Annotated in this window: 36 protein-coding genes and 1 pseudogene; 13 read left to right on the forward strand and 24 right to left on the reverse strand. The window is 37.7% G+C overall.

Going from position 1 to position 41,076, the window contains the following annotated elements:
- Positions 1-177, reverse strand: a pseudogene (locus tag ACR2MV_RS11415) (class I tRNA ligase family protein); the annotation flags it as partial.
- 221 nt (positions 178-398) lie between these two features.
- Here ACR2MV_RS11415 and ACR2MV_RS11420 point away from each other — a divergent pair.
- Positions 399-2,021: an amidohydrolase gene (locus ACR2MV_RS11420; RefSeq protein ID WP_434022045.1), complete on the forward strand. Its 1,623-nt coding sequence runs from the start codon at positions 399-401 to the stop codon at positions 2,019-2,021.
- On the opposite strand, the gene ACR2MV_RS11425 is transcribed toward ACR2MV_RS11420, so the two are convergent.
- Together ACR2MV_RS11425 and ACR2MV_RS11430 are read right to left on the reverse strand one after the other, a co-directional pair.
- Complete coding sequence (locus tag ACR2MV_RS11425) at positions 2,022-2,570, reverse strand: DUF2911 domain-containing protein (RefSeq protein WP_434022046.1); 549 nt, start codon at positions 2,568-2,570, stop codon at positions 2,022-2,024.
- 5 nt (positions 2,571-2,575) lie between these two features.
- Positions 2,576-3,136, reverse strand: a complete 561-nt coding sequence (locus ACR2MV_RS11430; RefSeq protein WP_434022047.1) for a DUF2911 domain-containing protein — start codon at positions 3,134-3,136, stop codon at positions 2,576-2,578.
- Positions 3,137-3,341: 205 nt separating this feature from the next.
- Between ACR2MV_RS11430 and ACR2MV_RS11435 the strand changes: the two genes are divergently transcribed.
- From ACR2MV_RS11435 to ACR2MV_RS11450, 4 genes are all read left to right on the forward strand, one after another.
- Positions 3,342-4,016, forward strand: a complete 675-nt coding sequence (locus ACR2MV_RS11435) for a response regulator transcription factor (protein ID WP_434022048.1) — start codon at positions 3,342-3,344, stop codon at positions 4,014-4,016.
- A gap of 70 nt (positions 4,017-4,086) precedes the next feature.
- Positions 4,087-5,334 carry a sensor histidine kinase gene (locus ACR2MV_RS11440; RefSeq protein ID WP_434022049.1) on the forward strand — a complete coding sequence of 416 codons (1,248 nt, stop codon included), beginning with the start codon at positions 4,087-4,089 and terminating at the stop codon, positions 5,332-5,334.
- A gap of 724 nt (positions 5,335-6,058) precedes the next feature.
- The gene (gyrB, locus tag ACR2MV_RS11445; protein ID WP_434022050.1) at positions 6,059-7,996 is read left to right on the forward strand and encodes a DNA topoisomerase (ATP-hydrolyzing) subunit B; all 1,938 of its coding nucleotides are present in this window, start codon (positions 6,059-6,061) and stop codon (positions 7,994-7,996) included.
- Between the two features lie 85 nt (positions 7,997-8,081).
- Positions 8,082-9,017, forward strand: a complete 936-nt coding sequence (locus ACR2MV_RS11450) for a malate dehydrogenase (RefSeq protein WP_434022051.1) — start codon at positions 8,082-8,084, stop codon at positions 9,015-9,017.
- A gap of 72 nt (positions 9,018-9,089) precedes the next feature.
- On the opposite strand, the gene ACR2MV_RS11455 is transcribed toward ACR2MV_RS11450, so the two are convergent.
- Entirely contained in the window at positions 9,090-10,973 is a 1,884-nt protein-coding gene (locus tag ACR2MV_RS11455; protein ID WP_434022052.1) for a peptidase M61, read from the reverse strand.
- A 92-nt stretch (positions 10,974-11,065) separates the two neighbouring features.
- The gene (locus ACR2MV_RS11460; protein WP_434022053.1) at positions 11,066-12,739 is read right to left on the reverse strand and encodes a formate--tetrahydrofolate ligase; all 1,674 of its coding nucleotides are present in this window, start codon (positions 12,737-12,739) and stop codon (positions 11,066-11,068) included.
- Between the two features lie 159 nt (positions 12,740-12,898).
- On the opposite strand from ACR2MV_RS11460, the gene secDF reads away from it, so the two are divergent.
- From secDF to obgE, 4 genes are all read left to right on the forward strand, one after another.
- On the forward strand, positions 12,899-15,871 hold the full coding sequence (secDF, locus tag ACR2MV_RS11465) for a protein translocase subunit SecDF (RefSeq protein WP_434022054.1): 2,973 nt from the start codon (positions 12,899-12,901) through the stop codon (positions 15,869-15,871).
- A 150-nt stretch (positions 15,872-16,021) separates the two neighbouring features.
- Entirely contained in the window at positions 16,022-16,564 is a 543-nt protein-coding gene (hpt, locus tag ACR2MV_RS11470) for a hypoxanthine phosphoribosyltransferase (RefSeq protein ID WP_434022055.1), read from the forward strand.
- Positions 16,565-16,584: 20 nt separating this feature from the next.
- Positions 16,585-17,157: an adenylate kinase gene (locus ACR2MV_RS11475; protein ID WP_434022056.1), complete on the forward strand. Its 573-nt coding sequence runs from the start codon at positions 16,585-16,587 to the stop codon at positions 17,155-17,157.
- A 42-nt stretch (positions 17,158-17,199) separates the two neighbouring features.
- Positions 17,200-18,201 carry a GTPase ObgE gene (gene obgE / locus ACR2MV_RS11480; protein ID WP_434022057.1) on the forward strand — a complete coding sequence of 334 codons (1,002 nt, stop codon included), beginning with the start codon at positions 17,200-17,202 and terminating at the stop codon, positions 18,199-18,201.
- Between the two features lie 184 nt (positions 18,202-18,385).
- On the opposite strand, the gene ACR2MV_RS11485 is transcribed toward obgE, so the two are convergent.
- Genes ACR2MV_RS11485 through mnmD form a run of 3 tightly spaced genes read right to left on the reverse strand, consistent with a single transcriptional unit; the run spans position 18,386 to position 21,286 of the window.
- Entirely contained in the window at positions 18,386-19,918 is a 1,533-nt protein-coding gene (locus ACR2MV_RS11485) for an ArnT family glycosyltransferase (RefSeq protein WP_434022058.1), read from the reverse strand.
- Entirely contained in the window at positions 19,908-20,582 is a 675-nt protein-coding gene (locus ACR2MV_RS11490) for a phosphatase PAP2 family protein (RefSeq protein ID WP_434022059.1), read from the reverse strand. The genes ACR2MV_RS11485 and ACR2MV_RS11490 overlap by 11 nt, the downstream gene beginning before the upstream one ends.
- Positions 20,583-20,623: 41 nt before the next feature.
- A complete protein-coding gene (gene mnmD / locus ACR2MV_RS11495; RefSeq protein ID WP_434022060.1) occupies positions 20,624-21,286 on the reverse strand; it encodes a tRNA (5-methylaminomethyl-2-thiouridine)(34)-methyltransferase MnmD in 663 nt (220 codons plus the stop codon).
- A gap of 209 nt (positions 21,287-21,495) precedes the next feature.
- Here mnmD and ACR2MV_RS11500 point away from each other — a divergent pair, with 209 nt between their 5' ends.
- Positions 21,496-22,566: a branched-chain amino acid aminotransferase gene (locus ACR2MV_RS11500; RefSeq protein WP_434022061.1), complete on the forward strand. Its 1,071-nt coding sequence runs from the start codon at positions 21,496-21,498 to the stop codon at positions 22,564-22,566.
- A 19-nt stretch (positions 22,567-22,585) separates the two neighbouring features.
- Here the strand turns inward: ACR2MV_RS11500 and ACR2MV_RS11505 are convergent, their stop codons facing one another.
- The 3 genes from ACR2MV_RS11505 to ACR2MV_RS11515 form a co-directional block, all read right to left on the reverse strand.
- Positions 22,586-22,981 (reverse strand): hypothetical protein, encoded by a 396-nt coding sequence (locus tag ACR2MV_RS11505; protein WP_434022062.1) that lies wholly within the window; start codon positions 22,979-22,981, stop codon positions 22,586-22,588.
- A gap of 5 nt (positions 22,982-22,986) precedes the next feature.
- Entirely contained in the window at positions 22,987-23,709 is a 723-nt protein-coding gene (locus ACR2MV_RS11510) for an SDR family NAD(P)-dependent oxidoreductase (RefSeq protein WP_434022063.1), read from the reverse strand.
- A gap of 246 nt (positions 23,710-23,955) precedes the next feature.
- The gene (locus tag ACR2MV_RS11515; RefSeq protein ID WP_434022064.1) at positions 23,956-25,224 is read right to left on the reverse strand and encodes a peptidase U32 family protein; all 1,269 of its coding nucleotides are present in this window, start codon (positions 25,222-25,224) and stop codon (positions 23,956-23,958) included.
- Positions 25,225-25,423: 199 nt separating this feature from the next.
- On the opposite strand from ACR2MV_RS11515, the gene ACR2MV_RS11520 reads away from it, so the two are divergent.
- The gene (locus tag ACR2MV_RS11520) at positions 25,424-26,413 is read left to right on the forward strand and encodes an aspartate-semialdehyde dehydrogenase (protein ID WP_434022065.1); all 990 of its coding nucleotides are present in this window, start codon (positions 25,424-25,426) and stop codon (positions 26,411-26,413) included.
- Between the two features lie 68 nt (positions 26,414-26,481).
- On the opposite strand, the gene trxA is transcribed toward ACR2MV_RS11520, so the two are convergent.
- Positions 26,482-26,841: a thioredoxin gene (trxA, locus tag ACR2MV_RS11525; protein WP_434022066.1), complete on the reverse strand. Its 360-nt coding sequence runs from the start codon at positions 26,839-26,841 to the stop codon at positions 26,482-26,484.
- A 205-nt stretch (positions 26,842-27,046) separates the two neighbouring features.
- Positions 27,047-29,311, reverse strand: a complete 2,265-nt coding sequence (locus tag ACR2MV_RS11530; protein WP_434022067.1) for an inorganic phosphate transporter — start codon at positions 29,309-29,311, stop codon at positions 27,047-27,049.
- Between the two features lie 357 nt (positions 29,312-29,668).
- Here ACR2MV_RS11530 and ACR2MV_RS11535 point away from each other — a divergent pair, with 357 nt between their 5' ends.
- Together ACR2MV_RS11535 and ACR2MV_RS11540 are read left to right on the forward strand one after the other, a co-directional pair.
- Positions 29,669-31,717: a thioredoxin domain-containing protein gene (locus tag ACR2MV_RS11535; protein WP_434022068.1), complete on the forward strand. Its 2,049-nt coding sequence runs from the start codon at positions 29,669-29,671 to the stop codon at positions 31,715-31,717.
- A 12-nt stretch (positions 31,718-31,729) separates the two neighbouring features.
- Positions 31,730-32,095 (forward strand): DUF1304 domain-containing protein, encoded by a 366-nt coding sequence (locus ACR2MV_RS11540; RefSeq protein WP_434022069.1) that lies wholly within the window; start codon positions 31,730-31,732, stop codon positions 32,093-32,095.
- Here the strand turns inward: ACR2MV_RS11540 and tsaB are convergent.
- The 11 genes from tsaB to ACR2MV_RS11595 all read right to left on the reverse strand — a co-directional run.
- On the reverse strand, positions 32,076-32,759 hold the full coding sequence (gene tsaB / locus ACR2MV_RS11545; protein ID WP_434022070.1) for a tRNA (adenosine(37)-N6)-threonylcarbamoyltransferase complex dimerization subunit type 1 TsaB: 684 nt from the start codon (positions 32,757-32,759) through the stop codon (positions 32,076-32,078). The two genes, ACR2MV_RS11540 and tsaB, sit on opposite strands and share 20 nt — an antisense overlap.
- A gap of 15 nt (positions 32,760-32,774) precedes the next feature.
- On the reverse strand, positions 32,775-34,223 hold the full coding sequence (locus ACR2MV_RS11550; RefSeq protein WP_434022071.1) for a TolC family protein: 1,449 nt from the start codon (positions 34,221-34,223) through the stop codon (positions 32,775-32,777).
- 76 nt (positions 34,224-34,299) lie between these two features.
- Positions 34,300-34,515: a hypothetical protein gene (locus ACR2MV_RS11555; RefSeq protein ID WP_434022072.1), complete on the reverse strand. Its 216-nt coding sequence runs from the start codon at positions 34,513-34,515 to the stop codon at positions 34,300-34,302.
- A gap of 105 nt (positions 34,516-34,620) precedes the next feature.
- Positions 34,621-36,318 (reverse strand): hypothetical protein, encoded by a 1,698-nt coding sequence (locus ACR2MV_RS11560; protein ID WP_434022073.1) that lies wholly within the window; start codon positions 36,316-36,318, stop codon positions 34,621-34,623.
- A gap of 203 nt (positions 36,319-36,521) precedes the next feature.
- Positions 36,522-37,040 (reverse strand): DUF420 domain-containing protein, encoded by a 519-nt coding sequence (locus tag ACR2MV_RS11565; RefSeq protein ID WP_434022074.1) that lies wholly within the window; start codon positions 37,038-37,040, stop codon positions 36,522-36,524.
- Positions 37,041-37,045: 5 nt separating this feature from the next.
- Positions 37,046-37,687, reverse strand: coding sequence for an SCO family protein (locus ACR2MV_RS11570; protein ID WP_434022075.1), 642 nt, complete (start codon positions 37,685-37,687; stop codon positions 37,046-37,048).
- A gap of 21 nt (positions 37,688-37,708) precedes the next feature.
- Positions 37,709-38,359: a hypothetical protein gene (locus ACR2MV_RS11575; protein ID WP_434022076.1), complete on the reverse strand. Its 651-nt coding sequence runs from the start codon at positions 38,357-38,359 to the stop codon at positions 37,709-37,711.
- A gap of 65 nt (positions 38,360-38,424) precedes the next feature.
- Positions 38,425-38,772 (reverse strand): cytochrome C oxidase subunit IV family protein, encoded by a 348-nt coding sequence (locus ACR2MV_RS11580; protein WP_434022077.1) that lies wholly within the window; start codon positions 38,770-38,772, stop codon positions 38,425-38,427.
- 16 nt (positions 38,773-38,788) lie between these two features.
- Positions 38,789-39,766: a cytochrome c oxidase subunit 3 gene (locus ACR2MV_RS11585; RefSeq protein ID WP_434022078.1), complete on the reverse strand. Its 978-nt coding sequence runs from the start codon at positions 39,764-39,766 to the stop codon at positions 38,789-38,791.
- Between the two features lie 124 nt (positions 39,767-39,890).
- Positions 39,891-40,451, reverse strand: coding sequence for a cytochrome c oxidase subunit 3 (locus ACR2MV_RS11590; RefSeq protein ID WP_434022079.1), 561 nt, complete (start codon positions 40,449-40,451; stop codon positions 39,891-39,893).
- Between the two features lie 7 nt (positions 40,452-40,458).
- Positions 40,459-41,076: protoheme IX farnesyltransferase (locus ACR2MV_RS11595; protein WP_434022080.1), on the reverse strand; the 618-nt coding region annotated here is incomplete at its 5' end.

The raw sequence follows: 41,076 nt of genomic DNA on the forward strand, positions 1-41,076 counted from the left end.
AATATATCCTAAAGGGTGACCGACATGTAATCCTGCACCACTGGGATAAGGAAACATATCAAGTACATAAAACTTTTCTTTATCACTCTCATTATCGGCTTTGAACGTTTGATTTTCACTCCAATACTTTTGCCACTTAGCTTCTATTTCGTTGAAATAATACTTCATTCTTTTTATGCTGATTTGACCTTCTTTTTCTAATAGAAAATCTAATTTTATACAATTCACTTTTTCTTCACAACCACTTGAGAACAAAAAACTTATACCTATAAATAGTCGCGTTTAAAATCTTTTATTTTCAAGTGGGCAAAGTTACACTTAAAGAAGGAAAGCACAAAGCACTTGTTATATCTTAATTTTTATATCTTTACCTTTTTAAATTCTACTAAAACGATCTCATGTATAAGCCCCTCATATACTTGATGAGTACTTTTGTGCTTCTTGCCTGTGCTCAAGAAAAAGAACTTTCAGACCTCATCATCACCAATGCCAATATTTACACTGTAAATGAAACTGCCCCAAAAGCTGAGGCTTTTGCTGTAAAGGATGGACGCATCGTTGCCATCGGGACTTCAGAAGAAATTAACGACCACTACCAATCGGAAAACACCATGGATCTGGATGGAGCGACGATTGTCCCGGGATTAATTGACGGACATTGCCATTTTAATAATCTGGGAATGTTTATGCAAACTGTAGATCTGACCGGAACCACCGGAAAGAAAGATATATTTGACCGAATTAAAGCGTTTCAAAAAAAGAAAAATGCCGGTTTTATTACCGGTCGTGGCTGGGATCAAAATGACTGGGAAGAAAAAGCCTACCCGACCAAGAAAGAACTTGATAAACTTTACCCATCCACACCCGTGGCCTTATCCAGAATTGATGGTCATGCGTTATGGGTGAATCAGGCGGCTTTGGACCTGGCGGGAATCAACAATAGTACAACAATTACGGGTGGTGAAATTGTAAAAAAAGATGGTCGTATCACCGGTATTTTAGTTGATAATGCGATGGGTCTGGTTTGGAGCGTAATTCCAAAACCGAGCCTTGACAGCAGAATTGCGGCCTTAAAAGATGCTGAAACTCATTGTTTAAAACTGGGACTTACAACGGTTACCGATGCGGGCTTGAACAAAGAGACTGTTGAATTAATTGATAGCCTCCAACAAATCGATGAACTAAAAATGAAGGTGTATGCCATGATCAGCATGAGCCCTGAAAACCTCGATTACTATCTTGAAAAAGGTATTTCAAAAACTGACAGGTTACATATCAGATCATTTAAAGTTTACGCCGATGGAGCACTTGGTTCAAGGGGTGCTACTTTGAAAAAACCCTACAGCGACAGAGAAGGCCATTATGGGACTATGGTAACGAGCTTGGAGGATCTTTCCTTAATTGCGAAGAAACTAGCCAGGTCTGAATTCCAAATGAACACGCATGCCATCGGTGATTCAGCCAATTCCTATGTACTAAAAACCTATGCCAAAGAACTAAAAAGTCAGACAAACAGAAGATGGCGCATCGAACATGCTCAGGTCATTGATTTGGATGAATTTGACTATTTTACAGAAATCATCCCGTCGGTTCAGCCGACCCATGCCACCAGTGACATGTATTGGGCCGAAGACAGAATAGGTTCCGATCGTATCCAGGGAGCCTATGCCTATAAATCCCTATTGGAAATGAATGGAAGAATTGTTTTAGGAACTGATTTTCCAGTTGAGAAAGTCAATCCGATGTTGACTTTTTATGCGGCGGTATCGAGAAAGGACTTAAAGGGATATCCAGAAAATGGATTCCAGATTAAAAATGCGCTGAACAGAGAAGAAACCTTGAAAGGAATGACCATTTGGGCCGCTTATGCGAATTTTGAGGACAAAGAAAAAGGATCTTTAGAAGTCAATAAATACGCCGATTTTGTGGTACTGGATAGAGATATCATGACGGTACCAATAAAAGAAGTTCCAGATATCGAGATAAATGGAACTTATATTAACGGGGAGAAAGTATATTAATTACAATAGAATTTTGATGGGGGCTGTTACCCTGGTAGTATCCCAGGCAAGCACCATGTTTACATGCTTCCCTTTGTCTTTAAATCCAATGGAAAAAGATTCAAGGAATTCGGCTTTAGAAACCTTTCCGGTTGTTCTGGCTACATCATATTTTGACTCGTACTCATAGGTACCCCAAACATCTGTGTTGGAACTTAAAATAAGTGTCCATTCATTCTGTCCCGGAATTGCATATAGTACATAGGTTCCGGCTTTCACCTCATCTTCTCCAAAAACCACATCATTGTAAAAAACAACTTCTGTAGCTTCATTTGCGCCAACTCTCCAAATTGATCCATAAGGAATTACATTCCCAAAAATCTCTCTTCCATTTTTCTTAGGGCGACCATATAAAACTTTTATTTTCGGAGGTGATATTTTATTGGTTCTGAAGTATACAATATCATGCGGACTGGTATCCAGTTCCTTAAAGTCCTGGGCAGTGGCATTTGTGAACGATAGGAAATAACTAACACAAGCGATTCCCAGTGAAATACATATCCTTTTCATAGTCATTAAATTTTAGCTAAAATCGCATCTTGGGTGGCCAGTGGTATGTCAATTCTGGTAGCATCCCAGGCCAGCACCATAAATGTGCTTTTAAAATCCTCCTTAAATCCAATCGAAAAAACATCGATGACTTCCCCTTCTTTTGCAGGAATTTTGATTCGCACAACATCTTTGGTTTCGTCATAAAAGTAAGATCCCCAAGTATCTGTATTACTATTTAGAATGATGGTCCATTCTTGCTCACCAGGGATGGTATGCAAAACATAGGTTCCGGCTTTGACCAACTTTCTACCAAAGGACATGTCTGTATAGAACTTGACTTCAGTGGCTTCATTGGCACCGGTTCTCCAGATTTCCCCGAAAGGAACCTGCTCACCAAATACATTATTGGATTCTTTCTGCGGTCTTCCATAAACCACCTTTACAAGGGGTTTAGGAACTTTTCTTGTTGTCAGATAACTGATATCGACAGGTGCATCATCAATTTTGTCAAATTTCTGGGCAACAGCCATCATACTTGACAACAATGCACACAAAAGCATTGAGGTAATTATTTTCTTATTCATAGCAACAAACAATTATTGAGTAATCATTCGATGAATAATAACGGTTAATTTCCTAAAATATTTTAATCTGGGTAGTTTTAGCATAAAATAGCCTTTCTTCAGCTGCTTTTATCAGAATCTTCACTGTGAATTATCTGTTAAAAGAGATTTAATTGTATGACTATATCATTTATATACTATTTTTGTACCACCTAAATTATTAGATATGAAACTATTGATTGTAGAGGATGAGATAGAGTTACTGAACACCACATGTGGCTACCTGGAGAATGAAGATTTCATATGTGAGGCGGCACCTAATTTTTTTGAAGCAGAGGATAAATTGCTATCCTATAATTATGACGTCGTTATTCTGGACATCAATTTACCTGATGGCAACGGCTTGGACTTATTGAAATTTATAAAAGAGAAAAGTCCGGAAACCGGAGTTTTGATTGTTTCTGCAAAAGATTCATTGGATGATCGATTAAAAGGACTCGATTTAGGGGCGGATGATTATATTACAAAACCCTTCCATCTTGCAGAATTGAATTCAAGAGTCAATTCTTTACTGAGACGAAGAAAATATGAGGGCAATAATAATATCGTTTTCAAAGAAATTGAAATAGATCCTGTAGCCAAAAGAGCTATCGCCAATGATGTCTCTTTGGACCTGACAAAAAAGGAGTACTTTTTATTGGTATATTTTGTGACCAATAAAAACAGGGTTCTGACCAAAGAAGCCATAGCAGAACATCTCTGGGGAGACAATATAGACATGGTTGATAATTTTGATTTTATTTACACTCACATGCGTAATCTGAGAAAAAAACTCAAAAAAAGTGGAGCAAATGACTATCTTCAAACCATTTATGGTTTAGGCTATAAGTTTGGTGAATAATCGATCAAATCCTAAAGAGAACATTTGAAGTAAAAATCAATTAACCGAAACAGATCAAGCACTTTTACCTGTGAAACTATTTGAAAAAACCCGTAGAACGCATATCATATATTCGGTCATTATTTTTATACTTTCCGGTTCTATCGTTTATTTCACACTTAAGAATATCGTAAGCGAAAAACAGGATGAAAAGCTCTTATGGGACAAAGAATTAATTGCTAGAAAAATAAAGTACGAATACCCCTTGCCCATTTTTGACGTAGAGGATTTCAAATCTAAAACACCGATAAAAGACACCCTCTATTTTAAAGATACGCTTATTTATCAGGTGGTTAATAATATTGAGAATTACGAATTATACCGACAACTCACCTCTGTTGAGACCCTTCAGGGAAAAACGTATCGGATTATCACCAGAAGTTCTATCATGAGAAATCAGGATTTTATTCTGGGAGTCACTCTCGCAGTTGGAATCATCATTTTCATCATGATACTTACGGTTTATTTCGTGAATTCACTTGCCTTGAGAAAGGTCTGGCTTCCTTTTTATCACAATCTGGAAACCCTAAAGAATTTTTCCGCTGAAAATAACAAACCCATTGAATTGAAAGAATCAGAAATTGATGAATTTCAAGAACTCAATAACTCCTTGTCAAAGCTGACTACCAAGATTAATTCAGATTTCAACAACCTGAAAGAATTTACAGAAAACGCTTCGCATGAAATGCAAACTCCATTGGCCATTATGCAGTCAAAATCTGAACTATTACTGCAGTCAGAAAACCTTGATGAAGGGCAAATATCTCAAATCAGGGCTATTTATCAATCTGTCCAAAGGTTATCAAAACTGAATAAAACACTGCTTTTATTATCTAAAATTGAAAACAGACAATTTAAAGATGTTGAAGTGATTCAGGTAAATCAGGTCATCGATAAGCATTTAGAGATTTTTGAAGATTTTATTGAAAATAAGAACCTGAAAGTAGACATGAAATCTACGCTCGAGGTAGAAATAGAAGCCAATCCATTGCTTTTTGACATGATCATATCCAATTTGATCAGCAATGCCATCAAGCACAATGTAGAGGGCGGGCATATCGAAGTCCTCACAACCAATCTATTTGTAAGTGTTTCTAATTCAGGTATTCCTCCGAAAATTGAATCTGAAGCGCTTTTTGAAAGGTTTAAAAAGGAAAGTACCGCAAGCAATTCTTTTGGGCTTGGTCTGGCCATCGTAAAGAAAATATGCGATAATAACGACTGGAAAATCACCCACTCATACGTTGAAGACCAGCACAATATCTCCATCTACTTTTAATCGATTGAAATTTTAACATTTCAATAGAAACATCTTCAGATTTCCTTTAGAAACGCTACATACATTTGTCCCGTTATCTGATTGTTATTTATTTAACTATTTCAGAAAGTTCAAAAATTCATGCTATGAATACTGAAATAACTAAGAAGATATCAGCTAGTTCTGTTTAAGGGCAAAGTTTTGAGGGGAATGAAACCCAAAGAATAGAACCAGGCAAATCATTTGAAGCATTAAGCTGTTTTAATTGAATAGAAAGCCTGTAGAGATTCATTTTTTACAGGCTTTTTTTTAAATAAAATCAAATTCTGAGGAAAACTTCAGATTTTCTTCAGATTTGATTTTTACATTTACAACGATTTAAATTTCAAGCTATGTCTTGGACTTATATCATAGTAACAATAATAAACTTTTAGTTTATCATAAAAGTTGATCAAATTAGAATATTGGACTGAGGGGAATGATATCTCGAAGTTGATCAACAATTGCAAATACTACAAATATTAAGCTATTTTAATTTGCACAACAAAAGGAACCTGTTTAGAGTTAATCTGAACAGGTTTTTTTTATTTCTTCACTCTATTCAAAAATCAATTTTATTCATTGAAATTTATATGAATAATGTTGATAACTTCTATGCTTTAAGAGCACAAAAAAACAGCTATAATTAAGGGTTTTATTATATTTGTACGTTATAAATTTTTAGACAAAAAGAGAACTAAAAAATATGAGTGAAGAAACGAACAAAAATCAATATTCAGCAGATAGCATACAGGCTTTAGAAGGTATGGAACATGTCCGCATGAGACCTTCCATGTATATTGGAGATGTGAGCTCAAGAGGACTGCATCATTTGGTCTATGAGGTGGTAGATAACTCTATCGATGAAGCGATGGCCGGGCACTGCGACAGGATTGATGTTTTTATAAATGAAAATAACTCTATCAGCGTTAGAGATAATGGTAGAGGGATCCCGGTTGGTACCCATAAAAAAGAAGGCGTTTCTGCTCTTGAGGTGGTTATGACAAAGATTGGGGCCGGTGGAAAATTTGATAAAGATTCTTATAAAGTATCCGGTGGACTACACGGTGTTGGAGTCTCGGTAGTTAATGCCTTGTCAAATCATTTGACGGCCACTGTGTTCAGAGAAGGAAAAATATGGCAACAGGAATATGAGAAAGGTAAAACACTCTATCCGGTAAAAACCATTGGAGAATCCTCAGAAAACGGAACCGAAGTTACTTTTTTGGCTGATGATACTATTTTTCAGACTGAAATTCTGTACAGCTATGAAATTCTTTCTGCCAGACTAAGAGAATTGGCGTATTTGAATCAAGGTGTTACCATTTCAATTACAGATAAAAGATCAAAAGACGAAGAAGGTAATTACATCCATGAAGTATTTTACAGTGAAGATGGGCTGAAAGAATTTGTTCGTTACCTGGATGCTACCAGAGAACAATTAACGGCTGATGTGATCAGTATGGAAGGTGAAAAAAACGGGATCCCTGTTGAAGTAGCCATGGTGTATAATACTTCTTACACTGAAAATCTTCATTCTTATGTAAATAATATTAATACACATGAGGGAGGTACTCATCTCTCAGGTTTTAGAAGAGGTCTAACACATACCTTGAAAAAATATGCAGAATCTTCAGGAATGCTTAGCAAACTGAAGTTCGATATTGCAGGTGATGACTTTCGTGAAGGTCTTACTGCGATTATTTCTGTAAAAGTGGCAGAACCTCAATTTGAGGGTCAGACCAAAACAAAATTAGGTAACCGTGAAGTGAGTGCTGCCGTTAGTCAGGCAGTTTCTGAAATGCTTACCGATTATTTAGAAGAGAACCCGGAAGATGCAAAAGTGATTGTTCAAAAGGTAATTCTCGCGGCTCAGGCCAGACATGCCGCCACAAAGGCAAGAGAAATGGTGCAGAGAAAGACGGTTATGTCAGGAGGAGGTCTTCCTGGAAAATTATCTGACTGTGCCTGGAGTGATCCTGAAAGATGTGAAATATTTTTAGTCGAGGGTGATTCGGCGGGTGGAACTGCCAAACAAGGGCGAGATAGAAATTTCCAGGCCATCTTACCTTTACGTGGTAAAATATTGAACGTTGAAAAAGCAATGCAGCATAAAGTCTTCGAAAATGAAGAGATCAAGAGTATGTATACGGCTCTGGGTGTTACCATTGGAACAGAAGAAGATCCGCGTGCACTGAATTTAAGCAAGCTGCGTTACCATAAGATTGTGATTATGTGTGATGCCGATGTTGATGGTAGCCATATCGCTACTTTAATACTTACGTTCTTTTTCCGCTATATGAGAGAATTGGTTGAAAACGGCAATATTTATATCGCAGCACCTCCTTTGTACCTGATCAAGAAAGGAGCAAAAAAAGAATATGCATGGTCGGATGCCGACCGCGACGCGATTATGGAGAAATTCGGTGGAGGAACCATACAGCGATACAAAGGTCTGGGTGAAATGAATGCAGAGCAATTATGGGATACAACCATGAATCCTGAGTTCAGAACCATGCGACAGGTATCCATTGAAAACGGAACGGAAGCCGACAGGGTGTTCTCCATGTTAATGGGAGATGATGTCCCTCCTCGAAGAGAGTTCATTGAAAAACACGCTGTATACGCAAATATTGATATATAATAAACAAAGACCCAAGAAGCTGAAAAGATCTTGGGTCTTTACAATTAGAACAAACATATTTAATTAATTATAAAATTTTAGTACCATGAAAGTAACTATAGTAGGTGCAGGAGCAGTAGGAGCAAGTTGTGCCGAATACATCGCGATTAAAGATTTCGCCTCAGAGGTTGTCGTTGTTGACATTAAAGAAAATTATGCCGAAGGAAAAGCTATGGACCTTATGCAAACAGCTTCCCTAAACGGTTTTGACACCTTAATTACAGGAAGTACGAATGACTACTCGAAAACAGCTAACAGTGATGTAGCCGTAATCACAAGTGGAATTCCACGTAAACCAGGTATGACAAGAGAGGAATTGATTGGAATCAATGCAGGTATTGTAAAATCTGTCGCTTCCAGCGTTTTAGAACATTCTCCAAATGTAATCTTCATCGTTGTTAGTAATCCAATGGATACCATGGCGTATCTTACGCACAAGGCCTTAGGCTTGCCTAAAAACCGTATCATCGGGATGGGTGGAGCTTTAGACAGCGCACGTTTTAAATACAGATTATCTGAAGCGTTAGGATGCCCAGCGTCTGATGTTGACGGTATGGTCATTGGTGGTCATAGTGACACTGGAATGATTCCATTGACACGTCTTGCTGCAAGAAACAGTGTTCCTGTAAGCAAATTCTTGTCCGAAGAGAGAATAAATGAAGTGGCTGAAGCAACAAAAGTTGGTGGAGCAACCTTGACAAAAATGCTTGGAACAAGTGCCTGGTATGCACCTGGAGCAGCTGTTTCGTCAATGGTTCAGTCAATTGCCTGTGACCATAAAAAAATGTTCCCATGTTCTGCACTTCTAGAAGGCGAATACGGACTTAACGACATTTCAATTGGAGTTCCTTGTATTATTGGCAGAAACGGAATTGAATCGATTGTTGAACTCGATCTTGATGCAGCTGAATCAGAAAAATTACAAAGTAGTGCTGATGCAGTAAGAAAGACCAATGGTTTATTGGAAGAGACCGTGAGTTAAAGCAAGCTTATCAAAGAAAAAAGGCCATATATCAGATGATATATGGCCTTTTTATTTTATTACCTTCTCTCTTTACCCTTTCAACCAGGACTGTAGCAAGGCTTTTTGAGCCGCTGTAGCGTCCTCATTCAAACTCATTTTTTCGCCTGTTGTATAGGTAGGTGTTAAGGTTTTTTCAATCACGATAGTTTCCCCATCCCTTTCTAAAACAACATTCACTTCTGTTCCGGCTTCCCAGCCAAAAACCTCTCCAAAGGTTGCATTGGCATTTTCTCTTGATATGGTCACGCCATTAATCTCTTTGATGACATCATTTGGTAGCACACCATTTTCCTTCCAAAAACTATTGTCTAGTACTCCTTCATTGAATTTTATAGCCCCGGTTTCCCGATCTCCCTTAACAATCAATTTACCGGCATTTTGAATATAGTTCGTTTCAACCCTACCCGTATTCATTCCCAAACCGACCTTTGCAAAATAGAGCGAATAGTCTATCGGAGTGCCACCAATTACATGATTTGTGAAAAAGGTACCCACAGATGGGTATGTCATTCCTACAATCTCATCAATGATTTTATCATCTTCAAAAGGACGATCGACACCATATTTATTAGCCAGTTCTTTCATGACCGATAAAATCCCTCTCTGACCATCACTTTCTTCTCGAATAATAATATCCAGACACATCCCTATCAAAGCTCCTTTCTGATAGACGTTGTAATAATTCTCTGCATAAGGCTTGTCTAAGATGTTAACGCTCATTTCCGTAAAACTCATGGTGTCATCCAAAGTAGACGCTGTACTGATCTTCTCAAGTATTTTAGCATAAAACTCATCCTCAGACACCAGGTCCTGATTCACCTGAAATAAAGTGGCAAAATACTCTGTCAGACCCTCGTACATCCATAGGTGTTCGGAAAAGGTAGGTTGGTCATAATCAAAATAATGTACATCCTCAGAATGAACCGATAAAGGGGTCAATATATGAAAGAACTCATGCGAAACAATGTCTATCATACTGCTCTCAAGACTGGCCTGAGGCATAGACTCTGGCATTACAACCACAGTGCTGGTATGATGTTCCAAAGCTCCGAATCCAGTAGGTGCTCCATTGGAATTCCCTGCTAAATAGACATATATATCATAGCGTTGGGTACTGTTGGTTTCCCCTAAATACGCTTTCTGCGCCTCCATCATTTTATACATGGTCTCCTTTAATGTTTTGGCACTGTGAATACCATTCGGAGAATAAACACTTAAAACTATTTTGATATCTCCTACCTGAAATTCTTCCACATCAAGATTTCCGTACATCATAGGATTATCCGTAACGTCAAAATATCGTTCCGCTTTATACCTTGTCGTAACATACTTCCCGTCCTCACTGACTTTTTCTTCCACTTTTAAGAGTGCCGAAGTTCTGTCAAAATCAACAGGTGCTGTAATATTGATGATATATGAATTCGATTCAAGCACATCGAAATATCCCACAAAACCATGGAGATTTAGCACATAATTATCCGCTTCTATATTCGTTCCTGACGGTGAAAATGGGGTGGCCTGTCCACTTCCTTCAATATCAAAAGTATCATTCACCCAATAGCTGATCTTATCCAGTTTGCTTGCCTCGTAAATCACCCAGGTATTGACATCTTTCTTTTCAAACTTTAGTTCATTCCCCTCATAATCAAGTGCTTTAAAGTCTTCAACAAAGCTCCCAAAATCGCTTACAGCATAGGTACCCTGAACCACTCTGGGCAATCTGAATACAATGGTGTCTTTTGAAAATCTTCCCGGATCAATTTGCACCGGAACTTTATCTGTGGTAACCTTTGAAAGGTCAATATTGCTTTCTATCGGTGTCGATACCGCTAGATCATTACTTGTATTCTTGGTCGTTCCACAACTCGTTAAAACAAAAGCAAGAATAAATGCTGATAGTAAAAAATGTTTCATATAAAATTTTTTGAATCCTCTAATAAGTCCCCAAAAATCAATTTTTGATACGAAACAAGTCCTTAAAAAAATGTTAAAAGACATGTAAAAGATTAAGATAGACCAGAAATGACTCCATTCTCATCAATATCCATATTCTCCGAGGCAGGATGTGCCGGCAAACCGGGCATTCGCATCATTTTCCCCAGAATAGGAATAATAAACCCTGCTCCTGCCGCAATTTCAATTTCCCGTACCGTTACTGTAAATCCTTCTGGTCGACCAACTAAAGATTCGATATCAGAAAAAGACTTCTGAGTTTTCGCCATACAAATAGCAAAGTCACTAAAACCAAGGCGGTCTATTCTTTTCAGGTTCAATTTTGCTTTTTTATCATAATCCACTGCCACGGCTCCATAAATCTCTTTGGCAATTTTGTCTATCTTTTCTTTAACAGGTGACTTCCAATCATATAAGGGTTTAAAATCAGAATGACCCTCTTCAACAATTTTTTTGACTGCTCTGGCCAAATCTGTTGCACCATCTCCTCCTTTTGCCCAACCATCTGATATCACAGCCTGAACTCCCAACAATTCACAGGCCTCAACCACCAAATTAACTTCTTCTCTGCTATCACTTATAAAAGAATTTATGGCCACAACCGGCTCTATATTAAATTTCCTGATATTTTCTATATGCTTTTCTAAATTGACCATTCCTTTGGCAACAAAGGCTTCATTGGCCTCATTGAGATTCTCTTTGGTCGCACCACCATGATGCCTCAAAGCTCTGATCGTTGCAACTAATACTACTGCTTTTGGACTCAGTCCTGAAGCGGCACATTTTATATTCAAAAATTTCTCTGCACCCAAATCGGCTCCAAATCCAGCTTCTGTCACCACATATTTAGAGAGAGACATACCCATTTTTGTTGCCAAAATTGTGTTTGTCCCTTGGGCGATATTCGCAAAAGGTCCTCCATGAATGATCGCAGGATTCTTTTCCAGGGTTTGCACCAAATTCGGTTTAATAGCATCTTTTAATAAAATAGCCATGGCATTTTCTGCCTTAATATCTCTCGCAAAAATTGGTTTCTTATCATAGGTAAATCCAATAAATATATCTCCAAGACGTTTTTTCAAGTCTTCAAAACCAGTGGCCATACATAAAATTGCCATCACTTCTGAGGCAGGGGTTATGTTAAATCCATCTTCTCTGGGCACGCCATTTGCAGTCCCTCCTAACCCGATGGTAATATTTCTCAGTGACCTGTCATTCATATCAATCACCCGTTTCCAAAAAATTGTTCGGGGATCCAGATTCAAATTTTTAGTTACCTGTAAATTATTATCAACCAAGGCCGAAAGTAGGTTATTCGCTTTCTCCACAGCATTAAAATCGCCGGTGAAATGTAGATTTATATCTTCCATAGGAACCACCTGAGAATAGCCTCCCCCTGCGGCACCACCTTTAATTCCAAACACAGGACCCAGTGAAGGTTCCCTGAGCACCACAGTAGCCTGTTCACCAATCTTATTTAACCCTTCGGTGAGACCAATAGAAACCGTGGTTTTCCCCTCTCCGGCAGGAGTTGGTGTTATGGCTGTCACTAAAATGAGGTTATTCTGAGCTACTTTTTCCTCGTCAATCAGGTCCAGAGGCAATTTGGCCTTGTACTTTCCATATAGTTCAAGATCGTCTTCATCAATCCCTAATTTGGCTGCAATTTCTCTGATGTGAATAAGCTTTGTTTTTTGCGCAATTTGTATGTCGTTCATATGTTCCATAATACACCTTGATTTACTTTACTAATGTACTAAAAATAAAGGCGAAAACGAATCGCTCAAAAGCCCCAAAATTTAAGACTTATTTCTTTCAAAGCTAAATCTTTTGAGTATATTTGCCCGATTATATCAAAAAGTAAGATTTTTAAAATAAGATAAGGAATGCAAAACAAGGGACTTATTAGATTATTTGCTGTCATTTTGAGTTTGGTATGTTTATACCAACTCTCATTTACATGGTTTGCAAAAAATGTGGAGAATGATGCTGTTATCTACGCGGAATCAAAGGCTGATGCGACTGACTCAGAAGCGCTAGGCAGAATGCAACAAGAATATTTAGATTCTGTTTCAGGTACACCAGTTGTGAATTTAGGATTTACAGAATTCACGTATGACGAAGTAAAGGAAAAAGAAATCAATTTAGGTCTTGACCTCAAGGGTGGTATCAACGCCATATTAGAGGTGTCTGTTAGGGATATCTTGTTCGGTTTATCCAACGAATCAAAAAATCCAGTGTTCAATGAAGCTCTTAATAAGGCGACAGCGGCACAAAAAGATAGTGACAAGGATTATTTTGAACTGTTTATTGAAGCCTTTGCAGCTACCAGTAATGGTACCGTAAAATTAAGTGATCCTAGTATTTTCGGTAATAAATCTTTAAAAGACAAGATCAATTTTAAGATGTCTGATGAAGAAGTGACACCGATTTTACAGGAAGAAGTAAAAGGTTCGATCAACACTGCATTTGAAGTATTAAGAAGTAGGATTGACCGTTTTGGTGTTACACAACCAAACATTCAAAGAATTGGTGAATCAGGTAGAATTCTCATTGAATTACCAGGCGCCAGAGACATTGACCGTGTAAGAAAATTATTACAAAGTACGGCAGAATTGCAATTTTGGGAAGTATATACCAACCAAGATTTATCACAGTTCTTTGTGGCAGCGAATTCCAAACTTGCCGAAATTATAGAAGTTGAAGAAACGGAAGTAGCTAAAGACAGTGCGGTAAGTAAAGACGACGAAATTGATGATTTATTAGGTGAAGTAAAGGACTCTGTGAATTTTGAAACAGCCAATCCTTTGTTCAGTAAATTATTCCCAAGATTTCCTCAATCTCAAAACGATATTAGCTCAATTATCGCTACTGCCAATGTAAAAGATACGGCAGTAGTAAATGAATATCTTGCCATGAAAGAGGTAAGAGCTCTATTGCCGAACGAACTTAAATATGCAAAATTCGCATGGGAGAACAAGGCCAATAACGATTTTATCAATCTTTTCGCCTTAAAATCTAACAGAAATGATGTTGCTCCTATTCAAGGGGATGTGATTTCAGATGCCTCACAGGTCTTCGACCAATTAGGAGCCAATCCTGAAGTGAGCATGACTATGAATAGCAAAGGAACGAAGCAATGGGCTAAAATGACCACTGCCAATGTAGGCAAATTTGTTGCTGTTGTTCTTGATGACTATGTGTATTCAGCTCCTAGAGTGAATGATGCGATTACAACGGGTAGAACTTCTATTATGGGTCAGTTTACCATTGATGAAGCACAGGATTTAGCCAATGCTTTAAAATCGGGTAAACTTCCTGCAGCGGCTAGAATTATTCAGTCAGATGTTGTTGGACCATCTTTAGGTCAGGAGGCGATTGACAGTGGTACTTACTCCTTTATTATCGCATTGATCATTGTTTTATGCTGGATGATTTTTTACTACGGAAAAGCTGGTATATTCTCTGACATTGCCCTGGCACTGAACATACTGTTCATCTTTGGTGTTCTTACATCATTTGGAGCCGTTTTAACGCTTCCTGGAATTGCTGGTATCGTACTTACCATTGGTATGTCGGTGGATGCAAACGTGCTGATCTATGAAAGAATTAAGGAAGAACTGAATAAAGGTAAAGGATTAAAAGAAGCTGTTAACGATGGTTTTGGAGGAGCTCTTTCTTCTATTCTGGATGCCAACGTAACAACGCTTCTTACAGGTATCATCCTATACGTATTTGGTACAGGTCCGGTAAAAGGTTTTGCAACAACCCTTATGATTGGTATTGTAACCTCTTTATTTTCTGCGATTTTTATTACAAGATTGCTTATTGAATGGTATGTAAATAAAGAACGTCAATTAACATTTAACACGAACATTACTAAGAACTGGTTTAAAAACATCAACATTGATTTCCTTAAAAAGAGAAAGATGTCATACATGGTTTCGGGTATTATTCTGATTATCGGTTTAGGTTCGTTGTTCACAAACGGTTTGAATTATGGTGTTGACTTTAAAGGAGGTAGAACTTACACAGTGAGATTTGTTGAAAATGTAAGTGCTCCTGAAATAGCGAATACCTTGAAAGATGCTTTTGGAAGTTCTCCTGAAGTAAAAACGTTTGGACCGTCAAACCAGCTAAAAATTACGACTAAATATAAGATTGATGATTACGGAGTAGCTGTTGAAGATGAAATTCAACAATTACTTTTCACAGGCCTGACTTCTTATTTACCAGCCGACACCAGTTTTGAACAATTTAAGCCTGGTGACAAGGAAGTCAACATAGGAATTATGGAATTCTATATGGTAGGACCTACCATTGCTGATGACATTAAACAAGCTGCTTTCTGGGCCATTATCGGTTCTTTGATCGTGGTATTCTTATACATCCTGATTCGATTTAGAAAATGGCAATATAGTTTAGGTGCCGTTGCGGCAGTATTCCATGATGTATTGATTGTTTTATCAATATTCTCATTGTTCTACAAGGTCTTGCCATTTGATATGGAAATTGGACAATCTTTTATTGCAGCGATCTTAACGGTAGTTGGATACTCCCTGAATGATACGGTGGTTATTTTTGACCGTATTCGTGAGTTTGACAACAAGCATCCAATGTGGAAATATGCAAGAACGGTGAATACGGCTTTGAGCAGTACGCTTGGAAGAACCGTGAACACTTCTTTAACAACCTTAATTGTATTACTGGCCATCTTTATCTTTGGTGGTGATTCCATCAAAGGATTTATGTTTGCCTTGATCATAGGTGTTATCGTCGGTACATATTCTTCTTTATTCATTGCTTCTCCTATCATGTACGATACAACAAAGAAGTTAGAAAAAGACTTGAAGGACTAAGAACATATTCCGATTTTTCGGATTAAAATGATATTAAAAACCTTTTAGGAATAATCTCCTAAAAGGTTTTTACTTTTTACTATTTTTGCACTTTCTTTTTAATAAAGTTGAGTTCGTCTATTTTATTAGATTTAAAACAGTTAGTTACCTATGGAGACTATTCAGATACACGAGAAACATTTTGTTCCATTTATAGATCGGGATAGAATTGAGCGCTATGTTGAGTTTTTGGCGAATCAAATAGCGGAAGAGCTCGGTCCGGACGAAGTACCTATTTTTATAGGGATTCTGAACGGATCATTTATGTTTGCAGCAGATTTCGTGAGAAAATATAAACATGACTGTCATATTACATTTGTTAAAATGGCATCTTATGAAGGAGTCAATTCAACAGGCAAAATTAAGCATCTGGTAGGAATCAATGAAGATCTTGAAGGTAGAACAGTTGTGATTTTAGAAGATATTATTGACACAGGTAATACACTTGCCGAGATTTACGAAATCTTTAGAGACAAGCAAGTGAAGCAATTAAAAATTGCCACGCTCTTCTTTAAACCAGATGTCTTTAGAAAAGAATTACCTATTGATTATATAGGTAAATCCATTGAGGATAAATTTATCGTGGGATACGGTCTTGACTATGATGGTCTCGGACGTAACCTGCCGGATATATATCAATTAAAAGTATCATAAATCAGCTATAAGTCAGTATCATGAAGAATATCGTATTATTTGGCCCTCCAGGAGCAGGAAAAGGAACTCAGGCCGAAATGTTAAAAGTAAAATACAACCTGGTTCATATCTCTACCGGTGATGTATTTAGATTCAATATCAAGAATGAAACAGCACTAGGGATCTTAGCCAAGTCTTTTATGGACAAAGGTGATTTGGTTCCAGATGAAGTAACCATTGATATGCTTAAAGCAGAAGTAAATAACAACCCTGAAGCAAATGGTTTTATTTTTGACGGCTTTCCAAGAACTGAATCTCAGGCCGCTTCATTAGATGCCTTTTTAGTTGAAAAAAACACGGGTATCAATGGAATGGTAGCTTTGGAAGTACCTGAAAATTTGTTGGTAGAAAGATTGTTAAACAGAGGAAAAACCAGTGGTCGTTCAGATGATCAGGACGAAAGTAAAATCCGTAACCGTTTTAACGAATACGAAACTAAAACGGCCATACTAAAAGACTATTATCAAAAACAAAATAAATATTTTGGAGTTGATGGTGTTGGATCTATAAATGAAATTACTGCTAAATTGGAAGCAGTTATTGACGCTCTGTAAAAGTGCTGACCTGGTACACTTGTACTATTATTTAAAGCTATTATGACCGAAGGAAATTTTGTTGATTATATCAAAGTCTTTGCTGCCTCTGGAAAAGGTGGAAAAGGATCTGTGCATTTACACAGAGAAAAGTACATCACAAAAGGAGGTCCTGATGGTGGTGATGGTGGCCGTGGCGGACATGTGATCTTAAAGGGAGATAAAAACATGTGGACCCTGTTCCATCTTAAATTTAAAAAGCATTTCAAAGCAGACCATGGTGGAGCTGGAAGCAAGAACAGAAGTACCGGAAAAGATGGTGAAGATGTTTACATAAATGTACCATTAGGCACCATTGTCAGAGATGGTGAGACCCAGGAAATTCTTTTCGAGATCACAGCCGATCAGGAAGAAATAATACTATGTGAAGGAGGAAAAGGCGGTAGAGGAAACTGGCATTTTAAGTCTTCTACGAATCAGACGCCTCGGTACGCGCAACCTGGTATTGATGGAATTGAAGGTTGGTTTCAACTTGAATTAAAACTGTTGGCTGATGTAGGATTGGTAGGCTTTCCCAATGCGGGTAAATCAACCCTGCTATCGGTGATTACATCTGCCAAACCAAAGATTGCAGATTATGAATTCACCACGCTAAAACCCAACCTGGGGATTGTTGAATACAGGGATTTCAAAAGTTTTGTCATGGCTGATATTCCAGGAATCATCGAAGGTGCGGCAGAAGGAAAAGGACTCGGGCATCGATTTTTAAGACATATTGAAAGAAACTCAAGTTTACTGTTTATGATCCCTGCTGATAGTGATAATATTCAGAAAGAGTACGATATTCTTTTAAATGAATTGAAAAAACACAATCCTGAATTACTCGACAAAGACAGACTGCTCGCCATTTCCAAATCAGACATGTTGGATGAGGAATTAATGGAAGAATTGTCCAAAGAGATTCCAGGAGACCTTCCTCATATCTTTATCTCGTCCCTGGACCAAACCGGAATCTCTCAATTAAAGGATCAATTGTGGGCCATGTTAAATGAGACCATTCATTAGGTCCAAACAAGTGAAACGGTTTTTAAAGGCTTCTTCTTACTACTCCTTAATTTCAAATAAACCTGAAAGTAAGCTGTCAATATTGTAAAATAAAAAAATGACCAATAGTAAAATCACCAGTAAAATTATCGCCCTTTTATAATTCGGTTTTTTACGTTTGATAAACTTTGTGTCTGTCATGAGCTTATTCCTTTGTACCACCTTCTAAGTTAGTCATTTTATAACTTTGAAGCAAGTAAACGAATCCATATTCCACCGTTTTCCCAGACCTTTCAATCGGGAATTCCTTTATCAGTTTTGCATCCTCGAAATAATCAGCCATGGTTCGCTTGGGATCTTTAAAGTTTCGACTGTAGGTAATATAAATTCCATCCTGACCTGCCTGCAGCGGACTCATGGTTTGATTGATCCAATAGTATTTATGCATATCATTCATAAATCCCAACACAAACAAATCCTTCTCCAATGGAGCTGCCACATAATAGTACAAATGCGATCCCGGATACCACTTGTTAGAAACCAGAGGAATGGTTGCGAGCTGCGGATCTTCATTGTGCAACTGTTCCAAAACCACCTTGGTCTGATCCCAGCCATACATATCCAGTGTAGGGTCATTCTTGCCCAACTTCACTTTTTCAGATTGATCATTTACCTTCATATCAATGAACCAGCCTTTGTTGACAATACCCAGTGCTATCAGATATAAACCGAAAAAAAAGAACAACACAAATCTTAATACAGGTGTATTTTTTCTCTCAGACAAATTTGCGGCAGCCAGGACGGCCAGAGACAAAAATGACACCCCAGACCAATGGGGTAAGGTGTCCCGATATAGTGAAAAAAACAGGGTTGTAGCGATCAATGGAACACTGATCAACAGGAAAAAATAAAAATGATGCTGCTCAAGAAATCTTTTTCTCTTAAAACTGAACACAGCCAGCAGAATCACGATATAGTTATAGGGGTTATTATAGGCGATCTGTCCTAAGAATTCTCTCAAAAAAGTATCGAGGTTAAAATCCAGGCTAAATAATGTTACTCGTTCAGAATGATAAGACATTCCGCTAAAGCTGTTCACATAGTTCCAGTAGAAAATGATGAATAGCACCAGTACAGAAAAACCCAATGAAAGGTATACAGAAGCATTCTTGAGCAGATCTCTTCTAAAAAACAATATGTATAAGCCATAACCGAATAGAAGGTATACGCCTTGATATTTACTATAAATAGCCAATGCCGCAAACAACATAGAGAGCATGAGCAATCCTTGTTGTTTTTTCTTTTCATTCGATTTTAAAAATTTCAAAAAGAACAAACAGGAACTCATCCAAAACAAGACCAAAGGACCGTCCGGCATGATAAATAAACCACTTATGATAAAACCATAAATACTCGTATTGTACAACACGGCGGCAATCAAACCCGTTTTTTCATCCTTTATCTCCCTTCCAATCAAATACAGCAGTATGGTACTGAGAGAACCAGCCACCACAAAACCCAGCCTTAAGGCCAGTTCTGAATCAAACAAGAGATTTAAAGAAAAAATCTGCTGGAAAAAACCCACCATGGGAGGGTGATCAAAATGACTCCAATCGGGAAACTTTGCATAGGTCCAATAATAGACTTCGTCATTGCCCAAATCAGTAAAGTTCGCCAACACCAATCTAATCAGAGTGGAAATAATGACTAATAAACCCAGCCGTTGCTTATTGTTCATGCTTTTTACTAACTATTTCTAAGAGATTATAATCTATCCATGAAGTTTTAAAGATACTTAATTTGTCCACAAGGCTGCAACTCAACAAGGCGATAGCAATCCCGATCAAGGCTCCAGACAAAACATCTTCTAAAAAATGCTGGGACAAATACACTCTTGAAAATCCGGCAAGAATAGCGGTAGCAGTAAACATCATTTTTAGATAACTTTTCTTAACGATCAAAGCCAGCGTAATAAAAATAGCAAAAGCAGTAATGGTATGCCCCGAAGGAAAACTGTTCAAAGCATGCATTTTTACGCCTTCAACCAGATGAAGTGTTTCTGTACCTTCAAAATACTTTGTTGGTCTGGGAATTCCTTTAAAAATGATCTGCTTGGCGATAAAAACAAATATCAATGTCATCAGAGCCGCAAATAGTTCATAAAATGCCCATCTGATTCTTATAAAAAGTAACAGCAGGATCACAAGAGCAAAAACAGCTCCATCACCCAGATGCGTAACATATTTAAAAAAAACATCTGCCTGTGGTGAATTCCATCCATTAACAAGCAGGTGGGCAGGACCTTTCCCATAGCTTCCTATTAAAAATATGATTCCAGTTAAAAATGGAACCAGGAGCATCAAGATGTACTTTTCTTTTAAAAATTGATTTAAATACTTCACTCAATCTATGTTTATCAGCTTTAATGCCTTATTATTTACTTTTATTTTCTTCCTCGTAACATTTCTCGTTTACCAGGTGGCCCAGGCAACCTTTCAACTTCAAAGCCCACCTCCTGCATGGCTCTTCTTACGCTTCCTTTTGCTGCATAGGTTACTAGTACTCCTCCATTGCGCAGCGCTTCGAACATCTTTCTAAAAATTGATGCTGTCCAGAGTTCCGGTTGTACCCTTGCGCCGAAAGCATCAAAATAAATTAAATCAGCCATTTCAACGTCCTGAAAATCCTCAAACATGATCTCCTGTTTCGTCAATGTAAAGCCTTTATCAATGCCTGCTCTTTTATCCCATACCGAAGAAATTATTTTTGAATACATCGTGGATGCCTGTTCGGCATGCAACTGCTGCACATGATTCAAATTCATAATCATGTCCACCTGTAAGGGATATCCCTCCAAGCCAAAATAATCAATGGTCAGATTCCTTTTTATAGCTTCAAGATAGGAAATAAAACAATTGAGACCGGTTCCGAATCCCATTTCCAATATGGATACTTTGGTACCATCTTCAAAAAGATCGAGTCCATTCTTTATAAAAACGTGGTATGCTTCCTGTATGGCTCCATGCTTTGAATGATAGTTTTCATCCCACTGAGGCAGGTATACACTCGAAGAACCGTCTGAGGTTTTAATTATTTTTCTTTCCATTGCTCGTCAAATCCTTGCAAAGGTAAAGGAATTTATATGCTTTTGATAGGGGTCTCTTTGAATTGTCAAAGGAAACGCAATTATTTTTAATTAATGCCAAACAACCGTAAGAAAATCCTTTTTTTTACAGCCCGGATCAAGTTATAAAAAACAAGGATTTTATACATTTTTCAACGATATTAAGTACTTTTGCTAAAAATATCAGAACAATGAGTTTAGAAGTAAGTCACAAGATCACGGTTGAAAAAACAAAGAATTCTAAATTAAGCCAGGTTGATTTTAACAATCTTCCGTTTGGGCAAGAATACTCAGATCATATGCTGGTATGCGATTATGAGGATGGAAAATGGCAAACGCCCAAGATTATTCCTTATCAAAATATCAGTCTGGATCCTTCAGCGAAAATATTTCATTACGGTCAATCTGTTTTTGAAGGTATGAAAGCATATAAAGATGCTCAAGATACTATCTGGTTGTTCAGACCTCTTGATAATCAAAAAAGATTAAATATTTCTGCTAAAAGACTTGCGATGCCAGAACTTCCTGAATCCAATTTTATGGAAGGATTGGAAGCCTTATTACTGTTGGAAAAAGACTGGATTCCAACTACGAAGGATAGTTCTCTTTATATCAGACCTTTTATTTTTGCTTCAGGAAATGGTTTCCATGCCTCTCCTGCGGATAAATATAAGTTCATTATAGCCTGTTCTCCATCAGGTCCCTATTTTGGTGGGAAAGTAAAGGTTTTGATTGAGCAACAGTATTCCAGATCAGCTAATGGCGGTGTAGGTTTTGCAAAAGCAGGAGGAAACTACGCAGGACAGTTTTACCCAACAAATCTAGCCATTCAAAAAGGATATCAGCAGGTCATCTGGACGGATGATACCACACATGAATTTATTGAAGAAGCGGGTGCCATGAATATTTTTATTCGCATCAACGACACCTTAATTACAGCTCCGACCAGTGATCGGATTCTCGACGGTATTACCAGAAAGAGCATCATTGAAATAGCTGAAGATCAGGGAATCGCCGTTGAAGTGAGAAGTATTTCAGTTCATGAAATCGTAGCAGCCTCAGAAGACGGCAGTCTGAAAGAAATGTTTGGAGCCGGAACTGCAGCTGTTATTTCCCCTATTGCCGGTTTTGGATACAAGGAAAAAGAATTCATGTTGCCTGAATTGGATAACACTTTTGCCTCAACACTGAAGCAACAAATTACAGACATACAGTACAACCGAGCGGATGACAAGTTTGGCTGGAGATATGAAGTAAAATAAAAAAACGAGGGGCAGTATACTATGCTGGCCCTCCGTTTAATATACTTTCAATATTGGGTTTAAAGTAATTCGGACCTTTCATCACTTTTCCATCTTCGCGGTAAATCGGCTTTCCATCAGCCCCGAGTTTACTCATATTACTTCTTTGAATTTCATTGAAGACTTCTTCTATTTTATGTTGCATGCCATGTTCCAAAATAGTACCACATAAAATATAAAGCATATCGCCTAAGGCATCGGCAACCTCTATCAAATCATCGCTCTCAGCAGCTTCTAAATATTCTTTATTTTCCTCATCCATTAAATCAAACCGAAGCTTTAGTTTTTGCTTTGATAAATGAGCGATTGGTTTTTGTTGTACACCTAAGCCAAATGCTTCATGAAATTGTTGAACTGCTTTTATTTTGTTTTTCATTCTAACTATAAAAATTTAACTAATATTTGTGGTGGTAGAATTTTCATCATCATTGCAACCAACCTCCACCTTTTGGTTACATACGCTTTTCTTTTCTTCTTTTTAATGGCCGTATAAATTTGATTGACTGCCTTATCCAATGGAGCCATCCAAAAAGTCGGGCCCGTAATAATATCCGTATCTACATAGCCAGGGAGGATATTGGTAACGGTAATTTTGGCTTTCTTAGTCTTTCTTGCCTTCATCCATAAAGACTCCATATAACTCGATTGAAAAGCTTTAGAGGCATGGTAGGCAGGCACATGTCTGTTCCCCACCAGAGAGGCAATTGAGGTGATACTAACCAAATGTCCAAATCCTTGATTTTTAAAAAAATTGTACGACAACTGATAGATCATTGTGGCTCCAACCACATTGGTTTCAAGGGTTGGCAAGTCCTTTTCCCATTCAAGATCAAAGTTATTCTCACCAATACCAGCATTATGCACAATCAAATCTACCTGAGGCATATCATCCGCAAGCTCTTCAAAAAAGACCTTGCTGTCATCTACTTCTGTAATATCGTGCTTTCTTACAATATATTGTTCCGGACTTTCCTTTTTCAGGGCCTCGAGTCGTTCTTTCCGACGGCCGGTGATAATGACTTGATAACCATCTTTAACCAATAGCCTGGACAGGGCTTGCCCTATTCCCGATGTTGCGCCAAAAACGATCGCTTTTTTACTCATATTATCTTACCTTTACAGCCTTAAATATAACCAAAATGTTTAGTAGAGGACAACTTATTTTTGCCGCAATATTTGCTTTCGCTTTTGTAATTCTGATGATATGGAGTTATCGAAAGGATATAAAATTGCACAAAATCTATTACAACAAAGTTTGGATGGTAGGATTGGGCGTGTTTTTAGCCATCCTGCTCTTTGCAAGCCTCACATTCTGGCTGCATTAATTTACACATGTAATTCCTTTTTGCTCTAAGCAGACTCCACTGGTTTTTCAACCGCTACAATCTTGTACAACTTATCACTGGGCCTGATTCTGAATTCAAGAGGAATCGTGATACTATCACCTCGCTGGGCAAAATCACCTTTTTCGTCATTCACGAACATTTCCTTTATATCAAGTTCTTTTGCTCCTGTAGTAGGGCCTGTTACCAAAATTCTATCTCCTATTTTCAAGTCGAAAGCCTCCAGTTTAAATTCTCCGATATTGGCTTTTGGGAAAAAGTGCATTCCCTTTCCAATATACACTTTCTTCTGAGTAGCATGAGATCCTGAGCCTTTGCTCCATTCTCCTAATTTCTGACCCAGATAATAACCATTCCAGAATCCTCTGTTATAAACTTTTTCAAGTTCAAGCATCCAACCGATGACCTTTTCCTTATCATAGGTACCGTCAGCCAATGCATCAATGGCCTGTCTGTAAGATTTAATGACATTTGCCACATATTCCGGTGCTCTGCCTCTTCCCTCTATTTTAAGTACTTTGATCCCTGCATCAGCAACCTGGTCCAGAAAGTCAATCGTACAAAGATCTTTAGGAGACATGATATACTCATTGTCTAATTCCATCTCAAACCCGGTTTCCTGATCAATTACCGTATACTTCTTACGGCAATTTTGTTTACAGGCACCTCTGTTTGCTGATGAATTATGCGAATGTAAACTCATGTAACATTTTCCGGAAACTGCCATACAAAGCGCTCCATGACCAAATATTTCTATCTCCAGCAATCTTCCGGATGGGCCTTTGATCTCTTCTTTTTCAATCTGTTCCGTAATTTTTTTCACCTGACGTAAACTAAGCTCACGACTTAACACCACAGTATCAGCGAACATGGCGTAAAACTTTACCGTCTCAATATTGGTGATATTGATCTGTGTAGAAATATGTACTTCCATACCGGCTTGCCTCGCCATGGCAATCACAGCCTGATCCATCGCAATTACTGCCGAAATATCTGCTTCCTTTGCCTGTTTCAGCAAAGTCTTTACAATCGTCAGATCGTGATCATAGATAATGGTATTTAACGTAAGATAGGTTCTCACATTCTTCGCTTTACAGCGCATTGAAATTTCAGGGAGATCATCAAGAGTGAAGTTGATAGAGGCTCTTGCTCTCATATTCAATTGTTCAACCCCAAAATAAACAGAATCCGCTCCATTATCCAAAGCCGCCTGCAAAGATTCAAAATTACCTGCAGGTGCCATCAACTCAATTTTATTATTTCCGTTCAATACCATATCGTCAATCTTAATTTTTAAGAGCCGCAAAATTACGATTTATTATTTAATCAATAATTATCTGTTAAAAATTAAGTGCTTGGCCTTAAATTTGATATAATTTAAACATTGTTTGATTTTCCTAATCAGGATGCTATATTCATCGGCAAATATTTAGCATATTTGCAACTTCAATAAGAAGCATTAAAATTTAATTATTATGAAAATTGCAGTAGTAGGCGCGACTGGAATGGTAGGTAACGTCATGTTAGAAGTACTTGAAGAGAGAAATTTCCCGATCACTGAATTGTTATTGGTGGCTTCAGAGAGATCTGTGGGTAAAACAATCAACTACAGAGGTACAGATTATACCGTTATAGGACTTCAGGACGCTGTAAACCAAAAACCGGATATTGCCTTGTTTTCAGCTGGAGGAGCAACATCTGTTGAATGGGCTCCTAAATTTGCAGAAGTGGGTACCACCGTTGTCGATAATTCATCGGCATGGAGAATGGATCCGAGTAAAAAATTAGTGGTTCCTGAAATCAATGCGGGAGAATTAAGCACGGCGGATAAAATCATTGCGAATCCAAATTGTTCTACGATTCAAATGGTAGTTGCACTGGCACCATTGCATAAAAAATATGGTATTAAAAGACTGGTCATTTCTACCTACCAATCTATCTCTGGAACAGGTGTGAAAGCTGTACAACAGTTGGAGAACGAATACCAGGGAATCAAGGGCGAAATGGCTTACCCTTATCCAATTCATAGAAATGCATTACCACATTGTGATGTGTTTGAAGACAATGGATACACGAAAGAAGAAATGAAACCGGTAAATGAAACCAGAAAAATATTAAACGATGACAGTATTGCGGTAACCGCAACAGCTGTAAGAATTCCGGTTGCTGGAGGACATTCTGAAAGTATTAACATCGAATTTGAAAAGGATTTTGATGTTGATGAGGTCAGAAAATTACTTCATGAAACTGACGGAGTCGTTGTGAAAGACAATTTAGAGACAAACACCTACCCGATGCCTATTTATGCAGAAGGGAAAGACGATGTCTTTGTTGGAAGAATCAGGAGAGATGAGTCACAGAAAAACTCGTTAAACATGTGGGTGGTAAGTGACAATCTGAGAAAAGGCGCAGCTACGAATACAATTCAAATCGCTGAATACCTGATGGAAAAGGAATTGGTTTAATTCCCTTATCAAGGAATAAAAAAAGCTGTTTTCTACGAAAACAGCTTTTTTTTTGATGGTATCACATCTTATTTCTCAACTTTTAAGACATCTTTTATAATTTCTTCCAGGTTGTGTTTTGGCAAGGCACCCTGAGCCATTTGTGGCTGCTCTCCTGCAGGACAAAACAACATCGATGGAATCGATCTGATACCAAAGGCTGCAGATAATTCTGTTTCTGCCTCTGTATCTACTTTATAAATATCAATTTTCCCTTTGTACTCTTCAGATAATTCTTCAAGAATAGGGGCTACCATTTTACAAGGTCCACACCAATCCGCGTAAAAATCTATAATACATGGTTTGTCACCTTCAAATTTCCATTCTTTATTATCAACAAAATTAAAGACCTTCTTTAAAAATGTTTCTTTCGTTAACAATTCTGTCATAAGTATTCTATTTACGTTATATCTTGTTTTTCAATAGAGTGGCAATTAACGTACCACTTTATAAATCAGTACAAAGTGACGCATATTTTGACATTATGTCGGTGACTTAAGTTACAGTGATATAATCAATTGCTTCCCACAATATTCTAAAACAGCTATTAAATGATCAAAAAAAATCCGGCCCTGAGGCCGGATTTCATAGTGTTTACATCTTAATATTTGCTTTCTTCATACTGAAGTGAAACTCTTGATACAGTTCCAGTAAATTCATGATGGCTGAAATCAAATCTTTTGTTTCGAGTAAGTTCCCAAAATACAAGGTGGTATTTTTAGCACTTGACTCCTCAGATCGAATTCTGGTAATTTGTTTTTCTATGGATTTGGAAACATGATCATACAATTCCTGTTTCTCAGCTACTATTTTTGAAATATCTTCGAATTTTCTGTCCTGGAAAATAATAGATATGTCTTTTAACATGGTTGATAACTGATTATCAATGACCTTTAAATCCTTAATCTGGCCCTTTTTCAATTGCTTGTGATTGTTATTCACATGTTTGAAACTCGCCTTAGAAATGTAGCTGATTGACTGAGAAATGTCCTGCAGATAGCCCAGCACAAGTAAGTAAAATCTACTTGCTTCTACAGAAGAATCATCCAATGACTTGATAAAGTAAAAAGCTTCATCTTTCAAAGCATCTACCTCTGAATTCAACTTAAGGACATGCTTGTCTGTTTTCTTCAATTTACTCAAGTCCTGAACAGATAAGTTGTTCACTACATTTGTATATAGTTTATTGGCTCTGCTGATGACTTCCGAAATATGATCTGAAGTTTCTTCTATTACTTCCTTGGCTGTAATTAATTCAGCTCGTTTGATAACTCTTTTCTGGGCAGCTTCCTTTTCCTCTTTTTTGTGCTTTACAAAATTTCGTACCAGGATAAAAAACACTAATAACAGTAACAGGCTTACCGCAGTAATACTTCCTAGGTGTATTAAATAGGTGAAAATGGCAGCAGTTACAAAAGCAATAAAAGCAGTAAAAAACCAACCCCCTATCACATTTAACACTCCGGCTACCCTGTATACGGCACTTTCTCTGTCCCAGGCTCTGTCTGCCAATGAAGTACCCATCGCTACCATGAACGTTACATATGTTGTGGATAAAGGCAATTTATAGGAAGTGGCGATAGAAATCAAAATACCCGCCACCATTAAATTTGTAGATGCTCGTACAGCATCAAAAGCAGGCAATTCATACACCTTTTTCTTAGGCAGGTTTACCACTGGTTTTTCAAACCTTTCACTGATGTTTGTCTGCATGCTTTTAGGAAGCACATAATTGATCCCGTTGATCACCCCTATGGTAGATCTTACGATCACACGAGACAAGGAATTAGGTTGAAAACGCTCATGCCCTTCACTCTGTCTGGCTAAATTTACTTCCGTAGCAGCTACTTTTTTTGCTTTGGAAGAAAACCATAAAGTAACCACCATGATCAATCCGGCAACAAAAAGGAATATAGAAGGCGTAGGCACTTTTCCGGCCAAAACGCCCATATTAAATTCATCGGCCGCCATACCTGAGGCACTCCATGCTTCATATGAATTCCATGCAGCCATCGGGACCCCGATAAAATTCACCAGATCATTCCCGGCAAAAGCCAATGCCAGGGCAAAGGTACCAACGGTAATGATGATTTTATATAAGTTAAATTTTAAATATTTGGTAAGTACAAAGGATAAGCTTGTCCAAAGGAAAAAGGCAATAGCAATAATGATCATTTCATTCCCTTCTAATAAGCCTTTAATATCCTTATAATAAGCGGTCCCTTTCAGACCTTTCATAAAAATAAAATAGGTAATCGAAGTCAAGGCAATACCGCTAAACAGCGCACCGTATATCTTTGGCTTTTGCTCAAAATTAAATGTCAAAAACAATCTTGAAAGGTACTGAACTATGGCACCTATGGAAAAGGCGACAATCACGGAGAGAAATATTCCGGAGATGATTAAAATAGCCTTTTCAGTATTGATGTATTGAGACAAATTAGCCACAGTTTCTCCATCAGAGACCGCAATTTTGATCAATGCCATGGCCACAGCTGCACCTAAAAGTTCAAATACAATGGATACTGTGGTAGAGGTCGGCATCCCCAAGGTATTAAAGAAATCAAGCAGCAATACGTCAGTAATCATCACTGCCATAAATATGATCATGATCTCATTAAAATAAAACTCACTCGGATTAAAAATCCCCTTTCTTGCAACCTCCATCATCCCACTGGAAAAAATAGCCCCAACAGCAATACCTAAACTGGCTACGATCATAATAGTTCTCATAGAAACTACTTTGGATCCAATGGCTGAATTTAGAAAATTTACTGCATCATTACTAACTCCTACAACCAGGTCAATCGCGGCTAATGCCACCAGCGCAATCAACATTAAAATATAGATATTCTCCATGATTTCAAGTATATAATTTTGTGGCAAAGCTATAATACAAATCAGGTTTGTATGTTAACTTAATGTTACGTTTTAAAAAAAATGAATAACATTTACTTAACTTTATATTTACCTCCAGCGGACCTTCCAATTGATCATTGCAGAAGGAAAATTATGCCAGCGTTTTTCCAAATTCAAATTTGAAACTCGTCGGTGTCATCAGCACAATTCCATCTCAGCCGGGGCGAGAACTTTAACAGAAAAAATCGCCTAAATGGTGTTATATTTGTGAAAATTTGCTCCATGTATAAGAAATTTCTTCTGTTGTTATCACTTTGTGTGCTTGTGTACAGCTGTAAAAAAACTAAAGACCCATCAATGGAAAAAGAACATCAATTTACCAACGCTCTTATTAATGAAACGAGTCCATACCTTCTGCAGCATGCGCATAACCCCGTTGACTGGCATGCCTGGAATGACGAAACGCTGGAGCTCGCAAAAAAAGAAAATAAATTACTGCTGATTTCAGTGGGATATGCCGCCTGTCACTGGTGTCATGTTATGGAACATGAGAGCTTTGAAGATTCAGCTGTGGCCGCTATTATGAATGAACACTTTATCAACGTAAAAGTGGACAGAGAAGAGCGACCAGATGTTGATCAGGTATATATGAATGCCGTGCAACTTTTAACAGGCAGCGGTGGCTGGCCACTTAATTGTGTGGCCTTACCCGACGGAAGACCTATCTGGGGTGGCACCTATTTTCCTAAGGATAATTGGACCAATGCGCTTACTCAACTCGCTGATCTTTATGAAAAAGAGCCGCAAAAAGCAGAAGAATATGCTGCTAAACTAACCGAAGGAATACAACAAAGTGGCTTGGTTACTCTCAATGAAGAGGAAGCATCTTTTGATACTGAGGAACTTCAAACCGCCATTGAGGCCTGGATGCCAACGATGGATGAAAAAAACGGAGGAAGAAAAGGAGCGCCTAAATTTCCTATGCCCGGAAACATCCAGTTCCTGCTTCGCTATGCTGTTCAAAGTCAAAATGAGCAAATCATGGACTATGTGAATACCTCTCTGACGCAAATAGCTTACGGTGGTATTTTTGATCATGTTGGAGGAGGTTTTGCCAGGTATTCAGTGGACGATCATTGGCATGTACCACATTTTGAAAAAATGCTTTATGACAATGCCCAGTTGGTTTCCTTATATTCAGATGCTTATTTGGTTACCAAAAACCCTTTGTATAAAGAGGTTGTATATGAAACAATAAAATTCGTTGAAACAGAACTTTACAAAGATATTGGGGCCTTTTATTCATCATTAGATGCAGATAGCCTGAATGAAGAAGGAGAACTGGAAGAAGGTGCTTATTACGTATGGACCAAAGAAGAACTTGAACAGCTCATAGGAGCTGATTACACACTCTTTTCGACATATTATAATGTGAATGGTTACGGAAAATGGGAAGGTGATAAATACCATCTGATTCGTTCCATATCTAAGACAGATTTCTGTGAAGAGAATAATATCAGCTTGGAAGATCTTAATTCAAGGATTGAAAAATGGCATGAGATCTTGCTTACAGCCCGGAACAAGAAAGACAGGCCCAGACTTGATGACAAAACACTAACTTCCTGGAATGCTCTAATGTTAAAAGGCTATATTGATGCCTATCGTGTGTTTGATGAAGAACGATTTTTAGAAATGGCTCTTAAAAATGCCCATTTCATCATTACTAAAATGACCAAGGAAGATGGTGGTTTGTACAGAAACTTTAAAGATGGTAAAAGTAATATAGAGGCTTATTTAGAAGATTATGCCACCGTAACGGATGCCTTTATTAATTTATACGAAGTAACCTTAGATGAAAGCTGGCTTTCCTATGCAAAACAATTCACAGATTATAGTTTTGATCATTTTTATGACGAGAGCAGCAAGATGTTTTTCTTTACTTCCAATAAAGAAAAAGGGCTTATCTCTAAAAAAGTGGAAACCGATGACAATGTAATTCCATCTTCGAATTCAATAACAGCGAATAATCTTTTTAAACTAGGCCACTACTATGCTAACAAGCATTACGCCGAAAATGCAAAGGCCATGCTGAACAATGTGAAAGAAAATTCGATTAGCTATGGTTCAGGTGCTTCCAACTGGCTTAACCTTTACAGTAATTATCTGGGCAATTATTATGAGGTGGCCATTGTAGGGTCTGATGCCCCGGTTAAATTAAAAGAATTGAATGCCCTTTATATACCTAACAAGTTAATTGTCGGTAGCAAAAAGGAAAGTACACTTCCATTATTGGCTTATAAATACAACGAAGGAGAAACAACCATATATGTATGTATTGATGGTGCCTGTAAGTTACCTGTCTCTGAAACAAACAAAGCCTTAAAACAGATGAGCAATTCCTATTAGAATTAGATATTTATGAAATTTGTAATCTTATTTTTTGTTTTCCTGGTCGCTTTTGAACATATCTATTTTATGATCCTTGAAATGTTTTACTGGACCAAACCCAAAGGCTTAAAAACATTTGGAATGAAATTAGAGCAGGCAGAGTCATCGAAGGTTCTCGCAGCGAATCAAGGCCTATACAATGGCTTTTTAGCAGCTGGTTTACTATGGGGAGGGCTTGCTCAATCAACAAATGTTATGATATTCTTTCTGAGCTGTGTTGTGATTGCCGGAGCCTATGGTGCCTATTCCACAAAAAAAATAAGGTTGTTTTATGTTCAGGGCATACCTGCCTTGATAGGATTGATTCTGATACTGCTTACTGAAAATATTTTTTAGGCTTCCCTGCGACAAAATCTTTTAAGTAAAAAGGTTCAAAATAGGCAACATCCTCAAATGCTCCTTTCTTGAACTTATCTGCCGAAAGCCCCGCCATTTCTTTGGCTGAAGGATACACATCATCAATAAATATTGCATTCTTATGAGTAATGTGGGTTTTACACTTTTCAGCGCCGTCACCCACAAAATAAACAATGCCTCTCTCGAGTTCTTCACCAAAGGAACCATCCTCAATGATTTCAGCCTGGGTAGCTCTAATTTGTAGGTATTGATGATCAAAAACAGCGCTGTAAACCTCCATTCTCCGCGCGTCTAACATGGGTACCACCAGCTCACCTTTTTTAAGTGAGACCTGATGCGTCATACTTTCTAATGTTGAAACTGAAATCAGGGGTTTATCTAGTGCATAACATAAACCCTTCGCGGCTGATACACCTATTCTAAGACCGGTATAAGAGCCTGGACCTTTACTAATAGCAATCGCATCTACATCCTGCATGCGAAGCCCTGCTTCTTTAACAGTTTCTAGTATAAAACTGTGTAATTTTTCGGCATGGGAAAATTTGCCTTCGTTCAATTCTCTCATAGCAATTATGTCATTCTCTTTAGATATGCTAACCGAACAGTTCTTTGTTGCCGTTTCTATGTTAAGAATGATTCCCACTAGTTCAGCTTTTATTTACAGATTATCTACAGGAATTCCATAGTAATATTCTAATAACTTCACTCTAAAAATAAAATCGTATTTCGCTCTTAAGAAATCCGAATTGGCCGTTACAAGTCTGTTTTTAATCTGACTGTAGTCAAAAGAATTCAGCACTCCTACATCGAATCTTTCCTGAGCATATTCAAAAGATACTTCTCTCGCTTCCAACGATCTCTTGGTAGCATCATACAATTTTAATGCTCCCACAGCATCCGTATATACCTGGTGAATGATTTTTTCAAGATCCAATTCTTCTTGTTCCAATTGATACTTTTGCTGATCGAAATTGATCTTTGCTCTTCTCACATTATTCGATGCGTTGAATCCATTTAAAATAGGAATCTGTAAAGAAAGACCAAAAGCCGAACCTTTATTATCATTGATCTGACTAAAGAAATCATCTGCAGGGCCTAAAACAGGTCCAAAATTTGGAGAAATCACATTGTCTCCTGTTGTTTCCACCTGCCCAATGACGACTGTTGGATTGTCAGGGTCAATGGCAGAACCAATAACTCTGTCTCTATCTGAATATCTTGAATTCCAGTTATAAAAACCCGATAAGGTAGGCTGCATAGCTCCTTTTGCCAATTTCACATCACTTTCCGCAATCTCAATATTGGTCTGAGCTACTTTAATTTCATTTCTTGTCTCTAAGGCTTTTTCATAGATCATGTCCACTGAATACTCAGGTAAGTTGATCAACGGTAAAGTTTCGATTTCTTCATTGGCAATATCAAAATTATCAAAATCCTCCAATTGCAATAACTGAGCCAATGAAATCTTTGCCAACCGAACTCTGTTCTGAGTAATAATTAGGTTCTGCTCATCGTTGGCCAAAGTTGCTTCTACATCCAGCAGGTCTCCTCGTGGCAGTGTTCCTGCTTCCACCAATTGTCTTGTTCTTTCCAATTGCTCTTGCGTAATTTCAACCTGAGGTATGGCAACATTTACCGCCTCCTTACTGAATAAAACCTCTAAATATCCATTGATCACAAACAAAGAAATATCGTCCTTCATTTTATCCAGTTGATATTGGCTGGCCAAAATGCTTAATTCAGCCCTGCGCAATTCATTTTGATTACGAAGACCTCTATAAATGGCAACCCCGGAAGAAAGACCTCCACTGGTTGTTTGAGTAGTTTGATTGATCAGTACACCTGTGGTAACATCTGTTGTCAAACCAGAATTCCATGCAGCAGAACTGTTAAAATTCAAATTTGGAATAAAATTTCCAATAGCCGCTCTTTTATCTACTTCGGCAAGCGCTATATTATTCTCTGATTGTTTAACACTGATGTTATTTTCAATGGCATAATCAACGCATTCGCGCAAGGTCCATTTCTTTATATCCGGATTGATTTCCTGAGATTGAACAGATAAAATAAAACTGAAAAACAAAATCAGGCTGAGTGGTGCTTTCATAAATGATAACTTTCGATATTGGAATTTTGAATATAAGACGAGGTCTTAAAAAATTTGTTACACTATTTCTTAAAAATTATCTCATTGAAGATTTCTTCCAACTTCTGTAGAATAAAAAGAAGGCTACTGCTATTAATAAATAGGGGAAAGCCATCAGGTAAACGATGCCTGAATTAATTCCTTCCGCTACTTCTTCTCCACCCTGTTCGACCACAGCACGACACATGGCACATTGACCAAAACTATCTATGGAAAACGAAAGAAGTATTATAAAAAGTGTTTTCTTGTACATGCAGCATTATTAACTGATATTGCCCACCTTTGGAATGCAATAAATTAGCGAGGCAAAATTACGCAACTAGCCAAGAATGTCCAAATATTATCGTCGTTTCCTGAGCTATAACACGGAAGAATCAATTTCAATGTCTGCGTGTTCCCAGGCAAGCTCAAATTCGGTTTTAACCTCGGCCGCAGCATCGAATTTTTTCTGCCCGATCAGGCTTTGATGTAAACCCATGAGTGACCATCCATTTTGTCTGTAATAGTCCAGATCTTCACGATAAACTTTTTCAGCCTCAGCAAATTTTTCAGCTTTTAACAACAGAAGACCTAATTGCTGTCTTGTCGGAATATACCATTCAGCCGGCTCGTTATAAGGCAATTCATCTTCATAAATGACCGCCTGCTTTAAATGATCAATTCCGGCTGATAAATCTCCGGAGGCAGCCTTGTATTCACCTGCAAGAGACTCATAGGCTACCTTTGATATATTCTCATGTCCTAATTCTTTATCTCGATTCCTGAGAAATTCAAGTTCTTCCTCGGCTTCTTTGAGATTTCCTTTTTTTAGAAAGGCCATCCCTCTGGAATAATGCCATATCATGTTTAGATATGTATAGGAATCACCTGGAGCCGGAGCAGTGAGGATTTCATTCCATTTGCCAAATCTCAGGTATGCCAGCAAAGGTGTTGATGCTAAATTCTCGAAGACCCTGTCTACTTCAAGCATGCTTGGCGATACTTTTTCAGCTGTTTTCTTGGCAGCATCAATGGCTAATTTTTCATTTCCAAGCATGCTCGCGGCTGACCATAAAAAGTGAATGTTATGGGGATAATAACCCAACGGATACATGCCCTGAGAATAACATTGTGAGATATAATCTTCATCTACCAGAATAGCCTCCTGATTCACCTCAACGGCTTCCTTATACCTTCCAACACGCATATAAATATGTCCCGGCATATGCACCATATGACCTGCTCCCGGCATCAGAACCCTTAGTTTTTCTGCACTGGGCACTGCCATGTCCGGTTTTGGCAACTCCACCATATGAATATAATAATGATGCGCTCCCGGATGTTCTGAATTTATTTCTATGGCTCTTTCCAACGCTTCTTTTGCCTCTGGAATATTTGGTGAAGGATCTCCGTTTTCATCCCAGTAGTCCCAGGGAACGGTATTCATAATGGCAGCGGCATATAAGGTCAAAATATCTGCATCGTTCGGGTATTGCTTCGCCACGCCTGCCATGGCATTCATATACGCTACGTTCAATTCCTTTAATTCCATTAAAGTATCTTTAGAATACCTATCCGCCAATGCTAAAATCATGGCTTTTTCCTTATCGCTCAGTTGCTCCATATTGCTTTTGGCCTTTTCAATCGCTTCAAATGCTTTGAGCCTTCTTTCCGTATCCGGTATCTGGTCATTGATATTTGGTCCTAACACCAGGGCCTGTCCCCAAAACGACATTCCCGCTTTCGGATCCAGTCTGGAGGCTTCTAAAAATGACCGGTGAGATTCTGCATGATTAAATGCAAAGCCAAGATTTAATCCCTGATTAAAAAAGATTTGAGCTTTGTCAGAATCCGTTTGAATTTTGAATTCGTGGGTACCCAGGTTTTCAAACAAAGGAGAAACTTGCTTGCTCGAATCTATTGGGTCCAACATGAAGTTTGCTGAGCTGCACTTTATCACATTCAAACCGGCAACTGCAGGCTTTTTCACATCATTCACTCCAAAAAATCTGAAATAAAGAGTTCCTAAAACGAGGGTTGTCATTACGAAAATAAAGAGGCTAAGTTTGGTTTTCATTTGTTAGATATTAAGGATCATAAAACGGTTGTTGATGGATGTAATTCAGTTCTAAAACATTCTTTTAGACTGAATATCAATGTAATATACAAAATCTTATTCTTACATCCAGCTAAAATGTATGAACTTAATACATCGCGTTTCATCAAAACTCATAAATAAAAATACAGCGAAATGACCAGGCTCTTTTCGATCTGGCGGTGTTACACAGTGTAGAAAGGAGAAATCATCCAATAAACAATCACTCCTGAAATAGTTACATACAGCCATAAGGGAAAGGTAATTCTGGCTATTTTTTTATGTCGTTCGATATCATTGGTCAATCCACGGACAAAAGTGATCAATACAAAGGGTATCACTATTATTGATAAAAGAATATGAGAAATAAGAACAAAGAAATACACCTTTTTTACGATCCCTTCACCGCCGTATGAAGTAGAATCAGAGGTCATATGGTATAACACATAAAAAATTAAAAATAGGGCTGACAAAAAAATGGCAGTTTTCATCAGACGTCTGTGAAGAACTATATTTTTCATTTTAATGGCCCAAAAAGAAGTAATTAATACAACAGCTGTAAGCGCATTTATTCCTGCGTAAATGGGTGGTAAAAAAACAGGTAAGTCTATATCCAGCTTCACCCCGAACAAGCCTGCTACTGCCAGTGGAATAATGACCGACAAAATAACGATAATCCGATTGTATTTTTTTGTTGCTTCCATAGAGCTTATTCTTTTAAGAGTACTTTTATATCCTCTTTGAGCCATTGAATCTCTCTATCTTCAAGTCCATTGTAAAACTTGATGGGATTTTCAATATCTCCATTTTTCACAGTGCGGGATCTTATGTACCCATTCTTATCTATTAAGGCAAATAAACCTGAATGTTCAAAGCCTCCTTCTACATCTTTGTTTTCTCCTGCGTATAACTTAAAACCATCATTTGAAAAAGAGTAGATAGCTTCTTTTTCTCCGGTTAAAAAGTGCCAATTCTTTAAATTGGCCCCTTTTTCAGCAGCATAGGTCTTGAGAACTTCTGGCGTGTCTCTTTCCGGGTCAATGGAAATTGAAGCAATTCCAAAGGATGGGTTTCCATAAAACTCCTTTTGAATCTTCACCATGTTTTCATTCATTCTCGGGCAAATCGTCGGGCAGGAAGTAAAAAAGAATTCTACCAGATAAACCTTATTTTCATAGGCCGCATTCGAAATTAACTGATTGTCCTGATCTGTGAATTCAAACTCAGGAACCTTTTCAAATTTTATCAATTCCTCTCCTCCAGACAGTCTTTCGACAATTTTTGGAACCGCGTATATTCCAAAAATCAATATGATAAAAGCGATCGCTATGTAAGAGTTTTTTTTCATCATTATCTTGCTGAGAATTTCATGTTAGATTTCTCTTTTGTTCTTTTTCAAAGCCAGTCGGTATTCGGCCATCACCACCTTCACATCATCCACCATCTCTTGATGAACAGTAGCAACCGATTCTGCATTATATCCATATAATAGTCCCTCTTCTTTGGCCTCCTCATCGTTTCTTCCACGTAAATTCAATTCCCTGTCTATTATAAAAGCATAAGGACTGTACATATTCTCATCTAATTCATAGCTAGTTTCCAGACTTGCAAACATTTTTTGTACCGCTTCCCTATCACCAAATAAAAAGTGCCATTTATCCACATTATAGGTTGCCCCAAGTTCTTTTTTTAGTTGCCGGGCATCGGCTTCAGCTCCTTCTGGCAACACCACTACAAATTGAAATCCCTTAAATCCGTAAAAATGTTTATAGATCTTTTCATTCAAATTCAAGGCATTCGTTTTGTGATTCAATAAATCACTTCCCAAAAAACACAAGACGCTAATACTATTCTCCAAACGAATCGAATCCTGATCGCTCAAAGAAGTTACATCACTTACTTTTTCTGTTACTACAGGTAATTTTGCAAAATTATTGGTTCCGGTTAAAAGGAATAAATAAAAGACTAAAGGCCCAAAAAAGAGAAGGGATAAGACAATGGTATTTTTACCTGGTTTTGCCATGAAGTAAAGGTATAAAAAAAGTGTTTTGAAAACTCAAAACACTTAAAGATTCGTTTAAAAATGGATTAGTTATACGACCATCTTGTCCATTCCTGATCAATGATCCCTGCGGCATCTCCTTCATACAATAAGAAAAAAGCCAAATAGGCGATTAGGAAAACTACTGGCCATACGATGGACCTTCTAAACCAGGTCTTTTCATCTTTTAAATGCATGAAATACCAGGCAATTCCATATGCTTTTACCAAAGTAAGAATCAGGAATATCCAATTAAGAATGCTCGTTCCCAACACTTGTGTAAGGTTTAAGGAAGCTGGTTTTGCAATCCCCAGTACTACTTCAACGATCGTAACCAGTGAAAGAAAAGCGAATACTTTCCAAATTAATGCTGTGTGTGATTTAGCGTGTGACATGTTATAAATAAATTTTTTATATCAAATAGAAGAACGTGAAAACAAATACCCAAACAAGATCGACAAAGTGCCAGTAAAGACCAACTTTTTCGACCATCTCATAATGACCTCTGCGCTCATAAGTACCGACAATCACATTAAAAAAGATGATAATATTAATCAAAATTCCAGAAAAAACGTGGAATCCGTGAAATCCGGTAATAAAGAAAAAGAAATCTGCAAACAATGTTTTGCCATATTCATTTTCCGTCAGATTAGCACCTTCAACAACCATGGTTGCTTTTTCCAGAAATTTATTCGCCTCTTCTCTCGAAACGATTGTTTTTTCCTTTGTCTCAAGATTGATCAATTCCGTACGCATTCTAATATCAGGATTGGCTGCAAAGCCTTCCTTTACCTGCTGTAAGGTCACAGAAGGAATTGATGCTTCAGAAACGAACCATAATCCATTCTCCTTTTTATGTTGAACTCTTTCCGTGGCCGTATGAGAAGCAAAACTACCTAAACTGATCTGGTGTCCTGAACCATCTACAAACTGCACTATTTTACCATCCTGTAATTGTACAGCTCCATAACTACCTTTGATAAAGGTCTTCCATTCCCAAGCCTGAGAACCAAGGAAGATCAAACCTCCAATGATCGTAAGCCCCATATAGACAATTACTTTTCCTTTTTGCATATGCTTTCCTGCATCTACGGCCAATACCATAGTCACAGATGAAAAAATAAGGACAAAGGTCATAAATGCCACATAATACATCGGAAAATCCCCGTGAATAAAAGGAATGTGGGTAAATACTTCATCAGCAATCGGCCATGAATCTAGGTACTTAAAACGAATAAAACCATAGGCTCCTAAAAATCCTGAAAATGTAAGGGCATCAGACATGATAAAGAACCACATCATCATCTTTCCATAACTCGAATCGAAAGGTCTGTTATTTCCTCCGCTCCAAGCTCCTCCCTTTGGGGAATCAGCAACAATTGCCTCCATAAAAAAAGTTTAATTTAATTGATCTTTTTTCTCTTATAAAACTGACTTTTGTCATGTTTTACACTAAGCAGCAAAAATATAAAAATTATTGATAAATAGAATCAATAAGGTAAAAATGTTGGGATTATCCTATAAAATAGAAAAAGACAAAAAGATAAATCCATAAAGCATCTACAAAATGCCAGAAAATCGCGCCTAAAGAAAAGCCTAAATGACTTTCAGGTGTATACTTGCCAGCTATATTTTTAAACAAAACCACCACCAAGGAAATAATGCCTGCAAAAATATGCAACAAATGGGCTCCCGTGATCACATACAAAAATGAAGAAGCAACATTACTTTGTGGTCCAGTGGTATACAATCCGGCTTCTATTAATTGGTTGAATCCGTTAAATTGATAAAAAACAAAACTCAATCCCAAAATTAACGTAAGCGCTAAAAATAATGTTGTTTTGGTCTGATCACCTGCCATCAAGGTCTTTTTTGCAATATAAAAACAAAGGCTACTGAGCAATATCAACACGGTGCTGATGAAAAAGGCTGAAGGAAGCACAAAACTAACCCAATCTTCTCTTCCCTTGCTCACTACATAAGCACTGGTTAAACCGGCAAACATCATGGTCATACTGATCATAGATATCCATAACATCTGCTTAAAAGTCTTTTCTCTTGTTTTCTGTTCCATGATGTTGTTAGTGTAAGAATTTATCAATCACAAAAATAATTTGGATCAAAGTTATATATAAAACACTTGATAACATAAGCTTTCTTGCCATCTTATCGGATTGTTCCTTGTGTAATTTGACACCGTAATACAACATGATCAGACCCAGACCAAAAATCACAATGGCCGAAACAGGAAGTAAGTACAAATCTCCTGTAAACCTGAACACAGGAAATATGGAGACAATTAACATAAATACGGTATAAATGATAATCAGCCTGGAAGCTTTGGTGTTTTTCTCCCCGGTTGGCATCATGTTAAAACCTGCTTTTTTATATTCATCAAACTGCAACCAGCCAATGGCCCAAAAATGTGGAAATTGCCAAAAGAACTGTATCATAAAAAGCATCCCGGCCTCAATTCCGAAACTACCGGTTGCGGCAACCCAGCCCAACATAAAAGGAATGGCTCCGGGAATTGCACCGACAAACACGGAAAGTGGTGTTACCGGTTTTAAAGGAGTATATGCTGAAGTATATAAAAATATTGAAATGGCTCCAAACAAGGCCGTTTTCTGATTTATGTTAAATAGAATGATCAATCCCAATAAGGTGAGTGTTACAGCAATAAACATTGCCATATTCAC

This window comes from Lutimonas sp. (assembly GCF_051011215.1).
In the GTDB taxonomy this organism is placed as follows: domain Bacteria; phylum Bacteroidota; class Bacteroidia; order Flavobacteriales; family Flavobacteriaceae; genus Lutimonas.

Excerpts from the sequence above, each read along its gene's own strand:
- ACR2MV_RS11485 (WP_434022058.1), bottom strand. The coding sequence starts at position 19,918 with ATGAACAATAAGCAACGGCTGGGTTTATTAGTCATTATTTCCACTCTG.
- ACR2MV_RS11520 (WP_434022065.1), top strand. The coding sequence starts at position 25,424 with ATGAAAATTGCAGTAGTAGGCGCGACTGGAATGGTAGGTAACGTCATG.
- mnmD (WP_434022060.1), bottom strand. The coding sequence starts at position 21,286 with ATGGAAAGAAAAATAATTAAAACCTCAGACGGTTCTTCGAGTGTATAC.
- hpt (WP_434022055.1), top strand. The coding sequence starts at position 16,022 with ATGGAGACTATTCAGATACACGAGAAACATTTTGTTCCATTTATAGAT.
- ACR2MV_RS11455 (WP_434022052.1), bottom strand. The coding sequence starts at position 10,973 with ATGAAACATTTTTTACTATCAGCATTTATTCTTGCTTTTGTTTTAACG.
- ACR2MV_RS11590 (WP_434022079.1), bottom strand. The coding sequence starts at position 40,451 with ATGGAACAGAAAACAAGAGAAAAGACTTTTAAGCAGATGTTATGGATA.
- ACR2MV_RS11575 (WP_434022076.1), bottom strand. The coding sequence starts at position 38,359 with ATGGCAAAACCAGGTAAAAATACCATTGTCTTATCCCTTCTCTTTTTT.
- ACR2MV_RS11530 (WP_434022067.1), bottom strand. The coding sequence starts at position 29,311 with ATGGAGAATATCTATATTTTAATGTTGATTGCGCTGGTGGCATTAGCC.
- ACR2MV_RS11435 (WP_434022048.1), top strand. The coding sequence starts at position 3,342 with ATGAAACTATTGATTGTAGAGGATGAGATAGAGTTACTGAACACCACA.
- ACR2MV_RS11420 (WP_434022045.1), top strand. The coding sequence starts at position 399 with ATGTATAAGCCCCTCATATACTTGATGAGTACTTTTGTGCTTCTTGCC.
- ACR2MV_RS11515 (WP_434022064.1), bottom strand. The coding sequence starts at position 25,224 with ATGGTATTGAACGGAAATAATAAAATTGAGTTGATGGCACCTGCAGGT.
- ACR2MV_RS11535 (WP_434022068.1), top strand. The coding sequence starts at position 29,669 with ATGGAAAAAGAACATCAATTTACCAACGCTCTTATTAATGAAACGAGT.
- obgE (WP_434022057.1), top strand. The coding sequence starts at position 17,200 with ATGACCGAAGGAAATTTTGTTGATTATATCAAAGTCTTTGCTGCCTCT.
- ACR2MV_RS11550 (WP_434022071.1), bottom strand. The coding sequence starts at position 34,223 with ATGAAAGCACCACTCAGCCTGATTTTGTTTTTCAGTTTTATTTTATCT.
- ACR2MV_RS11560 (WP_434022073.1), bottom strand. The coding sequence starts at position 36,318 with ATGAAAACCAAACTTAGCCTCTTTATTTTCGTAATGACAACCCTCGTT.
- secDF (WP_434022054.1), top strand. The coding sequence starts at position 12,899 with ATGCAAAACAAGGGACTTATTAGATTATTTGCTGTCATTTTGAGTTTG.
- ACR2MV_RS11450 (WP_434022051.1), top strand. The coding sequence starts at position 8,082 with ATGAAAGTAACTATAGTAGGTGCAGGAGCAGTAGGAGCAAGTTGTGCC.
- ACR2MV_RS11585 (WP_434022078.1), bottom strand. The coding sequence starts at position 39,766 with ATGGAGGCAATTGTTGCTGATTCCCCAAAGGGAGGAGCTTGGAGCGGA.
- gyrB (WP_434022050.1), top strand. The coding sequence starts at position 6,059 with ATGAGTGAAGAAACGAACAAAAATCAATATTCAGCAGATAGCATACAG.
- trxA (WP_434022066.1), bottom strand. The coding sequence starts at position 26,841 with ATGACAGAATTGTTAACGAAAGAAACATTTTTAAAGAAGGTCTTTAAT.
- ACR2MV_RS11565 (WP_434022074.1), bottom strand. The coding sequence starts at position 37,040 with ATGGAAGCAACAAAAAAATACAATCGGATTATCGTTATTTTGTCGGTC.
- ACR2MV_RS11505 (WP_434022062.1), bottom strand. The coding sequence starts at position 22,981 with ATGAAAAACAAAATAAAAGCAGTTCAACAATTTCATGAAGCATTTGGC.
- ACR2MV_RS11555 (WP_434022072.1), bottom strand. The coding sequence starts at position 34,515 with ATGTACAAGAAAACACTTTTTATAATACTTCTTTCGTTTTCCATAGAT.
- ACR2MV_RS11475 (WP_434022056.1), top strand. The coding sequence starts at position 16,585 with ATGAAGAATATCGTATTATTTGGCCCTCCAGGAGCAGGAAAAGGAACT.
- ACR2MV_RS11540 (WP_434022069.1), top strand. The coding sequence starts at position 31,730 with ATGAAATTTGTAATCTTATTTTTTGTTTTCCTGGTCGCTTTTGAACAT.
- ACR2MV_RS11510 (WP_434022063.1), bottom strand. The coding sequence starts at position 23,709 with ATGAGTAAAAAAGCGATCGTTTTTGGCGCAACATCGGGAATAGGGCAA.
- ACR2MV_RS11425 (WP_434022046.1), bottom strand. The coding sequence starts at position 2,570 with ATGAAAAGGATATGTATTTCACTGGGAATCGCTTGTGTTAGTTATTTC.
- ACR2MV_RS11580 (WP_434022077.1), bottom strand. The coding sequence starts at position 38,772 with ATGTCACACGCTAAATCACACACAGCATTAATTTGGAAAGTATTCGCT.
- ACR2MV_RS11460 (WP_434022053.1), bottom strand. The coding sequence starts at position 12,739 with ATGGAACATATGAACGACATACAAATTGCGCAAAAAACAAAGCTTATT.
- ACR2MV_RS11430 (WP_434022047.1), bottom strand. The coding sequence starts at position 3,136 with ATGAATAAGAAAATAATTACCTCAATGCTTTTGTGTGCATTGTTGTCA.
- ACR2MV_RS11500 (WP_434022061.1), top strand. The coding sequence starts at position 21,496 with ATGAGTTTAGAAGTAAGTCACAAGATCACGGTTGAAAAAACAAAGAAT.
- ACR2MV_RS11570 (WP_434022075.1), bottom strand. The coding sequence starts at position 37,687 with ATGATGAAAAAAAACTCTTACATAGCGATCGCTTTTATCATATTGATT.